Source organism: Bifidobacterium sp. UTCIF-38 (assembly GCF_006454495.1).
Lineage (GTDB): Bacteria > Actinomycetota > Actinomycetes > Actinomycetales > Bifidobacteriaceae > Bifidobacterium > Bifidobacterium callitrichos.
Map to the genome: position 1 here is coordinate 112,817 of NZ_JFAL01000002.1, position 57,671 is coordinate 170,487.

The following is a 57,671-nucleotide window of genomic DNA, read 5'->3' on the forward strand; positions in this document are numbered from 1 at the left end:
CTTGCCGTTGACCTGATGGCAGTATCCGAGCGTCTTGGCCTGCTTGGATCCGCACGCCACCGGCGTGAACGCGGTGGCGGCGTCGGGGATGCCGATGATGTTGTAGCGCTCGACGCTCTGGGCGAGCACCGTGCCGTTGGTGTCGGTGATCCTGCCGCGGTTGGAGCGGATCGTGATCCTGCTGGTGCGCATATCGGTGGCCGCCTGCGCGGTGGCGCGCCCCTGCAGCAGCTGCACGCGGGCGAGCTGGAGCAGGCACGAGCCCGCCACCACGGCGAGCACCATGCCGATGACGAGGCAGCGGAACATGAAGGAGTCCAGTCCATGCCTGCGCATGAACCCCTTGTAGAAGGGCTCCCTTCGTGCCATTTACTTACCCTCCGTGGACTTGTAGCCGTTGAGATCGATGGATACGGAACTGGACTGCGGGACCATGCCCATGTCGCTGGCCTTCTGCGGCAGGGATGCCTGCAGCTGGTCGAGCTTGGCCTGATCGTCCTGGACGTCCTGGGTCAGACGGCTGATCGACGTCTCGATCGCCGACACCTCGAACGCGTTCTGCACCATCTGCGTGCGCAGCATCAGCGCGCCGATGAGGGTGGAGGCGAGGAAGACCACGGCCACGATGATGTGCACGGTCGGGGCGGAGCGGGTGCGCACCCACTCCATGAACCGGCTGAAGCCTGCGGCGAGATCGTCCTTGTCCGTGCGTCCTCCGTTGACGACGCGCAGTTCGGGTCGCGATGCGGGCTTCGCCGCGGGCTCGGGCCGACGCGAGGCCGGCACCGCGTTGGAACGCAGGGAACGTGCTGTGGCTGCCATGATCTAGTTCCTCTCCCCATACTGGCGGTCGGATGTGCTTGCTGTCTCGTACCGTTCGATGAAACGGCGTGGTATCGGTCTGACGAGCTCCACCGCGCGCAGGCGTACGGACGCCGATCGCGGGTTCGAGGCGATCTCCTCCTCATCGGCCTTGATCGCCCCGCGCGTGAGCTCCCTGAAGAACGGCCGCGCCTCGGGAGGCACCACCGGCATGTTCGGCGGCACGTCGGCGACGAGCCCGTCGTTCATGAACGTCTTGACGGTCTTGTCCTCCAGCGAGTGGTAGGACTCGACGACGATGCGCCCGTGGCCGCGCAGTCGCAGTGCGATCTGCGGCAGGGTGCGGGCGAGCTTGTCCAGTTCGCCGTTGACCTCGATGCGCAGCGCCTGGAACACGCGCTTGGCGGGGTTGCCCGCTGGCCGGTGCGCCTTGGGGACGACCTCGTCCACAAGCGCGTTGAGCTCGGCTGAGGTGGTCAAGGGGCTCTCGGTACGGCGCATGACGATCTCGTGCGCGATCTGGCGGGAGAACTTCTCCTCGCCGTAGGTCCTGAAGATGCGCGTCAGGCTGCGTTCGTCGTATTCGGCGAGCACCCGTTCGGCGGTCAGCGGCTGGCTGACGTCCATGCGCATGTCGAGCGGCGCATCGTGCGAATAGGAGAAGCCTCGATCGGTCTCGTCGATCTGCAGGCTCGACAGACCCAGATCCATGAACGCGGCGTCCACGCGGCCGATGCCGTGCTCGTCGAGCGCCTCGGTGAATTCGTCGAAGGCGGCGTGCACGGGGATGAACCGGTCGGCCAGTCCCTCTCGCCGCATGCGCTCGGCGGCCAGTCCCAACGCCTCGGCATCGCGGTCGATGCCGACCAGTCGGGCCTCGGGCACGGCCTTGAGGAATGCCGTGGCGTGTCCGGCGAGTCCCAGCGTGCAGTCCACGATCGTGGGATGCGCGTCGCGCCCGTCACGCCCGGCAGTGGCCTTCAGGCCGCCGGTGACGAGTCGCACGCAGTCCTCCAGCAGCACGGGACGGTGGATCGCCGCCAGATCTCGCTCCTGCGTCTCGGTCATATCGTCGTCTTTCCGTTCGTTCGTCTTCGTTGGTCCATTCGGTTCGCGCGGTTCTCGCGGCTCCGCATTCGCGTCGTTCGCGTCCATGCCGGTCATCAGAACTCCACCTCCGGCAGCACGTCATCCGCGATGTTCGCGTAGTCCTGCTCCTTCTCGGCCAGATAGGACTCCCACGTGGCGCGGTTCCAGATCTCGGCGCGGGTGCCCACGCCGATCACCACGATGTCGTCCCCCAGATGCGCGTAGTCGCGCAGCATCTGCGGCACCAGCACGCGCCCCTGCTTGTCCGGCGTCTGGTCCACCGCTCCGGAGAGGAACACGCGCAGGTATTCGCGCGCCGCCTTGTTGCCCACCGAGACGCGCTGGATCTGCATCGCGATGCGCCGGAACTCGGCCACCGGCAGCAGGTAGACGCAGCGCTCCTGACCGCGGGCCATGACCAGTCCCTGTCCGAGCTGGCCACGCATCTTGGCGGGCAGGGCCATGCGCCCCTTGGCGTCGATCTTCGGTGTGTAGGTGCCAAGCATCAGAGCGGGCATGCCCAGATCGGCCATCACTCCGGCGACCCCGCCCATCGGCATGCCGCCCATCGACTGCGTGGACTGTGCTGACTGGTCCGAACCGCCTTGGGCGGGGTCGAATGCCATGCCGTTCGCGTTTTCGCCGGTCAATCGCCCCACCTCCTTGCCGTTTCACTTCGGACACACCACGCCACACTGATTCCCCACTTTACCCCACGACTCCCCATTTTTCCCCACCCGATCACACTTTCCGCGCTTTTTCACGGGGCCCCGACCCGAACGGCGAATTCAACCGAAGTTCATCTTCCACGTCGGATCATGCAGTCCGATCGTTCGGGGGAAGGAGTAGATTGGGATACCTTGAATTTTTCGTTCAGACAAAAGGGAAACGGTACAAGCATGTCGAGTTACGCCTCGCAACTTGAGGAGGAACAGCGCGCGGTGACACGCGCATACGACCGTCTTGACGCATTGCGCGCCGAAGCCAGGGAACGCCTCGACGCCGTGCGCGCCGCCGGCGCCCACGGCTCCCCCACGCAGCGCACCGAGCGCGACTCCTTCGCCACGATGTACGAGGACCGCCTCACCCAGCTGCGCTCGGTGGAGGATCGTCTGGTGTTCGGCAGGCTCGACGATTCGGCCGGAGGCCGCCGCTACATCGGGCGCATAGGGCTGACCGACAAGTCCCACAAGCCCATCCTCACCGATTGGAGGGCGGACGCCGCCCGCCCCTTCTACGAGGCCACCCCCTCGCATCACGGCGACATCGTGATGCGCCGCCACATCACCCTGAGCTTCCGAGAGGTGGTCGCCGTCGAGGACGAGGTGCTCGACGTGCACTCCGATCAGGTCGGCGAGGCGTCCAAATCCGGCACGCTCACCGGCGAGGGCGCACTGCTGGCCTCGCTCAGCTCCAGGCGCACCGGCAAGATGACCGACATCGTCGCCACAATCCAGGCCGAGCAGGACCACATCATCCGCTCGCAGATGGGCCGCGCCGTGGTGGTGCAGGGAGGCCCCGGCACCGGCAAGACCGCCGTGGCGCTGCATCGCGCCGCATATCTGCTCTACACGCACCGGCGCACGCTGGAACGCTCCGGCGTGCTCGTGGTCGGCCCGAGCTCGGCGTTCCTACACTACATCGACCAGGTGCTCCCCTCGCTGGGCGAGACCGGCGTGGTCTCCCGCACCATCGCGGACCTCATCCCCGGCGTGCACGCCACGACGTTCGACACCCCGCGCGCAGCCCAGCTCAAGGGTGACCACCGCATGGCCAACGCCATCCGCAACGCCGTCTCCTCCCGCGAGCGCGTGCCCGCCGACCTGCCCGTCGTGCAGATCAGCGGCATCCCGGTGCCGATGCTGGCCGCCGACATCGAACAGGCGCAGGCCGAGGCACGCCGCACCCGCCAGCCGCACAACAAGGCGCGCGAGACCTTCGTCAAATCGATGATCTCCGCGATGCGCGTGCGCTACGAGGAGCAGCTCGACTACACGCCCGACCAGGACGAGATCAACCGCGCCGTCTCCCTGCTGCGCATGAACGACAAGGTGCGTGTGGCGCTGAACCTCGCATGGCTGCCGATGACCGGCCCGTGGCTGATCGACGACATGTTCTCCAAGCCGGACAAGCTGCGCCGGTTCGCCCCGTGGCTGTCCGACGAGGACGTGGCCGAACTGGTGCGCCCGAAGGGCTCGCCGCTGACCCGCTCCGACGTGCCGCTGCTCGACGAGGCGCTTGAACTGCTCGGAGACGACCCGAAGGTGGCCGCGCGTCGCAAGCGCGACGAGGCTCGCGCGAAGGAGGCCCTGCAGTTCGCGCAGGATACGCTCGCCCAGAACGGCATCGGCAACGGGCTGGTCACCTCGCAGATGCTCGTCGACCAGATCAACGGCGACGACGTGGAGCTGACCGCGCAGCGCGCCGGCCGCGACCGCGAATGGGTGTACGGGCACATCGTCGTCGACGAGGCGCAGGAGCTCACCGCGATGGACTGGCGCATGCTGATGCGGCGCTGCCCCTCGCGCTCGTTCACCATCGTGGGCGATGTGGCGCAGACCAGCGCCCTCGGCGGCACGCGCTCCTGGCCCAAGACGATGAACCGCCTGTTCGGCCGCGGCAATTGGGATCTCAACGAGCTGACCATCGACTACCGCAACCCGCAGGAGGTCTCCGATCTGGCCGGACGGTTCGCCGAGGCGCAGGGCCTGTACATCTCCACCGTGCATGCGGTGCGCCGTATCGCCGACGCGGTCACGCGCACCGTGGTGCCGGATCGCGGCGAACTGGTGGCGGCGGCCGCGCGGGAGGCCGCGGATCTCGCAAGGCGGTTCGTCGCCAAGGACGGATCCGGACGTGTGGCGATGATCGCCCCGGAGTCGCTGGTGGATACGCTGCGTCCGGCCGTCGCGGCCGCGCTTGCGGATGCGCTCGGCGCCGACGAGGCCGCGCGCATCGCCGATCAGGAGCCGTGGGACCGCCAGGTGACGGTGAGCGGCACCGAGGAGGTCAAGGGCCTCGAATACGACGCGGTGGTGCTCGTCGAGCCAAGCCTGATCGATCAGGAGTCGCCGAGCCGACTGGTCGCCGCGGCCGATCTGTATGTGGCGATGACCCGACCGACACAGCGTCTGGCCATCGTTCGGACCTCAATGGACGAAAAGGACCTGGAACTCTAAGGTGGGAAACATGCCTAAAGCACTGTTACTGGAAAACATTCATCCCGACGCGGCCCAGTCGCTGCGCGACCACGGTTTCGAGGTCGTCACGGCGAAGGGCGCGCTGAGCGAGGACGAGCTCATCGACGCACTTGACGGCGTCGACATCGTCGGCGTCCGTTCGAAGACAAGCGTCACCAGACGCGTGCTCGAAGCGCGTCCGACGCTGTCCGCGGTCGGATGCTTCTGCATCGGCACGAACCAGGTGGACCTCGACTTCGCCGGCCGTCAGGGCATCGCCGTGTTCAACGCGCCGTACTCCAACACCCGTTCGGTGGTGGAGCTGGTGATCTGCGACATCATCTGCCTGATGCGCCGCATCCCGGCGCACACGCATCATCTCAAGCACGGTCTGTGGGACAAGTCCGCCTCCGGTTCGCATGAGGTGCGCGGCAAGACCCTCGGCATCATCGGCTACGGCAACATCGGCTCCCAGCTGAGCGTGCTGGCCGAGGCCTTGGGCATGCGCGTGCTGTTCTACGACCTCGAGGAGAAGCTGGCGATGGGCAATGCCCGCCGCTGCGCCACGCTCAACGAGCTGCTGGAGCAGTCCGATGCGGTCACGCTGCACGTGGACGGCCGCAAGTCAAACACCGGTTTCTTCGGCGAGGATCAGTTCGCGCATATGAAGCAGGACGCGATCTTCATCAACGCCTCGCGTGGCTTCGTCGCGGACCTCGACGCCCTCAAGCAGCACCTCGACTCCGGTCACCTCTCCGGCGCGGCCGTGGACGTGTTCCCCGTCGAGCCGAAGAAGAACGGCGATCCGTTCATCACCTCTCTGGCGGACGAGGACAACATGATCCTCACCCCGCACATCGGCGGTTCGACGCTGGAGGCGCAGAAGTCGATCGGCCACTTCGTCTCCCAGCGTCTGGAGGACTATTGGGAGAAGGGCTCGACCTCGCTGTCGGTGAACCTGCCGCAGATCAATCTCGGTCCCAACCGCGGCGTGACACGCATCGCGCACCTGCACGCGAACCTGCCGGGCGTGCTCGCCCGCGTGAACCACGTGCTCGGCGAGGAGAACATCAACATCGCCGCCCAGTCCCTCGGCACCGAGGGCGAACTCGGCTATGTGGTGACCGATGTCTCCCAGAAGCCGTCGTCGAAGACGCTTGAAGCGCTGCGCGCCATCGAGGGCACGATCCGCATGCGCGTGATCTCCTGACGGCGGTGTATGGCTCTGACGCATCTGCACGCCAGGGCGTGAAAGGGGCTGTGACTCCCCCGCTGGGAGTCACAGCCCCTTTCGTATGGCTTTCTACGTCTTATGCGTGCTTCAGCTCGTCGATCGCCGACTGGAAGTCGTCGAGGTTCTCGAAATTCTGGTAGACGCTGGCGAACCGCAGGTAGGCGACCTCGTCGAGGTCTCGCAGCGGCTTGAGAATCGCCTTGCCGACCTCGTCGGAGGTGACCTGAGCCTGACCGGTGGAGCGCAGATCCTCCTCGACGCGCTGGCCGAGCATCTTCAGATCGTTCTCCTTGACCGGCCTTCCCTGGCATGCCTTACGCACACCCGAGATGACCTTGTCACGGTTGAACGGCTCCAGACTCCCGGAGCGCTTCTCCACCAGCAACGTAGTGGTTTCCAGCGTGGTGAACCGCTTGTTGCAGTACAGGCACATGCGGCGACGACGGATGGAGTAGCCGTCCTCGCTGACACGAGTTTCCACAACCTTGGTTTCGGCATGATGACAGTAAGGGCAATGCATGAACTCCACCATACCGTGCCAATCACGGAAATTGCCATTCCCACGGGGTTTCGCATGACCAATCATTCGAAAAACCACCGGCGGACGCCGCAGGGACCCCCCTCGTCTAGTCATCCGGTTCCTCCACAGGCACGAGGATACGCTGACCCACCTCAAGCGACGTGCCTTCCAGATGGTTGAGCTCCACCAGCTCCTCCACCGATTGGTTGACGTCACCGCCTTCGGGCGTAACCATCTGCGCATAGGTCCACAGCGTCTGACCGGGTTGCACGGTATAGCTCTCCACCTCCATGGGCCCCGCCGCCGAATCGGCCATCGACGGACTGAACGCACTCAATGCGGCCACTGCCACGAGCACAACCAGCAGCAGCGCCATGATCCTTGACAGGATTCGTTCCATGGTCACCACACCCTCTCGAACACTTGTTCTAACGAACGGATGTACTAATTGTGGCATGAATGTTCGAACGGCGCAACCCGCCGTGTCGAACAAATGTTTGATGAAATGAACAATTCACGTTATGCTTATCACATATTCGAAAGGAGAGCCCATGAGCACCATCCCGTTCAACCCGGGCATCGCCGACGGCCAGACCGAGACGGCAAAACCGCTTACCGACCGTCAGCGTCGCATCCTCGAGGCGATCACTACGTACCAGAACGAGTGCGGCTTCGCTCCCTCCTTCAGAGACATCGGAGAGGCCTGCGGCCTCAAGAGCCCCTCCTCGGTCAAGCACCAGCTGCAGGTGCTGGCGCAGAAGGGCTATATCCGCCTCAATGCGAACAAGGGACGCGCCATCGAGATCCTGCGTACGCCCGACGCCGAGACGGCGTCATCCACCGATCAGCATATCCCCATCCAACCGTCCCGTACGGCCGCGGACATCGAGGCCAATGACGGCGGGGAACGACGTTCCAGCGCCATCGTCTACCGGTTCCCCACCACGCTTGGGCAGGAGACGGACGAGGAGTCGTCGGATTCCCGTGACGTCCCGCTTGTGGGCCGCATCGCCGCGGGCGTGCCAATCACCGCCGAACAGCATGTGGAGGATGTGATGCGCCTGCCCGAGCGTCTGACCGGTTCGGGCGGAAGACTGTTCATGCTGGAGGTGCATGGCGATTCGATGATCGACGCCGCCATCTGCGACGGCGATTTCGTCGTGGTGCGCGAGCAGAACGACGCCGTCAACGGCGATATCGTCGCCGCCCTGCTGGACGGCGAGGCGACGGTGAAGACCTATCGCAAGGAGCATGGCCATCTGTGGCTGATGCCGCACAATCCCGCTTACGCCCCCATCGACGGCACGCAGGCCACGATCATGGGCAGGGTCGTGACGGTTCTGCGCAAGCTGTGATATAGCAGACGCCCCGCAGCAGAAAACCCCGGCACTGGCCGGGGTTTTCTGTAGGGCAGCACGCCAACTTATCGCTTAATGACAGCTTCCATAGACCAGCGTCCAGCATCCTGTGATACCCGCATTGAACCGCCATACCGATGGAGCCTCTCCCCATATCGCCCCAAACCGGAATGCATATGATGCATATCATCACTCATCCGTTTCAACGGGACGTCGGTGACTCTCATGATGTACTGACGTGGCAAGGTCTCGATGCTGAACACATAATCGAACCTCGGATCTGCGTGACTAGCTATGTTACCCAATGATTCCCGCATGAGACCAGTCAGTAAAGCCACGACCTCCGGCGTATCCTCATGATCACTCGTATCGGGAAGCAGTATGCTCCCATTGAAGCCCATCGCCGTCAACCGTTGCCTCTGCCGATCCCCGATTTGCCGCAATCGATCAGGCAACACGGATTGCGGCAATCGCTTCTCATCATTCAGATCGAACCCATCCGCAGTCCCCTCATTGAGCTGGTTGATGAGCTGACGAACGCCGATGTTGGCATGCATCATTGATTGCAGCGCATTGCTGAGTTCAGCATTATCGGAAGGTGATATCTGCATATGATGCCTGAGAATGAGTACTGCATCCGTGATGTCATTGGCGATATGGTCATGCAGCTTTTCGGTGACAGCATCTCTAGTTCGACATTCTCGCAAACGTTGCCGCATCAACGCCTTGTCCTGTTCCTGCCGCATGACATATCCTACAAGCATGGAAAGCAGTAAGGCCGATACGGGAAACAACAGATAGAGAAACAACATATTCGGCAGTGTGTGAGACGTGCCGACAACCAGATCCATTTCAAATGTGTTCAACGATCCAGATACTACTCGAGTCATGAATGAAATGATTCCTATGACAATGGTTCCAGCTATCCCCTGCTCGATATTACAGTAACCCAACACTGCGACTGCAAACATACAGGAGATGAAATAACTGTTTGGTAAAATAATGTCGGCCCCCGGGAATACTCCTATGACCCAGCAAAGCAGAATCATCCAACTACCTACATACGGATATATATTGACGATCAACAATGCGGTACACGAAACGATCAATAATGATGATTGCGCAATTGAATAGTTGATTTCCATTAGTGGAAGTGCAATACAACAGAGAAGAATACAGATCGCGGATGGCATATACGTCCATGGATATCCACGATGATAGCGAGACAACAGATTTGCTACATCATCTTTGATAATGCCAAACATGGAACCGCCATTTCAGATAAGGTGCTGTTGTTGGCAGATACGTATCGCTTCGAAACGTTGCCGAACGCCGAGCTTGCGTGCTGCATGACTTGTATGCGACTGCACTGTTCCAACGGAGATATGCAGAGACTTTGCTATCTCCTTCGTGGTCATACCGCGGGCGTACATCGACAATATACCGATCTCGCGTTGTGAAATGCCCCGGACATCTACTTCGCCGCGCACATGCTCGTACGCATCACGAGGCGTCATGAACTCCTGACTTCCATCCTGAACAATGTCCGCAACCTCATCTCGAAAGCCATGTTGATTCGATCCACGCAATACATCAACGAACATGGCCGAGCCAACGGAGTCCTTACTTACCAGAGCCTGCGCACCCGCATCAACAAGGCGCGCACGATACTGTTCGAGTGGATAGGCGGTGACGCCGATGAGGCGAATGGTCGACGATCGTCTGCGTAGCTCTCTACATACGTCCACACCGGATATGCCGTTAAGCACAAGATCGAGTATCACCACGTCGGGCTGCAGAGCATCATATGTGATGTGTTCCATAAGCCGCTGAGGCTTGGTCTCCTTCCAGATCACCTCCATATCCGGCTTACGATGCCGGATGAGCATATCTATCATCATTAATGCGCAGACATCATTGTCCAATATGCCGATACGCAATCGCCGCGATCCCCGGTCTTCCGCCATAGCTACTTTCATAATACTATATTACACCTAAAACTGACAACATCACGTTCGTTCCAGTTTTTCTTGAATCCTAGTTGCATCGGCATACATACCATGACATAATGTCAATTATTCGCATAGATGCGAATACATCTTATAATTCTTAAGAAAAGAGTACATTATGAATATCAAGCGATGGAATATTATGTGCATAGTATTTACTATTATATCCACTCTGCTTTTGCCTATTTCTGTAGTGCAACAATCGCATGCAAATGAATCAAATTCATCTGAGCAGATTCCGAAAGAAATGTACGGACTCGATTATTACATTTCTATTTCCAATAACAAGCTGTGCTTTGATTCCAACTCTGCTCTCTCGAACGGTTATTCCAATTCTGCTGTAGAGTTTGTTTCAAACCAAATTAATTACATGAATACCGCAATCAAAACAGGATCAATACTAAATACTTAAGATTATTCAGTAACTTCAACTTCGCTGACTACTTATGTTCTCTCGAAAGCAAAAGGGATTAATAAGGAAGTACACCATTGGTACGGATTACATGAATTCTGGATGGATAGCGAGAAAACAAAGCAGTATATCTCAGGACTAGAGAAAGGAAATGTTGGGAATTATATACCAGGTTGGCTTGGCACCGTTGCTAAACTGTATAGCTCAGCCACAATAGCCGACGCCAAAATGGCAGCTCGTCCTGGACGCGGAATCATTATGCACAGCCAGTTCAGTGGCACGGGTATTACTTCTGTAGCCAGTATATGGCATCATTCACAGTGACAAGACGATAGTTGGAGATGATGGATATGATCCGTTGGTTATTTGTTTGGGTTGGTTATATCGCCTATGTCGTCGTACTGAATCTTGGTGTGCACACAACCGGGCAAATGAGCATCGCGGATCAAATGGCATTACCATTGGGAACGCATACCTGGTTTGCGCTGTGGTGCATGCTCGGGCTTGCCATTCCAGCATTCATCCGACTGTCACATGGGTACCCGAAATCATTCGTCGCACTTACCACTGCGATCTGCACACTCGCATGGCTGTCCATGGGCATGCGGTATGCCCCCATCATTCAGATCGGCCCTCTCAATGAAACAATCATCGATTGGATCAGCGATGGATTGAACCTTGCTTCAATAGTGGCATTAGGTATGGCGGCATGGCGGAGCTCCGGCGACGATTCCCGTTAACGGACATCGTCAGTCACAGAACCTGTCTTCACCTTTAGCCGATCCCGGCCACGATCATGGGCAGGGTCGTGACGGTTCTGCGCAAGCTGTGATACACTGAACGCCCAGCAACAGGAGACCCCGGCAACAGCCGGGGTTTCCGCGTTTCTCAAGCAAAACGGGAATGGTATTGAGAAGCGGTCTCATTCCGCGAATACCGAGAAGGCACGAAGGAAACGAGGATTACGACCATGGCACATACGCACGCACCGCTCGCGGAGAGGGGATCGAACGGATCCAAGGAGCATCAGCATCGGCTGACGGCGACGCTGGCCGTCACCGCCTCGGTGTTCGTCATCGAAGTGGTCAGCTCACTGCTGACCGGATCGCTGGCGCTGCTGGTGGACGCCGGTCACATGCTCACCGACATGTCGGTGCTCATCGCCTCTACGGTGACAGCAATTCTGATGCGCCGCAAGCCCAACAATCACCGTACGTGGGGCTGGGCGCGCCTCGAGGTGCTAACGGCCGCAGCCGGTGCGATCGTACTATTGATCGTTGGCATCTACGCTCTCGTGGAAGCGGGCATGCGCCTGTTCGGCGGCTCCGAGGCCGGCATCGAGGACATCGATCTGCTGCTGTTCGTCGGCATCCTCGGTCTGGCGGCGAACGTAGCGTCGATCTTCATCCTCGCCTCGCAGCGCGGCGACAACATGAACATGCGTGCCGCGTTTCTGGAGGTGATGAACGACGCCCTCGGCTCGGTGGCGGTGGTGTTGTCCGCATTGGTGATGATGTCGACGGGCTGGGATGGGTTCGACGCGGTGGCAGGCGGCGTGATCGCCCTGATGATGATCCCGCGCGCGATCGCGCTGCTGCGCAATGCGGTGCGCGTGCTGCTCGAGGAGACCCCGGAGGGATTGGATCTGGACGCAGTGCGCGAGCATCTGGAGCATGTGCCCCATGTAGTGGCCGTGCATGATCTGCATGCGAGCACGGTTTCGACCGGCATGCCGATCCTCATGGCGCATATCGTCGTCGAGAAGGGCCTGACGATGGAGCAGGCCGCGGATATCCTCGAGCAGTTGCAGGACTGCCTGCGCGAGCACTTCCCCGTATCGGTGCCCCATACCACGTTCCAGTTGGAGCCGGAGGGCTACCGCTCCCCCTCCGACGATCAGATGCACCCATCGGAGAAGTGACAGACACGCAAGCAAGAGTACATGCGAAAGATCGAGGGAGGGTACAGATAAAAATCAGGCCACTTCAGCCCGATGCCTAGGTGTCTGTCTGGTCGATGCCGTGGTGTTTCTGCCACGATTCGCATGACGAGCCGATTCCACGCTGTTGTGCCCCTCTGCTCTTCCACAACACAACCGGAACCGCACTTTCGCGATCCTGTGGCAGCGATTCCTGTCACATCACAGGCGATTTTGTTCTTTCGAACACTTGTGGCAACGGGCACTGCCACAACACGGCAAAATCCACGCAATACAGACGTTGTGACGAGCCTCTTAATTGCAGAATCCTTGAAATTCCGCCATTCCTTGCAAATCGCATCACGACACCTCGAACGCGCATTGCCACAACGTGCCCGGAATTCCGTTTTCAAACACTTGTGACAGCGGATTCCGCCATATCGCGCCGATTCGGTCGAAATGATCGCGTTGTGACAACAGGTACGAGACGCAGGCGCCGATCGATACGCCAATCAAGCTTTCTAGTCCGAGCGTCCAGCTCCAAGCCGTCCGGCTGGGATGATTATCCCGGTCGGCAAGTTCATCGCAAAGCCCCTTCCCGCCTATTCACGGCTAGGCGACCAAGACCAGCTACGCACTACCGACACAGACCCCCACACCGACATCCGATTATAAGGAAGATGAAGAGGAAAAGGGAGAAAGGAACAGACCAAGAAGCAAAGAAAAAGGAAGAGAAAAAGAAAAGAAGGAAGAGGGGAAAGAAGAAAAAAGCGGTGGCCTCCAACCAAGCAGGGCAAGGTTGGAGGCCACCGTAATCACAGCCCATCACCGGCGCACGTGTGAATAACCACGCGCGCCGGTGATGCCGGTTCAGTCAGAAGCCGATCAGAAGCCGAACTGGGCGGCGGTTTCCTTCAGCGTCTCGGCGGAGCGCTTGAGGGCGGCGAGCTCGTTGTCGGAGACCGGGGTGTTGATGGCGGTGTTGACGCCGTTGCGGTTGAGCAGGGTCGGAACGGACATGCACACATCGGAGATGCCGTGGAAGTCCTTGAGCATGGAGGACACCGGCAGGATGCGGTTGGAATCCTTGAGGACGGCCTCGATGATGTCGACGCCGGACATGCCGATGGCGTAGTTGGTGGCGCCCTTGCCGTTGATGATCTTGTAGGCGGCGTTCTTGACGTCCTGGTGGATCTGCTCGCGGACGGTGGCGTCGAGCGGCTCGTGGCCCGGCAGCGGCGTCCAGTCGAGCATCGGAACGCCACCGATGGTGGCGGAGGTCCACAGCGGGACCTCGGAGTCGCCGTGCTCGCCGGCGATGTAGGCGTGGACGTTCTTGACGTTGACGCCGGTCTGCTGCGCGATCAGGAAGCGCAGACGGGCGGAGTCGAGGTTGGTGCCGGAACCGAAGACCTGGTTCTCCGGCAGGCCGGAGAGCTTCTGGGCGACGTGGGTGGCGATGTCGACCGGGTTGGTGATCAGCATGTAGATGGCGTTCGGGGCGACCTTGACCAGGTTCGGGATGATGGCCTGCAGGATCTTGACGGTGGCGCCGACAAGCTCCAGACGGGACTGGCCCGGCTTCTGACGCGGGCCGGCGGTGATGACGACCATGTCGGCGTCGCGGCAGATCTCAGGATCGTCCGAACCGTCGATGGAGACGGTCGGGTAGAAGCTGGAACCGTGCTGCATATCGAGCACCTCGGCCTCGACGCGCTCCTTGGCGATGTCCTCGAGGACGATCTCACGGGCGACGCCGCGCTGGGCGGCTGCGAAGGCGAGGGTGGAGCCGACTGCGCCGGCGCCGATGACGGCAAGCTTCGTGGGCTTGGTAACCAGGGTTTCTGCCATGTTCATGAACCTCTCTTAGAGTGGACGTCCGCTTGCGGGCGGACATCATTCAACCAACGGCTCTCAATGTACTCCCATTACCTGACTTCGCATACACCGACACACGTCATGAATCGTTGGAAATATTGGATTGTTATCGCTCACAACATCATGCAGGGAACAATGTGGTAAAGGTCACATTGACAGTGCATGAACATTCGTCAACACGCGGTCGGACACGCCGGCCGAACCGAGCCACACACCCGAGAGACACCCGAGAGACACCCGAGAGTCACCCGAGAGTCACCCGACGGAACGCTCCACCAGACGCGCGGCCAGACGGCTGTCGACGTCCGCGACCACCTTCACCCCCTCGGCGAGCCATTCGATGCTGTCGACATGCCCGTACTCGCGCACCTGCGAGAGCAGCGAGCCGGCCGAATACGGCAGCAGGGCCTCGACATGCACGCCCGGGGTGGGCAGCAGCGCCTCGACCGCGTCGCGCAGCTCGTCGAGCCCGCGACCGGAATACGCGGAGACGATGTGGGCGTCCGGCTCCAGCGCGGCGAGCCGCTCCAGCGTCGCCTCGTCGCATCGGTCGGCCTTGTTGAACACGAGCAGCCGCGGAATCGATTCGGCGCCCTCGATGTCGGCGAGCACCTCGTTGACCGCGTCGATCTGCGAGAACGGATCGGGGTGGGAGCCGTCGACGACGTGCAGGATCACGTCGGCCTCGCCGACCTCCTCCAGCGTCGACTTGAACGCCTCGACCAGCTGCGTGGGCAGTCTGCGGACGAATCCGACGGTGTCTACGTAGGCGTACAGTCGCCCGTCCCGCGCCTTGGCGCGGCGCACGGCGGTGTCGAGCGTCGCGAACAGCGCGTTCTCGACAAGCTCGCTCGAACCGGTCAGACGGTTGGTGAGCGACGACTTGCCGGCGTTGGTGTAGCCGACCACGGCGATGGTGGGCAGACCATAGCGGCGTCGGGAGCCGCGCTTGACCTCGCGGGCCGGCGCCATCTCGCGGATCTGCCTGCGAAGCCTGGCGATGCGGGTGCGGATGACACGACGATCCATCTCGATCTTCGTCTCGCCCGGGCCTCGCGAGCCGATGCCCGCGTCGGCGCCCGCCGCTCGACCGCCGGCCTGACGGGACAGCGAACCGCCCCAGCCGCGCAGTCGCGGCAGCATGTACTCGAGCTGCGCGAGCTCCACCTGCGCCTTGCCCTCACGGCTGGTGGCATGCTGGGCGAAGATGTCGAGGATCACCGCGGTGCGGTCGACGACCTTCACCTTGGCCGCATCCTCCAGTCCTCGACGCTGGCTCGGCGGCAGATCGTCGTCCACGACGATGGTGTCCGCCTCCTCGCGCGCGACGATGTCGGCGATCTCCTTCGCCTTGCCGGATCCTACGTAGGTGGCGGCATCGGGCTTGATGCGATGCTGCAGGAGGCCGTCGCACACGACCGCGCCCGCGGTCTCGGCGAGCGCGGCGAGTTCTCGCAGCGACTCCTCGGCCTTGGCCTGTGTGGTGAGCGCGGACGACCACACGCCGACGAGCACGACGCGCTCCAGACGCACCTTGCGGTATTCGACCTCGGTGACGTCCTGCAGCTCGCCGAGACCGGTGACGTGCTTGAGCTGATTGCGGGATTCGCGCTCCTCCCACGCCTCATCGTGGCTTTCGGCCCATGGTGCGGATCCGCCGCCCTCGTCGATCAGGACCTCGGACGCCTCGGCGAGCACATCGCCATGCTCGTCCCCCTCGGTCCGGTCTTCGTACTTCCCCATGGATTCGGCGTCGCGGGTCAATGCCACCTCTTTTTCACGCGTTGCGTGGTATCACGATTGAACTATGGTTCCTTATTATACGGACCGACCAACGGACAATCGAACAATCATTCAAACGAACAAGTAAACGAACGAACACGGAAGTGGAATGATCATGACGCAACAGACGGAACAGTATTTCTCGGCCGAGCCATCCTCGAAGGACGTGCGGCGCACGCTCCACGTGACATTGCGCGGGCGTGAGGCGACGGTCCAGGTCTCCAACGGCGTGTTCTCCTCCTCGCGCGTTGATCTCGGCACGTCGGTGCTGCTCAGGCACGCCCCCGAGACGCCCGAGACCGGTCGACTGCTCGATCTGGGCTGCGGGTGGGGTCCGATCGCCCTCGCGATGGCGTTCGAGTCTCCCAAGGCGCAGGTCATGGCGGTGGACGTCAACGAGCGCGCATTGGATCTCACTCACGCCAACGCCGTGTCCAACGGCTGCGCGAACGTGCACGTCACGCAGGTCGACGAGTCCGGCACTCCCCTGCCGGCCGATCGCCAGCCCGCGTTCTGCGAGCCGATCGACGCGGACGAGACCTTCGACGCGATCTGGTCGAATCCGCCGATCCGTATCGGCAAGGAGGCGCTGCACACGCTGCTGATGGCCTGGCTGCCGAGGCTGAAGCCGAACGGCGCCGCCTATCTGGTGGTGCAGAGGAATCTCGGCTCCGATTCGCTGATCCCATGGCTGGACGATGCGCTCGGAGAGGATTTCTCCGTGTCCAAGTACGCAAGCTCCAAGGGCTTCCGTATCATTGAGGTTTTGCGAAATAACTAGAAATAACTAATAACTAGTGACATAGTGACGCTAGTGATGCGGAAAGTCAGCGGGAAGTCATAAGGGAATGCGTTTCGAATATCCGTCCGAACTGCCGGTTTCGGCCGCGCGCGATGAGATCGCGAAGGCCGTTCGTTCATCCCAGGTGGTCATCGTCTCCGGCCAGACCGGTTCGGGAAAGACCACGCAGCTGCCGAAGATCCTCCTCGAGCTCGGCAGGGGTTCGCACGGCAGGCAGATCGTGCACACGCAGCCGAGGCGTATCGCGGCCCGTACCGTGGCCGAGCGCATCGCCTCGGAGATGGGAGTGCGCCTCGGCGACGAGATCGGCTATCAGGTGCGCTTCACCGACGAGAGCTCGCCGAGCACGCGGCTGAGGGTCGTCACCGACGGCATCCTGCTCGCGCAGATTCAGAGGGATCCGCAGCTGAGCCGCTACGACACGATCATCATCGATGAGGCGCATGAGCGCAGTCTCAACATCGACTTCCTGCTGGGGTATCTCACGGCCCTGCTGCCGAAGAGGCGAGATTTGAAGCTCGTCATCACCTCCGCGACCATCGATTCGGAGAAGTTCCAGCGCCACTTCGAGGAGGCGCTGCACGAGAAGGTGCCGGTCATCGAGGTGTCGGGCCGCACCTACCCGGTGCAGGTGGTCTACGAGCCGCTCGGCACCGCGCCCGCGCTGATGCGCGAGGTGCCGGGGTTCGCCACCGGCGCCCGCCCCGGCGACGCCGACTACGAGGAGCTGGCCAACGCGATCGCCGACGACGGCTCCGACTCCCCCCGCGCCGGTAGGTCGGGCGGCAACGCCAATTCGCGGTTCGCCGACGACGCGATCACGGACATGCCCACGGCCGTGGCGCGCGCCTGCGCCGAGCTGGTCATCCACTCCTCGCATGAGCGCGGGCCGCGCGACATCCTCGTGTTCGCCTCGGGCGAGCGAGACATCCACGAGTTCGAGGCGGCGCTGCGGCATCACTACGGCCCGCGCGCCGACGACATGCGCCGTCCGGATGCGATCGAGATCATGCCGCTGTTCGCGAGGCTTTCGGCCGCGGACCAGCACAGGGTGTTCGAATCGCATACGCATCAGCGCATCGTCATCGCCACGAACGTGGCCGAGACGTCGCTGACGGTGCCGGGCATCCGCTACGTGGTGGATCCAGGCAACGCGCGCATCTCCCGGTATTCGAAGACCGCGAAGGTGCAGAGGCTCCCGATCGAGCCGATCAGTCAGGCGAGCGCCGACCAGAGGAGCGGCCGATGCGGCCGTGTGGCGGACGGCATCGCGATCCGCCTGTATTCGCGCGAGGACTACGAGACGCGCCCGCGGTTCACCGAGCCGGAGATCCTGAGGACCTCCCTGGGCGCGGTGGTGCTGCACATGCTGTCGGTGGGCGTGGCGCGCACCGCCGAGGACGTGACGCGGTTCGGCTTCATCGATCCGCCGGACATGAAGGCCGTGTCGGACGGCTTCAACGAGCTGACCGAGCTCAAGGCCGTGGCCCGCCATCGCGGCGAGGTGACGCTCACGCATATCGGGCGCCAGCTGGCGCGCATTCCGATCGACGTGCGATTGGGCCGCATGATCATCGAGGCGGCGCGCACCGCATCTCCGAACACGCTGGCCGCCGTGCTGGTGGTCGTCGCGTTCCTGAGTCTGCAGGATCCGCGCGAGCGTCCGGATGACAAGCGCGAGGAGGCGGATCGCATCCACAACCGGTATGCGGACGCCACGAGCGACTATCTGACGGCGTTGAACATCTGGGACCGCGTATTCCAGGCGGATGGCGAGCCGAGCAACAACGCGCTGCGCCGCATCTGCAAGACCGAGTACTTCAGCTGGCTGAGAATGCGTCAGTGGAAGGATCTGGTCTCCCAGCTCAGGCAGATGTGTCGCGAGATGAAGTTCAAGGTGGGCGATCCCCTGCCCTCCACACGCGCCGGACTGGAGATCCGCCAGTTGCCGATCAACCAGCAGGCGGCGCATTCGCTGTGCTGCGCATGGGATGCGGACGGCATCCACAAGTCGATGCTCGCGGGCCTGCTGTCGATGATGGGCATGCAGGTGATCCGCGAGCCGAAGGCGTCCGACTACGCGAACCTCAAGGGTGCGGCGAGAGCCCGTGCCTTGAAGCGCGCGCAGAAGATGTCGAAGAACGACTATCTGGGCGCACGCGGCACGCATTTCGCGCTCTTCCCCGCCTCGGCGGTCTCCAAGGCCACGCCGAGCTGGGTGATGTCGACCGAACTGGTGGAGACCTCGCGTCTGTGGGCCCGCTATTCGGCGGCGATCGACCCCGCGTGGGCCGAACCGCTGGCCGGCAGTCTCACGCGCACCACGTACGCCGAGCCGCACTGGTCCGGATCGCGCGGCTCGGCGGTGGCGAACGCGAAGGTGCTGCTGTACGGTCTGCCGATCGTGCAGGATCGCACCGTGCAGTGGGGGCGCATCAACCCGCCGGAGGCGCGTGACTTCCTGATCCGTCAGGGGCTCGTGGAGGGCGACATCCAGCAGCGGTTCAGCTACGACGAGTTCGTCGCGAGGAATGTGAAGCTTCTCGAGGAGGCCGCGGACGACGCGAACCGTACGCGTCAGGTCGCCGAGACCGTGTCCGACGAGGATCTGTTCGACTTCTACAACGCCGTCATCCCCAATGACGTGACCTCCGTGGCCGCGCTGGCGAAATGGTGGAAGGGCGTGCACGACGAGAAGCCGACGCTGCTCGACTTCGACCCGGAGAAGGTCGAACGTCTGCAGACGGCGGATTCGGTGAGTCTGGCCGACTATCCGGACCACTGGCATACGCTCGGCACGGACGGCCAGCCGATCGACCTGCGCCTGAGCTACGTGTACGATCCGAGCGACGAGAACGACGGCGTGACCGTGCACGTGCCGTTGAAGGCCCTCTCGCGCCTCCTGCCCGACCAGTTCACATGGAACGTGCCCGGCCTTCTGGACGAGCTGATCCTCGCGATGATCAAGGCGCTGCCCAAGCAGCTGCGCGTGCAGTTCGTGCCCGCGCCGGACGCCGCGAGGAAGATCCGCTCGTGGATCGACGAGCACTACCCGTGTCTGCCGGGTTCGGGCGACATGCGCAAGCCGAACACGCCCCCGGACGACGAGACCGTCTGGCCGGATCTGGCGCACGTGTTCACCCGCGCGGCGATCGCCGTGATGGGCGCGCAGATCCACCCGGAGGTGCTGGGACCGGATCTGATCGCGCGCCTCCAGCCGTACCTGAAGATGACGTTCGTCGTCGAGGAGCGGATCGGCGGGCGATCCTCCGGGCGTCCCGGACGCGGCCGCACGCAGGTCAAAACGCTCGGCAGATCCAAGGACCTGAAGGCGCTGCAGGTGAAATTCGCCGCCGAAGCCAAGGAGTCGGCGCGCAACATGGTGCGCAAGCAGGCCGACAAGGCCGGCGACGCGGGTCGTCTCGTCGAACGCGCCGACCTGCTGCACAAGGCGGGAGCGACCACCGAATCGCGCGCCTCGATGCTCTGGCACGGCGCGCTGGACGCATTGCGCCTGCCCTCCGACCGTATCTCCTCGCGATGGCTGGGCACGGAGGCGCTGATGCTCGCCTCGGCCCCGTACAAGTCGACGAAGGAACTGGTCGAGGATCTGCAGCTCGCCGCCGTCAAACGACTCCTGCCGGATGTGGATCGCCTGCCGGACGACGAGGCGCTGGCGAACGCGGTGCTCGACGTGCGCGAGGTGTACGAGGACACGGTCTACGCGGTCGCTCATGACGTGATCGCGATCCTGAGACGATACGCCGAGGTCGACAAGGCCGTATCGGGCAAGGCGGATCTGCCGATGCTCTCGGTGCTGCAGTCGATCCGCGAGCATATCGCGACGCTCGTGTTCCCCGGTTTCATCGGCGCCGCTCCCCCGACGGCCCTGAAGTCGATCGAACGCTATCTCAACGCGGACCTCATGCGCCTGAACAAGGCGAAGCAGGACAAGAACCGCGACGTGCGCTGGGCGTGGGAGGCCGACGAGGCGCGCCAGCTGGTCGACAAGGCCACAGCCGCCGCGAAGCGCGAGCCGGCGGGCCCCTCGCACGAGAGGATGATGAAGCGCGCGACCGAGGCCCGGTGGATGCTCGAGGAGTTCTACGTGAGCCTGTGGGCGCAGGAGATCGGCACGCCGAAGCCCGCCAGCCTCAACCGCATCAAAAAGGCGCTGGCCGCCTAGGAGCGCCCTAGGAGTGGCTTTAGGATGCCCTAGGATGCCCCTAGGTTGGCCTGCTCCGATACAATACGACAGCACGAAAACGGATAAGGAGAAACATTCATCATGGCACTGACCAAGAAGCAGATCAAGCAGCTGCGCGGCATGGCGAACAGCCTCAAGCCGCTCATCAACATCGGCAAGAACGACATCAGCGACTCGCTGGTCAAGCAGACCAGCGAAACCCTCGCCAAGCGCGAGCTGGTGAAGATCAGCGTGCAGGACGGTTCCGGCCTCGACGCCAAGGAGGCGGCCGACAAGCTCGCCGGACAGCTCGGCGCCGAGGTGGTGCAGACCATCGGCAACCGTTTCGTGCTGTTCCGCCGCTCGAAGCGCGACGACATCGAGCACATCGCCCTCGTGCGCGAGTGACGCGGGGCGGCATGGCTTCGCAGACTGATTCCCGTGTTCCCGACGAGCGCATCCCCGGCAGGCTGATCGGCGCGATCGTCGCGACCGGATCGCTGGCCTTCATCGGCATCCTCACCGAAACGGTGATGACGGTGCTCTTCCCGCAGCTCATGCGCGAGTTCCATGTGGACACCGCCACCGTGCAGTGGATCACGACGATCTACCTGCTGACGGTGGCCGCCACGATGCCGGTCTCCTCGTTCCTCAAGCGCCGGTTCCGTCTGAGGACGATCTTCATCGCCGCGGTCGTGCTCGCGCTGACCGGCTCCATCATCATGATCTTCGCGAGCGCGTTCCCGATGCTCATCGTAGCCCGCATCATTCAGGGCGTGGGCTCGGGCGTCGCCACCCCGCTGATGATGAACATCATCCTCGAGCAGTCGCCGCGTTCCAAGATCGGCCGGCTCATGGGCGTCGGATCCCTCGTCATCACGGTCGCCCCCGCCATCGGCCCGACCGTGGGCGGCGCCGTGACGACGGTGCTGCCGTGGCGCGCGATCTTCGTCATCGCGATCCCGCTGATGCTCATCGCCGCATTCGTGGGCCTCATGTGCATCGAGCAAAAGTCGCCCACAGAAGCGGCGTATCTCGATCCGCTGCAGCTCACCGCGATCGTCGTCGCACTCGTCGGCATGGTGCTGGGACTCAATCAGGCCGGCGTGGCGGTGAGTGCCGCCGTGTCCGGACAGCCGGTCGGCACCTCGGGCGTGATCGCGGTATTGAGCTTCGTGATCGGCCTCGCCTCGCTGATCGCGTTCGGTTGGCTGTCCCATCGTGCGTTCTCACCACTGCTGCGTCTCGGGATCCTCAAGGACCGTGTGGTTCTGCTGCACTTGGTGGCGTACCTGATCATGCCGATCGTCTCGATCGGATTCGGCTATGTGATCACCAACGTGGCGCAGCTTTCCCTTGGCACGAACGCGTTCCTTGCGGGCGCTCTGGTGCTGCCCGGCGCTCTGATCGGCGCCGTGTGCGCGCCGCTCGGCGGATGGCTCTACGACCGGTTCGGCGCGGTCGGACCGGTGCTGGTGCCGTTCGGCATCGCGATCCTCGGTCCGGCGCTGCTGTTCGCGTTCTCGATGCACCTGACCCCGGCTCTGCTCGCCGGCTTCTACTTCATCTTCGGGTTCTTCTTCGCGCTCGGCAATTCGAACGTGATGACCAGCGCGTTGAGTTCGATCCCCCACGAATTCGCGCCCGACGGCAACGCGATCTTCAACACGGCCCTCCAATTCGGAGGCGCCGCGGGAACGGCACTGTTCTCCACGATCCTCGCGGTCGCGCAGGCCGGTCACGGCTCGGAGGGCTCCCCCGAGTTCATGCACGCGACCGCCGTGGGCGGCTCGTGGGTGTTCGCCGTGATGACCGTCATCTGCATCCTCGGATGGCTCTCGCTGGCCGTGGCCTTCCGTATCCGCGCGGCACGGCACCGGTGATATACGGCCGATCAACCAAAACCGATAACCAATCAACCGAAGAAGTCCCCGAGCCGTCATGGCCCGGGGACTTCTTCGTATTCCCGTCGACGGGAATCGTCAATCGTTCAGCTCAAGCCCCTGCGCATCCCGGTGCCAGGGGCTTCCCGTACTGCTGCACAGGATGAGGATGCCTTCGACGAATCCCCAGATCGCCGCGGCGATCGGTCCCAATCCGAATGCGATCCAGCCGACCAATGTGAGCAGGAGCTGCGCTACCGCCTTGCTCGTGTTACCCAGATAGAAGTTGTGCGCGCCGAACCCGCCGAGGAAGATGCCGAGCAGTCCCGCCGCGATCTTCGACTTCGTGCTCCTCGCCCCGTATGGACCGTAGTATGGGGCGCCCTGTCCATACTGGTATTGTCCGGCACCGTATGGCGCACTGTACTGTGAACCATACTGGGTATACCCCTGGGCGTATCCGGGTGCACCATATCCCCCCGGCGCCTGCTGGGTACCGTATCCCGGTGCCTGCTGCTGGCCGGCGTGCCCCGCCTGTTGGCCATACTGCGCCGATCCTGCCGACTGTCCGTCGTACGCCGGATATCCCTGACCGGGGTACCCGTTGCCGGCTTCCTGACTGGTGTTCCCGTTGTACCCCACCTGTCCTGATCCGTCCGTCTGATTCGGGGTCTGATTGAACTGATTCGGATCACTCATCGTGACGTCCTCCCTTTCCAGCCGGATCAACCGACCATGTATTGTCGCATACATCTTCTCACATATCCGACGAACAGACTATGGACTCCGATCCTTACCTCTTCCTCGAGGTCTCTTGGATCTGTGTCGGTTCTTGACTACCGTCCCCTTACGGTGGCTAAAAAAGGTTGACTCCCGACGAACGTACGCTGACTTGTCGTCAGCGTACGCGGAACGTGGTCTTTCCCGCTCCATCACCCGTTTTCGTACGCTGCCCCATACTCAGCGTACGAATGCGGGTGATAACGAGGGGATGGCCACGAGGAACGTACGCTGATGGGGACTCAGCGTACGCGGAATGGGGGTCGGGGTGCGGAGAACAGACAAAAACGTGTGGGGGTGTGGCCCCGTACAGGAACCACACCCCCACACGCCGGATGAAGAAGGAAAGGAATAAAGAGATGGTTGCCTTCCAAGGGCGATCGAGATTGGCGTACCATCCATGTGTCCGCCCGATCTTGTTCCTTCCGTCTCCTCCGGACTACCCGGAGAGTGGTAGGAAGGAATAAAATCCAGGACATCACGGACCGAAGACGATCGACCCGAAACGGCTATTTCAGTTATTGATATTCACGGTGATCACCCGGGGTGTCCGAGGCCCGTTCCGTGTGATCGGGACCGGACCTTAAGGACACTTACCGGGCTTGCCTATTTCTTGTCGCCGACGGCGGTCACCACACGCTGCAGGACCACGAAGACGAGGATCATGAGGCCGACGACGATGGTCGTCCACTCGGCCGGGACACCGAAATCGGTGGTCAGCGGGTCGATGATCGAACGGACCAGGGCACCAAGTGCGGAGCCGAGGACGTAGCCGAAGCCGCCGGTGATGATCGTGCCGCCGATGACGACGGAGGCGACAGCGTCAAGCTCCCAGCCGACACCCACCGTGTTCTTGGCGGAGCCGATGTTGGCGATGTACACGATCGAGGCCAGCGCAGCGAGGGCCGCGGAGGTGATGTAGATCGTGAACTGGGCTCGACGGACCGGCAGGCCCATGAGCTCCGCGGAGGAACGGGAACCGCCGATGGCGTAGATCGTACGTCCGGTGCGCGTGTGGTGCAGGAGGACGTAGCCGCCGATCAGGACGATGATGGCGATGATCACGCCGAGGTTGATGGACAGATCGTTGGAGATCTTCGGGTTGTCGATGATCTTGATCTCGTTGGAGATCACATCGAAGTTGTTGTTGTCCGGGAAGGTCAGCGAATCGGTCGAGATGATGGAGGCGATGCCACGAGCGAGGAACATCGTGGACAGCGTCGCGATGAACGGCTGCATGTTGAATTCCTCGATCAGGGTCGCGGCCAGCAGGCCGAACGCCGCGCCGATCAGCAGCATAATGATCATGACCAGGAAGGCGGGAACGCCCGCGATGGTCAGCTTGATGCCGATGACGGCGGTGATGGCGACGATGGCGCCGACGGACAGATCGATGCCGCCGGTCAGGATCGGCAGGGTCATCGCGACCGCCAGGATGATCAGGTAGGCGTGGTCGATGAACAGGGAGGAGATGAAGCCCAGTCGCAGATAGGTGCCGAAGAGGGCCTGTCCCATGATGATCATCAGAATGAAGATCACGACTGCCGCAATGGTCGGAATCATCTGCGCGTCCATGCGACGCGTCTTCTTAGCGGCCTTCTTGGCCGGGGTTGCCGTAGCTGTTGTCATGCTGCCACCGCCTTTGCTTGGGCCTTGAGCGCGCGCTTGCGCTTGAGTTCCGCGCTCAGGTTACGAACCTTGGGAGCCTGCATCACGCAGATCACGATCACGACGACGGCGAAGAAGGCCGGCGTTGCGGCGGAATCGATGCCGAGGGTGATGATGGTCTTGCGGATCATGGCGATGATGACGGCGCCGACGGCGCTGCCAGAGAGGGAGAACTTGCCGCCGAGCAGCGAGGTGCCACCGATGACGACCGCGAGGATCGCGTACATCTCGAGATCCTGACCGGTCTTGACCACGTCGACGCGCATCACGGATGCAGTGGCGAACAGGCCGGCGACCGCGGCGAGAAGGCCGGAGATCGCGTAGACGAGGAAGAGGATCTTCTTGGGCTTGATGCCGGTCATGCGGGAGGCCTCGGGGTTGATGCCGACGGACTCGATGAACATGCCCATGGCGGTCTTGCGGCACAGCAGGCCGACGAGAGCCACGATGATGACGGCGATCACGAAGTTGGCCGGAATGCCGAGGATGAAGCCGTTGGCCATCCACCTGAGCGGTTCGCTGCCGGCGACCGCGGAGGCATCGGTGTTCTCACCGGAGGTGATGACCTTCGCCAGGCCTCGGCCGGCGAGCATCATGATCAGCGTGGTGATGAACGGCTGGAGGCCGAGGAACGCGATGAGGGAGCCGTTGACGCATCCGACAATCACGCCGATGACGAGAGCCAGCAGGATGGCGACCCAGACGTTCATGCCGCCGTTGAGGGCCTGCATGGCCGCGGCGCCGGCGACCGCCATGACGGAACCGACCGAAAGATCGATGCCCGCAGTGGAGATGACCAGGGTCATGCCGGTGGCGATCATCAGGTATCGGGCGGATTCCTGGAGCATCGTGATCAGCGGGCCGGCGAGACCGCCGGTGTTGCTGTTCCAGGACAGTGCCAGGAACGCGTGATCGAACAGGGTGCACAGCAGGATCAGCAGGACGAGTGCGATGACCTCGACGGTCAGGTTCGAGGACAGCAGCTTCTTGAAGACGTTGTTCTTGTCTTCTTGCTTCTTATCAGCCATCATCCCTCCTTTCAGTTATTCACGTTCGTGTTGGCGATCGTCTCGACGATGGTGGACTGCGAGACGGTATCGTCGTTTTCGATTTCGGCGATCTTGTGGCGGTCCTTGAGGACCTCGATGTCGTCGGACAGACGGACGACCTCCTCGAGCTCCGAGGAGATGAAGACGACGCCCATGCCCTTGGAGGCCAGGTCGAGGACGACCTGCTGGATCTCGGCCTTGGCGCCGATGTCGATGCCTCGGGTCGGCTCATCGAGGATGAGCAGCTCGGGGTGCGTGGCCAGCCAACGGCCGATGAGGACCTTCTGCTGGTTGCCGCCGGAGAGGTTCTTGATCGGACGATCGGGATCGGCCGGTCGGACGTTCATCTCCTTCATGTACTTGTCGACGATCTCGTCCGCTTCCTTCTTCGGGATCGGCTTGAACATGCCTCGCGTGGCCTGCAGGGCGATGAGGATGTTCTGACGGACGGTCAGGTCGCCGATGATGCCCTCGTCGCGGCGGTTCTCGGTGGAGTACGCGATCTTGTGCTTCAGCGCGGTGTACGGGTCGCTGATGCTCACCTGCTGGCCGTTGAGCTCGTAGGTGCCCGAATCCGGCTTGTCCGCGCCGTAAAGCAGACGGCCAAGCTCGGTGCGGCCGGAGCCCAGCAGGCCGGCGAAGCCGACGACCTCGCCCTTGTAGATGTCGAGGTCGACCGGGTTGATGGTGCCCTTCTTGCCAAGGCCCTTGACGTCGACGATCGGCTTCTCGCCCGGGGTGATCTCGCGACGCGCCTTCTTGGCGCCGATCTGCGAGAGCTCCTCGGCGGACTTGCCGATCATCATGCCGATGAGCTCGTCACGCGGGGTGTCCTTGGTCATGACCTCCTTGATGAAGCGGCCGTTGCGCAGGATGGTCAGTCGGTCGGTGATCTCGTAGATCTGATCGAGGAAGTGGGAGACGAACAGGATGGCGACGCCCGAGTCGCGCACCTTGCGCATGATGGCGAACAGGTCCTGCACCTCGTTGGCGTCAAGGGAGGAGGTCGGCTCATCGAGGATGAGCACCTTGGCGTTGATGACCATGGCTCGTGCGATGGCGACCAGCTGCTGCATGGCGATGGAGATCGAGGACAGCGGGGTGTGCGGGTCGATGTGTTCGAGGCCCATCTGCGCCAGGTACTGCTTGGCGGCCTCGTGGGTCTTCTTCCAGTCGATGCCGAAGGGACCGCGCTTCTCGTGACCGAGCATCACGTTCTCGCCGACGGAGAGGTTGGTGCACAGGTTGACTTCCTGATACACGGTGGCGATGCCGGCGTTCTGCGCGTCGAGCGTGCCGTTGAACTGCTGCGGCTTGCCGTCGACGACGATGGATCCGGCGTCGATCTTGTACACACCGGTGAGCGCCTTGATCATCGTCGACTTGCCGGCGCCGTTCTCACCCATGAGCGCGTGGACCTCGCCCGGGTAGAGCGTCAGATCGACACCATCCAGGGCCTTGACGCCCGGGAACTCGATCGTGATGCCCTTCATCACGACGATAGGGGTTTTGTCTGTCATATCTTTGCCTTTGGGAGAAGGGAGATTGTTACCGTTTTGTGATATTTCGACCCGACATGCATGATGGTGCACGAAGCAGTACTTCATGCACCATCATGCGTTTTCATGTGCGGTTTCGGTCCATCACGGATCCGGCCAGGGCCGGATATCGATCAGTGTCGATCAGTAGGCGCGGGAGCCGGAATCCAGAGCTTCCTTGGCGGAGGCGGCGTCGAACGTCTTGGACTCGATCTGGATGTCGGCCTCGACCTTCTTGCCGTCCAGATAGTCCTTGACGGCCTGAGCGGTCTCCTTGCCGAAGATCGGGTTGTACTCGATCACGAAGGAGAGGTCGCCGTCGACGAGGGCCTGCAGCGCGTTCTTGGTGCCGTCGATGGTGACGACCTTGACCTTGCCCTTGAGACCGGCCGCGTCAATGGCCTGAGCGGCGCCGAGACCCATCTCATCGTTCTGCGCGAAGACGAACTGCGGGTTTTCGGACTTGTGGTTGTCCAGCAGGCCGGCAGTCACGGTCTTGGCCTCATCGGTGGACCAGTTGGCGGACTGGGATTCGAGGACCTTGATGTTGGAGGCGACCTTGTTGTTCCAGCCGGTGCCGCGGTCCTTGACCACGGACAGGCCGGCGGGACCCTCGAGGATGAAGCCGTTGGCGCCGTCCGGGAAGCTCTTGTTGATGAACTCGGCGGCCTGCTCACCGGCCCACTCGTTGGACGGTCCGATGTGGGAGACGATGGCCTTCTTGGCGTCGGCGTCCTTGACGTCCACGTTGCGGTCGACGGTGAAGACCGGGATCTCGGCCTCGGCGGCCTTCTTCAGGGACTCATCCCAGCCGGAATCCTCGGTGGAGGACAGGATGATGGCGTCGACCTCGTCGTTGACGAACTTGTTGAAGGCCTGAATCTGCTTCTGCTGGTCGTTGTTCTGGGTCGGCGAGTAACGAAGGTCGAATCCGGCCGCCTTGAACGCCGCCTGAATGTCCTTCTCGTTGGCGGTACGGAAGCCGCCCTCCGGGCCGACGGCGACGAAGCCGACGACCTTCTTGCCGGAATCGCCGCTGCTGGAGCTGGACGCGGAACCACAGGCGGCGACGCTGACCAGAGCCGCGACGGACGCAACGAGCGCGATGGCCTTCTTCCAATTCTTCATGATGTACTCCTCCTCGAGTTATCGAGACTCCCAAGGGATCATCCCCTTGGCTGTTTTCCTTGATGACATTCCGTCATCGACAATCCCAAGTATGAATCAAACATCGCGACCGTTCAATCTGAGGCGATAACGATTCGATAACAGCTTCATAACAAATTGATAACATTGCCTTCCAAGGCCGAGATATCGGCGCGGTTTCGCCGTTTTCGAGCGATAATGGGGGTGCCGTAACGAGGCGCCGAAGCCCCTACTACATAGTGGCGATGGCGCTACGTCGGATAGCTAGGTAACACGGGCGACGAGCACCGTCGCCTCACACCGAACAACGCAACATGACGCAACATGAAAGGAACCCTTCATGGATACCGTTTTCCTCATCCTCAAGCAGATCGACGGCGTCAAGCATCTGGCCGGCGTGGCCGCCACCATCGGCGACGCGGCCGACCTGCTGACCAAGTGGGAGCCGGAGTGCCCGGACAACTTCAACTTCCTGGGCACCGAGGAGGTGTACGGCGTCAAGCGACACCTCTTTAACATCCCATTCAACATGCAGTACCTCATCTACGAGGTGCCGCTGAACTCCGAAGTGCCGCAGGAGCTCTTCAAGAGCGAGTACGGCGGCATCTGATCCGGCCCGTCCGCCCCACGCTCCATACGCATGCGAATTGCGCCCCGTTCCATCCGGACGGGGCGCAATTCGTTACGTCACCTGCGTTATTGCGCCCCCAGCGCGGTGACCTGGGAGTCGGCGATCGACCATGATCCGTCAAGCGAACCGGAAACGGAACGCACGATGCCCAGATCGTCGAGCACGGCCAGCCTGCGATAGAGGGCAATCTGCCCGGAGGCCAATGCGACGACCGTCGAATCGGGCAGACGCTTCTGCGCATCGGGACCGGGCGTGATCTGACGGAACGCCTGCTGCGCGACCTGCGCGGAACCACGGTCGCCCTCCTTCCCGGCCGCACCGGTCGGCATCGCCGAAGTGACGTACACCAGATTCAGATCGTTATAGAACGTCACCATCGTCACATCACCGCGCTCGCTCACCTTCGTCGCCTGCGAGGACAGTTTGGACGGCGTCTGGCTGTCATCACGACCGATTCCCGTCAATCTCACTCCGTCGTCCGCGGCCAGTGCCAGACGCGCCCCCTCCGGCGACACCGCAACCGCATGGATCACCTCATCACCCAGCCAGAGGGGCTTGATCTCACGGCTGACGCCGTCCCTCGACACGTACAGGCTGCGACCGTCACGGGACACGGCCCAGATCTCGCCGTCGAGACCGGAGGAGATCGAGGTCATGGCGCGCCCCGAGAACATGACGCCGCATGACGAGGCGTCCGCCTTGAGGCATTCGACGACGCCATCCGAACGCAATACGGCCCCGCCGGATGAGGAGAACGCGAATCCCCTCGCGTCATCGAATCCCTTGGTCTCGCCCACGCGCAGCGGGCTCGATGAATCGAGCGAGACCACGCGGCCGTCGGTGAGCGTGTAGATGCCGACGCTGGGCTGCTGCGCATCCAGATTGACGCCGCCGTCGATGTCCGAATAATCGGCGCCGTCGACCAGCAGCTTGAGCGGCGCGCTCACGACCCCATCGCCCAGGGTCAACCGGATCAGATGGGCGAGGAGAGCACACTCCCCCGACGACAGTGCGAGGAACCCGTCCGTCAGCTGCACCTGCGGCTTGTTGTTCTCCATCGGCACGGAATCGACGGCGAGCATGACCTTGTCCGCGTCAAGGCTCCTGATGGCCTCGCCGAGCCATGCCGGTCCGTCGGCGAGCACGGCTCTGACCGCCTGCGTACGCCAGTTGCGCCAACTAAACCATCTGACGTCGGGGACGAGATGCCTGCCGGCGGCGTCGACCCGATAGACGGAGACCTGACGGAACACCTGCTCGAAGTCGGCGGATGAGACGACGACGCCGTCGTCGAGCCCCGAGATGCGCCACTGTCCCGACTCCTTGCTCATCGTGAACGACAGGACCGTGGGATCGCCTTGGACGGTGGGGGTGAACAGGCCTTGTCCGTCGAGCCGTCCGATGACGTTCATCTCGACATCGATTTCAAGAGCCCCCGTCTCCACGGAGCTGGCACGCGGGATCGCCTTTCTGATGTAGGTGGGCGTGCCGTCGTAGATGATGGCGGACGCGTCTCCGTTCCACGTGTCCGACGCCGATTCGGAGAGGTATTCACGGGCCACCCGGTAGCCATCGGCCTGTACGCCTTCCGGCATGGCGCTGAAGAACCCCTCGACGATGCCTTCGGGCTGGTCGTTCTGGGCGGGCCCTTCGGGGCTGGTGTAGACGCGTCTCGTCTGCTTCTCCACCGGTGCCGTGGCGCGGATCGCGCCGGATGTGGGCAGTCCGATGGGGCTTGAGCAGGCGGTCGTCGCCCCGAGCGCGAGGACGGCGAACGCCGCCGCGAGCGCTCTTAGTATGCGATGCCGTACGCGATGCACGCCATACACGTCATGGTTCCTGCGCATGATGTCCCTCCTGTTCCCCCTGCTCTTCGGGCTGCCCTTCGAGATAGTCGACGCTGCGGTTGTCGGCGACGCCGAATCCGCCGGTGACGACCATCCGGTCGGTGTCATGCCTAAAGTCGATCGGCAGTTCCGTGTCGGCGACCGGACCCTTGCCCGGGTCGCGCGGCAGAATGACGAGGAACCATGTGCCCTCGTCGAGTTTGGAGCGCACGCGGATCGTGCCCTTATGCAGTCTGGCGTCGGTCATCGCGATCGACAGGCCAAGCCCGGTGCCGCCGGTGGTGCGGGCGCGCGAGGGGTCGCCGCGCCAGAACCGGTCGAAGACGTGCGTGACCTGATCCGGTGACATGCCGATGCCCCGGTCCCTGACGGATATGACGACGGCGCGGCGGTTGGCGGCGAGCTGCACCTCGATCGGATTGCCCTCGGCGAAGTCGATGGCGTTGGCGAGGAGGTTCCTGACGATGCGGATGATGCGGCGCGCGTCGATGCGCGCGAGCACCTGGATGTTGGGCAGGTACACGTGAATGGGCACGCGTTTGGCCGCGGCGAGTTCGCTCACCTGGTCGACAGCCTCGTCGATGGGGTCGCGCACGTCGGTCTCGACGAGGTCGACGGCCGCGTATCCGGCGTCGTAGCGGGAGATCTCCAGCAGGTCGGCGAGCATGTCCTGGAATCGGTTGATCTGCCCGCCGAGCAGTTCGACGGTGCGACGGGTCATCGAATCGTACTCGTCCTTGCGGCTTTCGAGCAGATCGGAGGCCATGCGCATCGTCGTGACGGGGGTCCTCAGCTCGTGGCTCACGTCGGAGACGAATCGCCGCTGCATCGCGCCGGCCTCCTCCAGTTCGTCGATCTTCTGGTTCAACGCGCCGGCCATCGAGTTGAACGAGCGCTGCAGCGAACCGATCTCGTCGTTGCGGTTCTCCGGAACACGCGCGTCGAGATCGCCGAACGCGAACGTTTCGGCGGCGGCAGCCACCTCGGAGACGGGACGGACGATGCCGCGCAGCGTGAACCACACGAGCAGGCCCATGAGCACGCTTAACGCGAGACAGACGACAAGCAGGTTGAGCTGGATCTGCAGCAGCGACGTCTGCTGCGTCTCGTAGGAGAACAGGGCAAAGAGGGCGAGCCCGTCGGTCGCGCCGAAGTCGAGGGAGGTGCCTAGCACCGCGGCCGGTACCCTGTCGCCGTCGGAGCCGGCGATGGAGACGGGCTGATAGAACACGCGGTCCGAAGTGTCGGAGGAGACGGCGACGCGGATGTCGTCGGAGATGTCGGACTCGTACGTGGGGTCCGTGGAGACCGGCACGATGAGCCGGTTCGACATATCACGGCTCCACAGGTAGACGCCGGTCAGATTGGCCGCACCCTCGTTCTGCAGTGATGAGGCGATGTCGTTGACCAGCTGCTGGTACTGCACCGAATCGGACACGTCGGCGGAGTCGAGCGCGGTCTGCGCCTGCGAGACCATGTCGGAGAAGTCGGAGTGCGCCTGATTGGTGACCTGGTCGATCATCGAGGAGCGCACGGAGAGCATCGACATGATCGAGAAGACGACCGCGACCGCCAGTGCGATCAGGACGACGAGAGCCACGGTGCGTGCCTGAAGCGATCGTCTGACCTCGGCGCGGCCGCTTCTGATCAGCCTGCGCCAGCTGAACCTTCGCCGGAGATGCGGTCCGCGGCGCAGTATTCCGGCGAGACGCTCGACGCTGCGCGACTTCTCGCTCATGCGTCGGCGCGGGGCTCGGGCGGCACGAACTTGTAGCCGATGCCGCGCACGGTGACGATGACGCTCGGATGTTCGGGATCGTCCTCGACCTTGGCGCGCAGACGCTGCACGTGCACGTTGACCAGACGCGTGTCTCCGGAGGACTCGTACCCCCAGACGCGCTTGAGGAGGCTGGAGCGGCTGATCGCGTCGCCGGCCGAGGCGGCGAGCACGGCGAGCAGTTCGAACTCCATCGGCGTCAGGGAGAGGTCACGGCCGTCCCTAGTGGCGGTGTGGGCGAGACGGTCGATGACGATCGAGCCGCGTTCGATGCGGTTCGGATCGCCGTTGCCGCCCTGCGCCATCCCGGACGGGCCGGCGTCTCCGTTCGGGACGAGACCGCGGGCTCCTGCGGAGGAGCCGACGACACCGGCGGCCTTGGGCTGGATGCGGAAGCGGGCGCGGATGCGCGCTAGCAGTTCGACGACCTTGAAGGGCTTCGACACGTAGTCGTCGGCTCCGGCCTCGAGACCGGCGACCACGTCGACGGTGTCGGATTTCGCGGTGAGCATGATGATCGGCACGTTCGAGGAGGTCGCACGGATGCGGCGCGCCACCTCGGTGCCGTCGATGCCGGGCAGCATCACGTCGAGCAGGATGAGGTCCGGTTCGACGGTGGGGAACATCTCCACGGCGCGCAGCCCGTCGAGACAGGTGACGGTGCGGAATCCCTCGTTTTCCAGCACGATCGAGAGCATCTCCCCCAGCGCCTGATCGTCGTCGACGATCATGATCGTCCTGCCTTCAAGCTCGTCCTGCGTCATCGCCGGCCTCTTTCTGCCATCTTCCTTGAATTCCTCACTTCGCGATCATTGTAGTCCGCTATTCGCCGCCGTGCAGGATCGGCCTGATGCGTTTGAGGTTCGCGGCGACCTCCCGCTCGTACCCGCGGTCGTTCGGATGGTAGTATTCGCGCCCGCGTAGTTCCTCGGGCATGTACTCCTGCGGGGCGACCGCGCCCGGCCAGTCGTGCGCGTATTTGTAGCCCTCGTGGTTGCCCCACTCCTTCATGAGCTTGGTGGGCGCGTTCCTCAGGTACAGCGGCACGGCGCCGATGCGTCCCGCGTCGACGTCGGCGAGCGCCGCGTTGATCGCGTTGTAGCTGGCGTTCGACTTGGGGGCGGTGGCCACGGCGATTGTCGCCTCGGCGAGGATGATGCGTGCCTCGGGCATGCCGACCAACGCCACGGCCTGCGCGGCGGCGACGGTGACCTGGAGGATCTGCGGGGCGGCCATGCCGACCTCCTCGGCGGCGGCGATCATGATGCGTCGGGCGATGAACCGCGGGTCCTCGCCGGCCCGGATCATGCGCGCGAGGTAGTGGATCGCGGCGTCCGGGTCGGACCCTCGCATCGACTTGATGAACGCGGAGATCACATCGTAGTGGTCGTCGCCGTCCTTGTCGTAGCGCACGGTGGCGGTGTCCATCACGCTCGAGACGATCTCGGGGGTGATGGTCGGGCGGCGCCTGCCCTTCTCGCGCGCCTTGTCTCCGGTGACGGCCCCGGCGGCCGCCTCGAGGATGGTCAGGGACTTGCGCGCGTCGCCGCCGGCCATGCGCACGATTTCGGCGATGGCCTCGTCGCTGGCCTTGACCTCGCCTTTGAGTCCGTGCTCGGAGTCGAGGGCGCGTCGGACCAGTTCGGTGAGCTGCTCGGGTTCGAGGGATTCGAGTTTGACGACGACGGATCGGCTCAGCAGCGGTTTGATCACGGAGAAGCTGGGGTTCTCGGTGGTGGCGCCGATGAATGTGACGTCCCGGTTCTCGACGGCCGGCAGGAGCGCGTCCTGCTGCGATTTGGAGAAGCGATGGACCTCGTCGATGAACAGGACGGTCTCCTGCCCGCGTGAGACGAGCCGTTCGTGCGCGCGCTCGAGCACGGCACGCACGTCCTTGACTCCGCTGGTCACGGCGGAAAGCTCCTCGAACACGCGTCCTGACTGGCGGGCGACGATCGTGGCGAGCGTGGTCTTGCCGACGCCGGGAGGGCCGAACAGGATGATCGAGCTCGGCGCGGTCAGGCTGCCGCGGCTGGCCGGGTTGGCGAGGCGGCGCAGGGGCGAGCCCTCCCCCAGCACGTGGGACTGCCCGATCACCTCGTCCAGGGTGCGCGGGCGCATGCGCACCGCGAGCGGGCGCGTCACGTCGTCGGGCGCGTCGGATGCGGCGAACAGGTCGTTATCGGTCATGCCTCCACACTACCTCACGATTCGAACAGACGTTCGTATGCTCCCCGCGCTCACTCGCCGTCGATCGTGCCGACACGGTAGTCAACGAAGACCACCTCACCGCTCTCCTGCGTCGAGTCAAGGTCGACGACGCCGGTGATGGCCCAGTCGTGGTCGCCGTCGGAGTCGTCGATGATCTGGCGCACCTTCCACGTGTGTTCGTCCTTCTCGTGGCGTTCGTCGAGGATGAACAGTTCGCCGGAGCGGGCCTTGGCGTCGGTGTTGACGTACTCGTGCTCGTCGTAGTAGTCGTCGAGCGCGTCCTCCCATTCGTGCACGCCGTAGCCCCAGTCCTTGTCGAGCGCGCCCAGCGTGTCCGGATCGTCCAGGTCCATGAGCGTGACGCGACGGAACAGGGCGTTGCGCACGAGCACGGTCAGGCCCCGACGGTCCTCGACGACGACGTCCCTCGCTCCGGGCGCGGCGAGCGAGACGGCCGCCTCGGAGGCGTCGGCCGAGTCGCCGGCGTTCTCCCACTCATCGACGAGGCTCGAGTCGATCGAGCGCACGAGCACGCGCAGCCAGGCGATGATGTCCTTGAGCTGCTCGTCGCGCTTCTCCGGCGGCACGGTGCGGGCGAGCGCACGGTATGCGTCGGACAGGTAGCGCAGGAGCGTGCCCTCGGAGCGGGCGATGTTGTAACGGGCGATGTACCCGGTGAAGTCGGAGGCGGTCTCGACCATGTCGCGCACCACCGACTTGGGACTCAGCCAGTAGTCGTTGGCCCACGGCACGTCGTGGCGGTACTGGTCGAACGCTGCTTGGAGCATGTCCTCCAGGGGCTTGGGGTAGGTGATCTCCTGCAGCCGGTCCATGCGCTCGTCGTAGTCGAGGCCGTCGGCCTTCATGTCGGCCATGGCCTTGTCTCGGGCTGCGCGCTCCTGAGCGCGCAGCACCTGCTTGGGGTCGTCGAGCGTGGCCTCCACCATCGAGATCACGTCGAGCGCGTACGTGTCGGACTCGGGGTCAAGCAGTTCCAGCGCAGCGAGCAGGAACGGGCTGAGCGGCTGGTCGAGCGCGAAGTCGTCGGGCATGTCGAGGGTCATCACGTAGTCGTCACTGCCGTCGCGGGTCTTGAGGATCTCGATCACGTCGGTGTCGAACAGGGTCTGGAAGATCTCGTCGGCGCGCTGGTGCAGCTGCTCCTTCTGCTCGGGGGTCTGCGCCGAGTCGTCGATGAGGTCGTCGATGCGCTCGCGCGCGTCGCCGCCCTGCGCGACCTCGTTGAGCACCATCGAATGGGTGATCTTCAAGTGCGGGATGAGCGTTTCGGGCTCCATGTCGATGAGCTTGTCGAACGTGTTCTGGTTCCATGTGACGAAACCCTCGGGTGCCTTCTTGCGCTTGACTTTCTTGAGCTTCTTCGGGTCTCCCCCGGCCTTGGCGACGGCCTTCTGGTTCTCGATCTCGTATTCGGGGGCCTCCGCGACGACCAAACCCTCGGTGTCGAATCCCATGCGCCCGGCACGGCCTGCGATCTGATGGAACTCGCGGGCCTTGAGACGGCGCATCTTGGTGCCGTCGAACTTGGTCAGGGCCGTCAGGACCACCGAGTGGATCGGCACGTTGATGCCGACGCCGAGCGTGTCGGTGCCGCAGATCACGGGCAGCAGGCCCTGCTGGGCGAGCTGTTCGACGAGCCTGCGGTAGCGCGGCAGCATGCCGGCGTGGTGGATGCCGACGCCGGTGCGTAGCAGACGCTGGAGGATCTTGCCGAACGCGGTGGTGAACTTGACGCCCTTGATGGCCTCGGCGATGGCGGCGCGCTGCTCCTTCGAGGAGACGCCGGTGGAGGCGAGCGCCTGAGCGGTGTCGAGGGCCGCGTCCTGCGAGAAATGGACGACGTAGATCGGGGTCTCGCCGTTCCTGAACGCGAGTTCGACGGTCTTCTCCAACGGGTCGAGCGTGTACTCGTAGCTCAGCGGCACCGGGCGGGGCGCGTCGGCGATCACGTCCACGTCGGGCGTGTCGTTCAGGTCCTCGAGTTTGTCGGCGATGGCGTCGACGTTGCCAAGTGTTGCGCTCATGAGGAGGAACTGGGTCTGCGGCAGGGTGAGCAGCGGCACCTGCCACGCCCAGCCGCGCTCCGGGTCGCCGTAGTAGTGGAACTCGTCCATCGCGACGAGCCCGACGTCGGCGTGCTCGCCCTCGCGCAGCGCCTGGTTGGCGAGGATCTCCGCGGTGCAGCAGATGATCGGCGCGTCGGCGTTGATGTGGCTGTCGCCGGTGATCATGCCGACGTTGTCGCGGCCGAACACCTCAACGAGGTCGAAGAACTTCTCGGAGACGAGCGCCTTGATGGGGGCCGTGTAGTAGGAGCGCCGGCCGGTGCACAGGGCGGCGAAGTGCATGCCGAGGGCGACCAGCGACTTGCCGGAGCCCGTGGGCGTGTTGAGGATCACGTGGTCGCCTGCAAGGAGGTCCATGATGGCCTCCTCCTGATGCGGCCACGGCTCGATGCCCTTGACGTCCGACACCCAGCCGAAGAATCGTTCGTAGATGTCGTCGTCGGTCAGGTTGCGTTCCCGTTCGGTGCCATCCCACGCGGGGGCGAGCCGCCCCAGCGACCCGTATGCGTTGTCCTTCTCGTCAGTCATGTCTCACTAGCTTAGTCGACGACCCGTTCCTAGTGCGATCCCCGCGATCACCCGAGCAGCAGCGGTGCCGCCCCGAGACGGCTGCGATGCCATCCCAGCACGGCGCACAGACCCAGAAGGGCACACACCGCCAGCCGTATCAGCACGTGATCGCCGAGATCCATCGGCAGCAGGGAGAATCCGAGCCACCGCGATTGCCATGGCAGCGTGAACAGCGCGCATCCGGCCGCGCACATCGCGACCACGCATCCCACGCGCCCGAACAGGGCGACCGCGATCATCGCCATGGTCGTCACGGTCAGCGAGAACACGATGTTGAGCGCCACCACCGGAAACGCGACCCAGATGTCGCGCCCGATCAGCCATGCGGTCGGAGCGAGCGCGGCGTAGCACAGCATGACCATCGCGCTCAGGGCGCAGTAGCCTCCCAGATCCCTGCCCGACACCGCATCGACGATCGGCATCCGGGACATCAGGCACCGGCACATCAGGATGCCGCACAACGACAGCATCACGGTGTCGACGCCGATCCTCGGCATCGGCCCGAACCCCGCGTAGGGAACGGCCGGCATGTCAAACGCGGGTATGACGCCGCATACGACGCCGATCACCCCGACCGCAAAGGCCGTCTTCGGATAGCGTGCGGACAGCCACATGCGCGGATCGCCTTCACCCTCACCGTTCATAGGACTCCATCTCCTCGAGCATGTCGGCCGTCCACTCGCAGGCGCGAATCTGCTTGTCATGACGCCGATACCACGCCACGAAATCCACATCCACCGAATCCCCGCCTATCTTCCTCCTCATCAGCTCATAGAGCCGATGCCGGGCGGCGGATTTGTCGATGTCGACGCCGGCCGAGCATTGGGGGCCGTCTCCCGACAGGTCGCCCGCCACATCCGCGACGAGCTGCGAGCGAAACTCCCGTTCGGAGAGGGTGATACCGATGCTTGCATTGTTCAGACGCCAACGGTTCCTGTCGACCGGCTGCGGCATGCCGGATATGGTTCGCGAATACGCCCCCAGAAGCCCCGGACCGATCAGCATATGACGTTCGCCCGGGTCGAACAGGCGATACGCGTTGTAGTCGACGTCCATCATGACAGGAAGCTGCCGACGGTAGTACCATTCGACGCATATCGTGATGTCGCCGCGGGTCTCGCATACCGCGGACGAACGGGGATCGGGGGCGACGATGTTCGGCTGCATCGCGATCACCAACGCCACCATCGCCGCGGGAGGCACGAGCCAGCAGGCGGTTCCCAATCGTTCCGGCAGCCGGAAGGCGGACAGCACGCCGATCGCGATCATGACCATGCAGATCGTCACCACCGCGAAGAACACCATCCTGGCCCAGGTGATGACGGGAGCCGTGACATCCCCAACCCGAGGGAAATCCAATCCCCAACGGGCAGAGAGGGCCAGATACGAACGACCCGTCGAGTTCACACTGAGCGTCATGGGAGCGGTGGAGACGACCGTGATGACGACCAGCGCCACGGACAACGACAGATACGACGCCAGCCGGCTCGTCAGCACTCCGACAAGAAACGCGATGACCGGCCACATGCCGACGCCAAGCAGTATGGACGCCAATGCAAGGACATCACAACGGTCCGTGCCTTGGGCCTTCGCCGTCACGACGATCAACGGCAGGAATCCCACCGCATATGAAACGACGCAGCCCAGCCATGACAAGGCGCACACGCGGCATACCCGACGCGCAACGCCACGGCCCGCCGAGGGAGGCGAAAGCACCGAATTCACGCCGAACGCCCGGGCCTGCATGGCGGCGTATGCGCCCGCCACGAGCGACCCCGCCAACTGGGATTCACGCATCCTTATCTCCACGTCGTTCCAGACGGCGGGAGGCCATGACAGCCACCATTTGGATTGCAGCAGCGACAGCAGCATGATGAGCAGGCACATGGCCGCATACCCCATGCCGCCCAACGGGAAGGGGAACACGATACGTCCGGCGAGACGACGGAATGACGATGACGATGCTGGCGTTGCCGATGGTGTTGCCGACGCAGATGCCATCATGCGCTCCCGACAGGGTCCGAACCACGCGCACCCGTATGTTCCGAACGGTCGAGAACCGCCGCATAGGCCAGTTCCCAGACCGATCCCAGACCGTCGCGCTCCCCGCCGAACGATCGGAACCGTTCGAGACTCCCATGGAACGCGACGCTCCCCCGATCGAGCACCAGCACATCGGAGGCGAGCGTCTGGATCTCGTCGACGATATGCGTGCTCATGACCACGATCACATCGCCCTGCGCCGCATAATCCTTGAGAAAGCGACGAATGTCCATACGCTGACGGGGGTCGATGCCCACGGTCGGCTCATCGAGGATCAGCACGTGCGGCCGATGGGCCACCGCGCAGGCGAGGCCGAGCCTCTGGCGCATGCCGCCGGAGAGTTTGCGCACCTGCATGCCGGCCACATGCGACAGCCCGACCAGAGACAGCGCGTCGTACGCCGCCGCATTACAGTCCGGAACCGCGACGCCGTGCGCCCACGCGCTGTACTCCACGTTGCGCAATGCGCTGGACCATTCCATGCATTCGAACTGTTGTGGCAGGAAGCCCATGTCAAGTCGCAGGCGATTGAGATCGGATTGCCGCCGCGGGTCGAGTCCGCCGACGCTGAAGGATCCCCGACTCGGAGCACACTGCGTGGCGAGCAGTCGCAGCAGCGTGCTCTTGCCGGCCCCGTTGGGTCCGAGGACCGCGGTCACACCGGTGCCGATGCGCATCGTCACGTCGCGCAGCGCCCACACAGCCCCGTGCCTGACCGACAACGACTCGCAGTCGATCCCAACCGCCTCGTTCATAGATCTCCCTACCTTGAGCATCAGTCCGCAGTAATAATCTCTGACACCTGACTATTCCCCGTCGAACTCGCAGCAAACGTGAAATACTTATCACCAGATGTGGCCCACGACTTCAACTCATACTGAACAGTTCCCCACGATAGCGGTGCACGAACCGAATCCAATACTGTATCATTCTTACCGGGGCCGTCCTTTTCCAGAGCACCATAAAACCAAACCACTCCGTTGCTGCAACCAGACCTTCCCACGATTCCAGTCAATCTCTTTGCATTATGATAATCAATTGACGGCTTTTCCGTGGTGAATTCGCATCCATTCAGACCTTCGATGCTTGAAGGCTGGACAGTAGATGCCAATGGCACCAATCCCAATGACATTAAGGCTCCTACACCTACTCCAACTATCGTCTTCATTCTCATAACGACTCCTTCGTCTTGTTTGCCGCATTGTTGCGACAGTTCTAGAATGGACTATGCAATAGCGTAAAGCCAGCTTCTGCCACACCCAGTACGGCAAAGATTTCATAAGAGAGGGTAAGGTTGATATGTCCATACGCATAGGAGTCGTAGACAATGACATTCTCGCCTGTCAGGCACTCTCGGCCATTATCGTTCGACTTGACGGCGACTTCACGCTGTCTTGGTACACGACCTCAGCATCTGTTGCGACACGTCGATGCATTCCCGAACGAACCCGTCCTGATGTGCTCGTCATCGATATGTCGATGGACGAAATGACAGGTGCCGAGCTATGCATGAGAATCCGCAGGCAATACAACTCAATCGGTATCGTATGCGTTACATCATTCCCACTTGCACATTTCAGAACGGATGCGATTCAATCAGGAGCTCAGGCATTGGTAGCCAAGCACGATATTGCTACCTTAGCACAATCGATCTATAGAGCAGCAAAAGGCTTGCCCGTCAATGACGACGAAGGATTCTCAGACATTATTTCAGCACATAATCGTCTGCAGACAGTTTTTCCTCAATCTAATAATCACAAGCGTTTGTCCAATAACGAGTTACGCATCCTCAAACTATATTCACAAGGACTTACCACACCTCAGATTCTGGATATCATGGGAATAACGAAGAGTACAGCCGCATCATATGAGAGAAGAGCAATGCAAAAGCTTGGTGCACATACACGAATACAAGCAATAGTGACCTGTATTAGAAGCCATATTCTGTAAGATTGAATTCACATGATACATCAATTCTTTACTTACAGGTCGTTACAAGTCGCTGCAGTCATCGTCGTTGTGCTGATGACATTAGAAATCATAGTCACCGAGCGATATCTTGTGGTATCACGAGCATCATTTATTTATTCATTATGCTGTCTCGCGGTACTTCTTATAATGTTCCGTAAACCAGTTGTTAGTTCATGGCTTATTATCAGTCTATTTATTGTTTCATTATCATCTCCGATTTTGATCGATATTGTCAATATGATACTTCAAAGATGGGATACACATGCAAGCGTCATCACCCCACCACTATCGATAAGCTTGGCACTATCACTCGCCCTTGCCTTTCTTGCTTACCATAATCACCATCAATTGATCTGGTCACTTATTATAATAGCACTTGCATTCGTATCTTTTTCGATACATCAACAGATACTAACTACACCTATATATGTAGTCGCCATTCTATTAATCATCTTCATTGCAATCTGCTGCATTCTGTGGGGAACATTGATTCGCCTGCGAGAGCAAAGAGACACGGCGCTGCAAAGAGAACATAACGTCAGACAATCTTTAGAACACACAATTCGGCGCACTTCCATTGCGAACACATTGCACGATCACGTAGCAAACGACCTATCCTGTGCCCTCATCCTGATGCAGCAGCAAAGCTTCCCTTCATCCGAATCAATTATTCATACAGACGATTCACCAGTTCGGCATAACGAATTATTGGATCAACTCATACGAGATGCCTTATCATACACTCATATAATCATCGCCATTCTCGACGAAACGGACATTGACGTACAAGAACCAAAACCACTCCCATCGCATGCCGAAGAGATAATGCTCAATGTCTATATTAGACGTTTGCAACACGAACTACAGAACAGTGAGACTGTATTATCATCTGCAGGACACACAGGGGAACCCATCCTAGTAAACAGAGTAACTGCTGAAATTCACATTGCCACTTCCATACAGGATTGCATTGACCATATTATTCAAGAGCTCACAGGAAATATCATCAAACACGCAGATAGACACGCTGGATACGATATGGTCATTACTCTGCATAATGATCGTTGCCACATCACGCAAACCAACGCCATCCCACAAAACGAACCTATCGATAGAACTCATATTCCTTCACTTGGCACAGGGCTATCACGCATAAAGCAGCAAGTAGAATCACACTCGGGTTCTTTCATGGTAAGGATCGACTCGACCGATGGTCTCCCGGAATGGTCATGCTCCATCACTATCCCCTACCATCCCGCAACAACGAATGACGAGAAGTCACGATAGTCAACGCCGGGCTTCGGCCTTGTCGATGTCCGGCGCAAGCGGATGCCAAGTCATGTTCATGTTCTTGAAGGTGGTGCGCAAGAGCTCGGAGGCGAAGGCGCGTGATACAAGCGGTTATCGTCGTTGCCTAGTATCCTGCGTCGTAAATTCGTTGTTGAATTGAGTGACTCTCAGACCCGCTTCACGGGCCGGCTCGTCCTGCAATTACGGACGCGCTACGCGTGCGTCATGCCGGCTCGCCTGTCGGTTTACATGTCGCCTGCAAACGACTCCGCCGTTTGCTTCGCAGCAACGTCCTGACAAGAGGAGCCGGGAATGGGATCAACGATTTTCCGGCGCGAGATACTAGACGCTCGGCCGCGCCACCACAGACCGACTCAATTGCGCCGCCCGGCCGCGCCATTTCAGCCATGTCGTCCGGACGCGTCCTTGGCCATGCCCGCCCCTATCCGTGCCATTCAACGCAATTTTCACCGGTTTTGGCGTTGAGTGGCACTACGATGCGTCATTGCCGCCTCACCGCCTTGTTGACATGTTGTCAAAATGGCCATTTTCCAACGATTCCGCGATAATCGATATCGCAAGGGACGCCCCTGCCGCCAATGTGTCTGCCACTCAACGCGGAAAATCGCCGAAATCGCGTTGAGTGGCACGGTTTTCTGCCACTCAACGAACATCAACCGATTGACATGCACTGAGTGGCAGACTCCTCACGCATCTCACCCCCGATCCGCCCCGATCGCCGTATCGGATCCTATGGGATCGGACGTTTCCCCAACCTTGCAGGCCCCCATAACGTCGGATCCTAGGGGATCGGACGCGATGGGGGTCGGACTGGACGCTCGGACCGGATTCGTTCGGCGAGTGAATGGTGGACGCAGGCCTAGTGCCGCACTTAAGCAAATCCGTTTATCCCGTTCTCGGCCCCCTCTTGTCAGGACCGTTGCCGCGAAGCAAACGGCGGAACTGTTTGCGGGCAACATGCAAACCGACAGGCGAGCCGGCAAGACGCGCGCATAGCGCATCCGCAATCGCAGAACGAGCCGGCCCACGAAGCGGGTCCGACATGAGGCCGAGCAGCTGGCGAACCACGACAACGTGAGTCGCGCCACGATGCTGCGCGAACTGTTGGACCTCGGGCTCAAGGAGAAACGTCGTCGCATGACTGCATGACGACAGCCTGATCACCACAGTCGGTTGACGTGCATAATGGCTCCCATTGTCGCCGTCAGACCGCAACATCGCCGACGACAGCGGGAACCATCCATATCATCAATCGTCGGCCGCGAGCCGGCGCCTCGCTTCGGCCTTGTCGATGTCCGGCGCGAGCGGAGGCCAGGTCATGTTCATGTTCTTGAGGGTGGTGCGCAACAGCTCGGAGACGACGGCGCGCGAATACCAGCGGTTGTCGGCCGGCACCAGATACCACGGTGCGGCGGACGTGCTGGTCCTCTCGAACACCTCCTGCCATGCGGCCATGTAGTCGTTCCAACGGTCACGGGCGTCTAAGTCCGAAGCGTCGAACTTCCAGTGTTTGGTCGGGTCGTTGAGCCGCCCGAGGAAGTGGCGGCGCTGCTCCTCGCGGCCGACGACGAGGAAGATCTTGATGACCGCGCACCCGTCGGCGACGAGACTGCGCTCGAACTCGTTGACGAGGTCATAGCGGGCACGCCACACGTCCTCGGGGAGAGTGCCGTACACGTGCGGCATGACGATATCCTCGTAGTGGGATCGGTCGAACACGGCGATCCACCCCGGGTCAGGCAGTTCGCGTTCGACCCTCCACAGGAACCCGTGGCTCGTCTCCTCATCGGTCGGCTTGCCGAAGCCATGGTAGTGGATGCCCATCGGATCGCCCTGACGGAAGACGTGGCGTACGATCCCGCCCTTGCCGGAGGCGTCCATACCCTGCAGCACGATGAGCAGCCGCCGGTTCGACCCCTTGACGCCGTTGGCGTAGAGCAGCCGCTGGTATCGGGCGATCTCCGAGGAACTCAGTGAGATGAACCGTTCGGCGTCGTACTTGTCGCCGTCGAAACCGGGTGTCGCGCCGGATTGCCCGTCGGCCACCTCGGCGAGATCGACGCCGTGGTGGAACATGAGCCGCTGCGCCGGCGGCATCGACCATACGGCGCTCAGCAGTTCGCTTGATTTCGCCGCATTGGCGAGCCGTTCGGCGACGGTCGCGCTCTCCTCGATCAGTCCGATGCGCTCCTCGGCGAGATCCATCGCCCGGTCGATGCGCCGCTTGGCGGTCCTGTCCGCCTTGACTTTGTCATCCTTGCCCATGAGCCGATTCTACGCCCGGGGAACCGTCTTGTGCACGAGCACACACGTCGGGCGACGACCTTCGCATCGTCTCTTCATGGCACCATGCATGACCAATGTGATCATCAGGTACATACACGACCCACCCACAATGACACGATTAATAGTGAACGAAAATGATCACATGTGACATTATGCGAGGATGAGATGATCACTGTCGGTATCGTGGATAACGACCCATACGCAGTGTCCGTGCTTTCGAAACTGCTCAGGGAGTCCGGCATGGATGCCCAATGGGGAACCACCTCCGCCTCGGCGGCCCTTCGCCGTTGCCTGTTCGAATCGGCAACACCGCAGGTGCTTGTTTCCGACGTGCAGATGGACGACATGAACGGCATGGAGCTTTGCCATCAGATCCGTCAGCGCAAAACCACGCCGGGCATCGTCATGATCACCGCGTATCCGCCGAAACGTTATCTCGAACAGGCGGTCAGAGCCGGTGCACAGGGGCTCTATCTCAAAACGGATGTGGCCGGTATCCGTACAGGGGTCCGAGCGGCGGCAACGGGAGACACCGCACAATCCGATTCGGGCTTCTTGAACTGCGTCGAGGCACGCAACGCCCTCCTGCGAAATGTCTCATCGAAGAGCGAGCTTTCCGAACGCGAACGTACGGTGATCGCCATGTACGCCGACGGCTTCGCCACCGACGACATCATGCGACAGTTGTCCGTAAGCAAGGGCACCGTAGCCACCTACGAGAAACGCGCCTGCGCCAAACTGGGCGCCGCAACCCGCGCACAGGCCGTCGCAAAATACGTTCGCCTACTGACGACAGGTATGACATGCTAAGCCGATTGCAGCAACAATTCTTGTATCTTATCAAATTACTATCGCGCCATTGGATGGTATCCATATCCTTGGCCACCGCCATCTACTGTGCAACCGAAATGATCTTCTACGGCATCAATGGATGGCTCGATTCATTAATGATAGCTTGGGGCACTGCACAAATAATCACTACACTGATAATGTCAAGATGGCATAAAACAGGTGCATGGTCCACTGGAATCATTTGGTCAGCCGGCATGCTATCACCTCAACCAGTCCTGAATTCAGGACTACTTGCCACGCTCTGCGCATTAGCAATATTGTCATATAATAATATTACTCAAGGTATACTACTCTGTATAATCAATACAGTAACGTTAACAATTTATATTTCAACAAGCAAAACGCTTCCATGGTCGACTCTCTTCATTTTTCTTTCATTATACATATCAGCCATATTACTAGGTTTAGTAATCCATTGGCACACAGAAATAATAGAAAATCGAATACATAGACAGCAAGAACAAGAAAATAATTATATAGCAGCAAAAATACACAATGAGATCACAAACGGAATAACTACAGCAATTCTTCAGCTGCAAGCACAAACACAAACAACAACGACCATTACCAACGAACTGGAATCAACACTTAAGAAAGTGCATAACGTTATTCATCTATTGGAGAATACACAGACATCAATAGGCAATAGTGAGAACAGCACACCAACACTAGATATAGTCAGCATACGAATAAAGACGATCTGCAAAAACAGGAAATGATGCTACATTCATTAGGAATCAAAGGCATTACAATATTGCAAGCAAATAATGTCACAATGGACAGAGAAAGAGCATCAATATTATATCAGCTACTTCAAGAGATGTACATCAATATAGGAAAGTACGCAGAACACGATCAAGGATACGTCATTTCAATTCTACACAATACGAAATCAGTAAGAATAACAGTAAACAATACTATAAAAAAAGATATCGGAAATCTATCAGGCAAATTTGGCTTGAGACAGTTGCAATATGCGATAACAGAGCTCGGAGGCTCTTTGCAATACGGAATAAAAGACAACTCCAATGAGTGGCATTTAACAGCAACCATACCTTGCTGCTAATCCGTTTATTTTATAACTCACCGACACATCTCTTGCGCAACAAGCCATATGCTTCAGCGAATGACCTGGGGCGGATCGAGAACGCCGCGCCGGTGAGGATGACTCCCACCAGCATCACAAGGTTGGAGCCGAACCCGTACGGCAGACCCATTATCCCGTTCACCCACTGCTTGGCGAGCAGCGCGACGAGAAACACCGCCACGCCCACTATCAGGAAACAGACCTTCAGTACGAAACGCAGCATCGGATTGCGAATCGGATCCTCTTCCTCCTCGCGGTAATGAGACCTTACGACCTTGATCGGCTCCTCTTCACCGCCAGCCGTCCGCATACCATCTCGCCTGTCCATGTCGACTCCTTTCGTCGGAGGCGGAAGCACCGTCACTCCCGATATCGGCGATGATACGGCGCGCGTCCGCAGCCATCAAGAATGCTGTCCTTCTGGGAAGGACAGCATTCCGTCATCGTCCCTCGCGCCGGCCGCGCAGGTTCATCGCATATCCGGCGATGAGCGCGGCGACGGTGCCGATCGCGACGGCGATCAGGGCACGGCGACGCACGTCTACGATCGCGAGACCCGGACCGGTCGGTTTGAGCGCGTTTTCGCCGGCGGCCGCGTCGGAGGCGGGGTGCCCTCCCCTGTCGGCGTACTGCGCGTTGACGACACTGGGCCCATTGATCGGACCCGACGCCTTGTCGGCGGACTCGGCGGTCTCGACCTTGACGACGTCGCCGTTCTCGTCGAGCGTGACGCGGGCGCACAGGGCCTTGGCCCAGTTGATGCGCTGCCAGCCCTCACTCGACCGCCACAGGGGATATCCCGAATCGAGCGCCGTGGCCCTCAGGATCGCGTTCCTCTGGTCGGCGTGCAATTGCGGGTATGCCAGTCGCAGCACGTCGGCGGCACCGCGCGGCGCGGTGAACATCTTGCCGGCCTCGCTCTTGTCCTGTGGGAAGCCATAGGTCATGCGCGCCGTGTAGACGCGTACGGCGGACGCCTGGTCCCTGACCGGTTCGGTGGCCACGGGGTCGAGGAAGTCGTTCGTGTAGCCGCCGCTCGAAGCGGCCTTGAGATTCGTGATGCACTCGGCCAGCGTGGAGCCGTGCCCATCCGCCTTGCAGCGTTCGGTAAGGTACCCGCGCAGCTGGTTCGCAGCGGGCACGACGGCGTCGGAGAAGTCGTTGTGCCAGTACTGGCCGTTCTGCGCGGAGCCCCCGATGCGCCCGCCCATGATGTCGAGCGGGTAGTGAACGCCGAGCACGATGCGGTTGTTGCCCGCCTCGGAGGTGCGCGCCATGATCTGCGGCGCGAGCTCGGGGATCATGCCGGCGAGCGCCACGCCCCACGAGTACGCCATGGTGGTGTGCCCGGACGGGCAGGAGCTGTTCTTCTGCAGGTTCGAGTATCCGGGGATGTGTTCGAGCCAGGAGGGTGATTCCTTGATGTCGAGGGTCGCGGGGAGCCCTGCGAGGTCGTTGGTGCCGTCGTAGGTGCTCACGGAGCGGTCAAGGTAGGGTCTGGGGTGCATGGCGGCGCGTTTCGACTGGTAGGTGGAGGCGACGTTGAACTTGAACAGGTTGACGACCAGCCCCAGCTTGTGCTGGTTGATGCCTTCGCTCATGTAGCGGCCAAGGACCGGACCGAGAGAATCGGGCATGGTTTCCCGCGGGTAGAGGTCGGAGTCGATGAGGGCGCGTTTGCGCTGCGGGGTGAGCCCGTTCTCGTCGGCGTTCTCGGCGCCGAGATGGTTGATCTCGACTGCGAGGTCCTCGTCGCGTTTCATCGTGGCGACGTCGAGCACCTTGCCGCCGTTGGCTTTGTCCTTCGGGGCCTGCCAGTAGTCCTTCTCGTAGTCCGCGAGGAGCGCGACCCAGTCGGGATTGGGCAGCTGGTCGGCCTGTGCGGCGGGCAGTGGCGCGGCGAGGGCGGCGAGCGTGAGTGGCGCAATCGTCAGAATGACGCACAGCGCGGCGATCACGCGGGAGGATACGGCAACGGCGGATAGGCTGGGGAACTTCACGTTCCCTAACCTATCCGCCGTTTCGCTACGTAGCGCGGAGTCCGACCGAACTCTGGGTGAACTCTTCGTGCCGGGTTAGCGCCATCCGAGCCTCACTCAGGCTACGCCGCTCAGATCTTCGGCCGGCCACCCAGATCGGGGTGACCCTTGCCGATGTCGTTGTGCGGCTTGAATACGGCGCGGTCGTGCTTCTCGCCGTGGCCGTACTGGTCATGCTGCTCGTGACCGTGACCATCGTGATCGGTCTTGGCGTCCCTGGCGGCCTTGGCCTTGCGCGCCTGCTCCTCGCGGAACGGCACGCCGGTCTCCGGGTCCACCTGGCTTTCGGGATGCGTCTCGTCGTAGCCCTGCTCGTAGCGGGTGCGGCGCCAGTTGCGGATCGAGGCGTTGGTGCCGCGGTGATGCACGTGGTACTTGCGCGGCGCGCCGCCGAGCGGCAGCTCCTCGACCTCCTTGGCCACGGCGATCTGGTTGACGTTGGACGGGTCCATGATCGCGATCGGGGCGACGGGTTCCGGTTCGGCGGGGGCGGCGGTCCTCTCCTGCATGCGCTCGGGCAGCCATTCGGCGAGGCGAGAGAGCAGCCAGCAGGCGATGAAGTAGATCACCGCGGCCATGACCAACGTCTGGAGGATGTTGAAGTACATCGAGCCGAGTCGACGCGACTCCTGCAGCAGGTCGGTGTACATGATGATCGAGCCCAGGGCGGTGTCCTTGAGAACGACGACCAGCTGGGTGACGGCGGCGGGCAGCATCGCGTAGACGGCCTGCGGCACCTCGATCGACAGGAGCGACTGCGTTTCGGTCAGACCCAGCGCGAGGGACGCCTCACGCTGGCCGTTCGGCAGGTTGCCGACGCCGGAACGCACCAGCTCGGCCACGACCGAACCGTTGTACAGGATCAGCGCGATCACAACCGCCCAGTAGGAGGGGCTCTGCATACCGGCGAACGCGAACCATCGCCAGAAGAAGATCATGAGCAGCAGCACCGGCACGGCACGGCAGAACTCGACGATCACGCCGGAGACGCCGCGCAGCACCACGTTCGGCAGGAGTCGCCCCACACCGAAGACGAGGCCGAAGAGCACGGCGCCGATCACGGCGACGACGGTGGCCTGCAGGGTCATCAGCAGGCCCGGCAGGTAGAAGTCGGTCCACGCCTCCTGGTCGACGGCCGGCTTCCACAGCTCCCAGCTCAGCTGGTTCTCGCCGTCCGGCGGATTGTGCAGTCGCATGAGGATCAGGACGATGACGATCGCGAAGATGACGCCCGCCACCCAGTTGAGGATGCGGATGCGACGGCGGCCCTTGGGACCGGGCGCGTCGAAGAGGACGGAATTCGAAGTATCGGCCATGTCGGTCACCTCCTGACCGCGAGCTTATTGGACAGGTACGTGGTGAGCATGCCGATCGGGATGATCAGGATCACGTAGCCGAACGCGAAGATCAGGAAGATCTGGATGATGACGTCCGGACGGAACTCGATCATCTGGCTCATCAGCGACGACGTCTCGGTGGAGACGGACGCAGCGGCGGCAACGGTCGAGTTCTTGAGCAGCGCGATCAGCGTGTTGCCGAGCGGCGCGACCGAACCGCGGAACGCCTGCGGCAGGATGATCTCGGTGGCCGACTGCATGAAGTCAAGGCCCAGCGCGCGCGCCGCCTCGGCCTGGCCGAGCGGCACCGTGTTGATGCCGCTTCGCAGCGACTCGCACACGAACGCCGCCGTGTACAGGCTCAGTCCGGTGACGGCCAGCCAGAAGAAGTTCGTGGCGAACGTGTCGGAGAACGTAAGCTTCAGCTGCGCGTAGGCGCCGAGCACCATGAACACCATGATGATCGTCAGCGGCAGGTTCTTGAACAGCTCCACGTACGCGCCGGCCACGGCGCGCAGGGAGGAGATCGGCGAGATGCGCATCATCACGAGGATGACGCCCAGAATGGTCGAGAACAGGGCCGACCACAGGGTCAGCTCGATGTTGACGAGGAACGCGCCGAGCACGTCATACTGGCTGAACAGTTCGATGAATCCGTTCATCGTCTACTCCTCCTCCCCTTCGTTCGGCGTCGGCGGGTTGTAGCGCACGTCGGGCGTGTACGAGGTGCCCTTGGTGTTGTCGGCGACGGCGCGCTTCCACGAGCCGTCCTGGATCATGTCGACGATCGCGTTGTTGATCTGCGTGGCGAACTTGGTATCGCCCTTCTTGATGCCGACGCCGTAGTACTCCTGCGTGAACGGCTTGCCCACGACCCTGAGCTTCCCACGCGAGGCGGAGGCGAGACCGGCGAGAATGATGTCGTCGGTGGTCACCGCGTCGACGATGCCGGAGAACAGGGCGGTCGCGCATTCGGCGTATCCGGGCTGCTCCATGAGCTGCACCTCGGAGGCGAACTTCTCCTTGACGGTGGCGGCGGAGGTCGAACCGGTCACCGAGCACAGGCGCTTGCCGTTCAGGTCCTCCGGGCCGTTGATCGAATGGTCGTCCTTGCGCACCAGCAGGTCCTGTCCGGCCACGAAGTACGGGCCGGCGAAGGAGACCGCCTTCTTGCGCTCGTCGGTGATCGAGTACGTGGCGAGGATCATGTCGACGTCGCCGTTCTGGAGCATGGCCTCGCGCTGCTTGGACGGAGCCTCCTTCCAGACGATCTCGTCCTCGGAGTAGCCGAGCTTCTTGGCGATGTACTTGGCCACGTCCACGTCGAAGCCGACGTACGTGCCGGACTTCTTGAAGCCCAGGCCCGGCTGGTCGAACTTGATGCCGATGCGGATCTTGCCCTCCTCGCTCTCGCCGCACGCGGCCAGGGACAGCGTGCAGGCGAGCGCGGCGACGGCGGCGATCACGCGACGCGCCGTCCGTTTCATATGCGTGTTGAATGTGAATGTCATGTCGTGTCTGCCCTCCCCTATCGATCAGTGGGTGAGGATCTTCGACAGGAAGTCCTTGGCGCGTTCGGTCTTCGGATGGTCGAAGAACTCGTCGGGGGTGTTCTCCTCGAGGATCTGGCCGTTGGCCATGAACACGATGCGATCTGCGGCCTTGCGGGCGAAGCCCATCTCGTGGGTCACGCAGATCATCGTCATGCCCTCGTGGGCGAGTTCGACCATGACGTCGAGCACCTCGTTGACCATTTCCGGGTCGAGCGCGGAGGTCGGCTCGTCGAAGAGCATGACCTTCGGACGCATGGCGAGGGCGCGGGCGATGGCGACGCGCTGCTGCTGGCCGCCGGAGAGCTGGGACGGCATCTTGTTCGCCTGACTGTCGACGCCGACGCGCGCCAGCAGGTCCATGGCGAGCTTCTCGGCCTCCTTCCTGTCCATGTGACGGACCTTGATGGGGGCGAGGGTGACGTTGTCGAGGATCGTCTTGTTGGCGAACAGGTTGAACGACTGGAACACCATGCCCACCTCGGCGCGCAGGTTCGCGAGCTCGCGGCCCTCCTGCGGCAAGGCCTTGCCGTCGATGCGGATGTCGCCCGAATCGATGGTCTCAAGGCGGTTGATGGTGCGGCACATGGTGGACTTGCCGGAGCCGGACGGGCCGACGACGACGAGCACCTCGCCCTTGTTGACCGTGAGGTTGATGTCCTTGAGGACGTGCAGGTCGCCGAAGTGCTTTTCGACGTGGGTCAGTTCGACGAGGGGTCGGCCGGTATCGTTGCCCGGCACCAGCGGCGCCACGGGGCGCGTTTCTTCTTCTTGCTTTTCTGCCATAGTCGGGCAGTATAACCATGCTGTGTTACCTGCGTAACATCCGCCATCCCCCATGCGTTCACTATGTGAGACCATCGGCGGACGTCGATCGGGGTGATATGCGAGTGTGATCGCTCACATCCCTTTACTTGCCTGAGACCTCGGCCACGCCGCTCATCTCATCATGCGGCACGCGGCTTGCCGAGCGTCGGCACGAACGTGACGCCGGGGAGGTCAGCGAAGATCGACCCGTCGACCACGAGCTTCGACAGTCGGATGCCGGAACCCAGATACAGCTTCGGAATCGACAGGATGTGCTGGTCGACGAGCAGCGGCCATCCCTCTGGCAAGCCGATCGGCGACATGCCGCCCGACTCCATACCGGTGGCCTCCACGGCCGCGTCGATCGGCGCGAAGCTCACCTTCGACACCTCGAGCGTGTGCTTGACCACGCCGTTGAGGTCGGCGCGCGTGTCGGCCGTGACGAACGCGGCGGCGAACTGCGGCGGCGCCTTGCGGGTCTTGTGCGTGTGGACGACCACCACGTTGCCGGTGATGTTGAACGGGATATCGTACTTCGGGCACCACAGGTCGGTGTCCGACTCCTCGTCCGAATTGATCGTCACCCCGAGGATCTTGCTCTCGGGCACGCCCGACGCGACCAGCTCGTTCAACTTGTCGAACACCGGCTTGGCGAGCAATGACCCGTCATGCCAGTCCAGAATCTCCAACGCCATATTCCCCTCCAATGCAATGCCATTGGTCCACGTGTTGCGCCCAAGCATAACGGCGACTCCCCTTGGCGTGCCGCCCGACCTATAGGGATTGCCTATAGCCGGTTCCCGAGCCGACTTCCCTCCATCCACGCCACCCATCCATCACCCATCCACCTACCCATCGCGCGGTGACTTGCCCATGAAGCGGTGAGTCGTTTTTGAGGAACGGCGGAATACAGCCGTTTTCCATCACCGCTCCATGGGCAGGTCACTACTCGATGAGCAAATCACCGCGCCATGGCCCCCGTAAGGGCTCGATGGGAAGCACCAGCCCCAGCAGACGCAGCGTTATCGGGGTGCCATACAGCCCGCTTCCCCGAGGAACCATTCGTCGTGGGACACGACGACCAACGCGCCCGGATAATCACGCAGCAATCGCGCCAGCGCCTCTTTCGACGCCAGATCGAGATGGTTCGTCGGCTCATCCATGACGATCAGCTGCGGTCGCTCCGGCAATGCCAGACACAACAGCAGTTTGCGCAGTTCGCCGGGCGACGGGGATCCGCCCGCCAACAATCGATCCGGATCGGCGTTGAGTCGCGCGTACGCACCGAGCACACGGGAGCGATCGCCGGGGCTTAGCGACGCGAGGCGTGTCATGGCCCCAGCCGCGTCAACCCCGGTCGTGTTCTGCATGATGACCAGCCGTGGCACGTCGGTGGCGCGTACGCGCGCGTCGGCGATCATCGCCCGCAGCAGCGTCGACTTGCCCACCCCGTTCGGCCCCGTCACGGCCACATGATCACGCGGCCCGATCGAGATCAGCGGGATCGCCAATCCCTCGAGCCTGCGAACAGCGCCATCGGCGTCGGGCGGCGATATGCGGATGCGCCCATCGGTCCACGTCGCTTGACACATCCCTCGGCACGTCCCATCAATCCCCGTACTCGCAGGAGGAATCGCACTCGGTCTTCCGGGAACGTCACCGTTGCCGGCGGTTTCGGGATGGCCATCCTCGATATGGATGACGTCCGACTGTCCGAACCGGATCACGCCCGCCTCCAGCCGGATGAGCTCCCGACGTCGGCTCGGCTCGATGTCCATCCAGATGTCGCCGTCATAGCGTTTCGCCGCAACCGTGAGCCCGGCCTCACGCCGCCGCGCGGCCGCGAGTCGCCCGTCGAGCTGAGCGTAGACGCGGGTCACGCCACGGTCGAGTCCGGTCATTTTCGCCAGCTGGCGTCTGTTGCGCGCGTCGCTGTCCTTGGGATCGGCGCGCCGTCCGCCGTCACGTTTGGCCGTCTCGACCTGCTGCACCTTGGCGAATCGCCGTGCCCTGACCGACTCCAATCGGGCGGTCTCGCGCCGTGCCGCGTCCAGTCGCATGGCATCGGACTCGCGTTCCGCGGCGATCCGCGCCGAGACCTGACCATATCCACCCGGATACGTGTCGACGACGGTCATATTGCGCAAGCCGACATGCCGGCGCGAGAAGATGATGCATCGCCCGCAGGTGCGATCGATGAGCGTCGCGTCGTGCGAGACGACGATGCCGATGCCGTGATACCGGCGCATCGATTCGACGATGCGTGTACGCGTCGCGGCGTCGACGTGATTGGTCGGCTCGTCGAGGATCAGCACGTCGGGCCGCGACGCCAATGCGCACGCGATCTGCATGCGTTTGCGCTCGCCGCCGGACAGCGTGTCGTACCGGTACGGCCAGTCGTCGGCCAGATCGAGACCGTCGCGTATCGCGATCGATTCGGGAGACCAGTCCGCGGCGAACGCCTCGAGACCGGGCGGCGGCACGGCGACATCCTGCGGACAGTATCCGATGACGAGACGTCCGGGATCAGGGGCGATGGTGCCCCTATCGGGACGGACGACCCCACGTATGATCGCCATCAGCGTCGATTTGCCAATGCCGTTGTCGCCGATCACCGCGCTCCAGCCGGTCGGGAACGATACGTTGACGCTGTCGAACAACGGTTCCGGCGCGTTCGGATAGGTGAAGGCGATGCCGTTGAGGGTGAGGATCGATGGTTGTTGCATGAGTCGCACCTTGTCTGCTCGGTGCGTGCCGCTGCTGTCATGATGATGGGTTATGACGGTATGGAACCTGTGGAATCGGCGAGCGCAAACCATGGCGTCATGGGTGAACCATGAATCAGGCAAGAACGCAGACCGATGGATGACGCACGGCGGCACGCTTCGACGCGCGCGGCTCCGCTACGATACCGTCATCCTTCACAGACGCAACTTGGGCTGGTTCCTTTCATCTCGGACCCTCTTGGCATATGGGAGGGCCCCTGCCACACAACGCGTTCAATGTACGGCATAAGGACGACCATCTGCGCGGCATTCGGTTGTCTTCCGTCTCCACGATCCACATCGGGAGAGGCTTATGCACATCATCGATTCGGTCATTCGACACGTTCGTCTCGGACAACTACTCTCTCCCACATGAACGGTTACAACGCGGTGCCGCAGAACGGCGAGGTACGCGACTACGTGCGCAATGGACTCGACACGCAGGCGACGGCCAAGCTCTCGCAATGCTGGGAGCTCATGTCCCGTTTCCGTACCGACAGGAAGGTCTGGTTCTCATTGCATACCGCGCTCGAGCTGTGCAGGATCGAAAGGCCGCAACGCAGCACGCTGCCGAACAGCAGCTTCTACGTCACCGTGAGAAAAGGCAAACAGCGATCGACCTTCGCCGATGTATCGTTCCACATATGGGATCAGCCGTTCAGGGTGCATACGTTCCCCAATGGAGTGTCCTGCATGCATCCCATCGACGTATGGATACAGTTCGCACAATATCTGAACGTCGACGAGCTGATCGTCCTGCTCGAGGCGATCAGCAGACGATGCAGATATCCGATCGACGCCTTCACCAACCGATTACCGGCGTTTCGCAGAATCGTGGGACGCAAACGGTGTGAGGCGGCGCTTCACATCGCCCAATCGTCGGATTCGGTTCAGGAGACTCGCGCACGACTCGCCCTGCTTCGATTCGGCCTGTCCGCGCCGACCATCCTGCACGTCATCGTCGATCCGGTCAACAACGCACGATATACGGTCGATATGGCGTATCCGCAAGGCAAGGTCGCCATCGAATACGACGGCGACCATCATCGCCGGTTTCGCGCCCAGTACGTGCGGGACCAGCAGAAGCGCCGGCGTCTGCGTCAGATGGGATGGACCGTCATCGAAGTGTTCGCCGATGATCTGCTTACCGAAACAGTTCAGCGCGATTTCGCGCAGCAGGTCGCCGACGCATTGAAAACACCCTTGCCGGGAAGGCCGCAACTCGCATATCGGGCACTTACCGACCC

The 57,671-nt window shown here is 61.9% G+C and carries 49 protein-coding genes and 1 pseudogene (2 of these 50 running past the window's edge); 16 read left to right on the forward strand and 34 right to left on the reverse strand.

The window, feature by feature from the left end:
- The 4 genes from BW11_RS01070 to mraZ form a co-directional block, all read right to left on the reverse strand.
- Positions 1-369, reverse strand: the 5' end (the start) of a protein-coding gene (locus BW11_RS01070; protein ID WP_107043281.1) for a penicillin-binding protein 2. Its footprint begins 1,455 nt before the window's first position; 369 of the gene's 1,824 nt are visible here — the first part of the coding sequence; it begins with the start codon at positions 367-369; its stop codon lies beyond the left edge, outside the window.
- Entirely contained in the window at positions 370-822 is a 453-nt protein-coding gene (locus tag BW11_RS01075) for a hypothetical protein (protein WP_043165297.1), read from the reverse strand.
- Between the two features lie 3 nt (positions 823-825).
- The gene (rsmH, locus tag BW11_RS01080) at positions 826-1,890 is read right to left on the reverse strand and encodes a 16S rRNA (cytosine(1402)-N(4))-methyltransferase RsmH (RefSeq protein WP_140444444.1); all 1,065 of its coding nucleotides are present in this window, start codon (positions 1,888-1,890) and stop codon (positions 826-828) included.
- Between the two features lie 95 nt (positions 1,891-1,985).
- Positions 1,986-2,471, reverse strand: coding sequence for a division/cell wall cluster transcriptional repressor MraZ (gene mraZ / locus BW11_RS01085; RefSeq protein WP_181162446.1), 486 nt, complete (start codon positions 2,469-2,471; stop codon positions 1,986-1,988).
- A gap of 339 nt (positions 2,472-2,810) precedes the next feature.
- On the opposite strand from mraZ, the gene BW11_RS01090 reads away from it, so the two are divergent.
- Positions 2,811-5,090 carry an AAA family ATPase gene (locus BW11_RS01090; protein ID WP_043165298.1) on the forward strand — a complete coding sequence of 760 codons (2,280 nt, stop codon included), beginning with the start codon at positions 2,811-2,813 and terminating at the stop codon, positions 5,088-5,090.
- 10 nt (positions 5,091-5,100) lie between these two features.
- Positions 5,101-6,300 (forward strand): phosphoglycerate dehydrogenase, encoded by a 1,200-nt coding sequence (gene serA / locus BW11_RS01095; protein WP_043165299.1) that lies wholly within the window; start codon positions 5,101-5,103, stop codon positions 6,298-6,300.
- 100 nt (positions 6,301-6,400) lie between these two features.
- Here the strand turns inward: serA and nrdR are convergent, their stop codons facing one another.
- Both nrdR and BW11_RS01105 read right to left on the reverse strand, forming a co-directional pair.
- Positions 6,401-6,844 (reverse strand): transcriptional regulator NrdR, encoded by a 444-nt coding sequence (nrdR, locus tag BW11_RS01100; protein WP_043165476.1) that lies wholly within the window; start codon positions 6,842-6,844, stop codon positions 6,401-6,403.
- 106 nt (positions 6,845-6,950) lie between these two features.
- Positions 6,951-7,220, reverse strand: coding sequence for a LysM peptidoglycan-binding domain-containing protein (locus BW11_RS01105; protein ID WP_052119082.1), 270 nt, complete (start codon positions 7,218-7,220; stop codon positions 6,951-6,953).
- Positions 7,221-7,395: 175 nt separating this feature from the next.
- Here BW11_RS01105 and lexA point away from each other — a divergent pair, with 175 nt between their 5' ends.
- The gene (gene lexA, locus BW11_RS01110; RefSeq protein ID WP_043165300.1) at positions 7,396-8,199 is read left to right on the forward strand and encodes a transcriptional repressor LexA; all 804 of its coding nucleotides are present in this window, start codon (positions 7,396-7,398) and stop codon (positions 8,197-8,199) included.
- Positions 8,200-8,267: 68 nt separating this feature from the next.
- Here the strand turns inward: lexA and BW11_RS01115 are convergent, their stop codons facing one another.
- The gene (locus BW11_RS01115; protein WP_140444377.1) at positions 8,268-9,467 is read right to left on the reverse strand and encodes a hypothetical protein; all 1,200 of its coding nucleotides are present in this window, start codon (positions 9,465-9,467) and stop codon (positions 8,268-8,270) included.
- Positions 9,468-9,479: 12 nt separating this feature from the next.
- Positions 9,480-10,181 (reverse strand): response regulator transcription factor, encoded by a 702-nt coding sequence (locus tag BW11_RS01120; protein WP_081887226.1) that lies wholly within the window; start codon positions 10,179-10,181, stop codon positions 9,480-9,482.
- A gap of 783 nt (positions 10,182-10,964) precedes the next feature.
- Here BW11_RS01120 and BW11_RS01125 point away from each other — a divergent pair.
- The 3 genes from BW11_RS01125 (at position 10,965) to BW11_RS11720 (ending at position 13,356) form a co-directional block, all read left to right on the forward strand.
- On the forward strand, positions 10,965-11,363 hold the full coding sequence (locus BW11_RS01125; protein ID WP_140444378.1) for a hypothetical protein: 399 nt from the start codon (positions 10,965-10,967) through the stop codon (positions 11,361-11,363).
- 230 nt (positions 11,364-11,593) lie between these two features.
- Entirely contained in the window at positions 11,594-12,544 is a 951-nt protein-coding gene (locus BW11_RS01130; protein ID WP_043165309.1) for a cation diffusion facilitator family transporter, read from the forward strand.
- Between the two features lie 677 nt (positions 12,545-13,221).
- Entirely contained in the window at positions 13,222-13,356 is a 135-nt protein-coding gene (locus tag BW11_RS11720) for a hypothetical protein (protein WP_258184427.1), read from the forward strand.
- 70 nt (positions 13,357-13,426) lie between these two features.
- On the opposite strand, the gene BW11_RS01135 is transcribed toward BW11_RS11720, so the two are convergent.
- Entirely contained in the window at positions 13,427-14,392 is a 966-nt protein-coding gene (locus tag BW11_RS01135; RefSeq protein ID WP_043165480.1) for an L-lactate dehydrogenase, read from the reverse strand.
- Between the two features lie 282 nt (positions 14,393-14,674).
- A complete protein-coding gene (gene hflX / locus BW11_RS01140; RefSeq protein ID WP_140444379.1) occupies positions 14,675-16,162 on the reverse strand; it encodes a GTPase HflX in 1,488 nt (495 codons plus the stop codon).
- Between the two features lie 154 nt (positions 16,163-16,316).
- Between hflX and BW11_RS01145 the strand changes: the two genes are divergently transcribed.
- From BW11_RS01145 to BW11_RS01160, 4 genes are all read left to right on the forward strand, one after another.
- Positions 16,317-16,982 carry a class I SAM-dependent methyltransferase gene (locus BW11_RS01145; protein WP_140444380.1) on the forward strand — a complete coding sequence of 222 codons (666 nt, stop codon included), beginning with the start codon at positions 16,317-16,319 and terminating at the stop codon, positions 16,980-16,982.
- A 67-nt stretch (positions 16,983-17,049) separates the two neighbouring features.
- Positions 17,050-21,189 (forward strand): DUF3418 domain-containing protein, encoded by a 4,140-nt coding sequence (locus tag BW11_RS01150; RefSeq protein WP_140444381.1) that lies wholly within the window; start codon positions 17,050-17,052, stop codon positions 21,187-21,189.
- A gap of 102 nt (positions 21,190-21,291) precedes the next feature.
- The gene (locus BW11_RS01155; protein WP_043165319.1) at positions 21,292-21,597 is read left to right on the forward strand and encodes a YhbY family RNA-binding protein; all 306 of its coding nucleotides are present in this window, start codon (positions 21,292-21,294) and stop codon (positions 21,595-21,597) included.
- Between the two features lie 11 nt (positions 21,598-21,608).
- Positions 21,609-23,072 (forward strand): MFS transporter, encoded by a 1,464-nt coding sequence (locus BW11_RS01160; protein ID WP_140444382.1) that lies wholly within the window; start codon positions 21,609-21,611, stop codon positions 23,070-23,072.
- A 99-nt stretch (positions 23,073-23,171) separates the two neighbouring features.
- Here BW11_RS01160 and BW11_RS11725 read toward each other — a convergent pair whose 3' ends face one another.
- From BW11_RS11725 to BW11_RS01185, 5 genes are all read right to left on the reverse strand, one after another.
- A complete protein-coding gene (locus BW11_RS11725; protein ID WP_258184433.1) occupies positions 23,172-23,771 on the reverse strand; it encodes a TM2 domain-containing protein in 600 nt (199 codons plus the stop codon).
- Between the two features lie 687 nt (positions 23,772-24,458).
- On the reverse strand, positions 24,459-25,481 hold the full coding sequence (locus BW11_RS01170; RefSeq protein ID WP_140444383.1) for a sugar ABC transporter permease: 1,023 nt from the start codon (positions 25,479-25,481) through the stop codon (positions 24,459-24,461).
- Positions 25,478-26,551, reverse strand: a complete 1,074-nt coding sequence (locus BW11_RS01175; RefSeq protein ID WP_375137613.1) for an ABC transporter permease — start codon at positions 26,549-26,551, stop codon at positions 25,478-25,480. Before BW11_RS01175 ends, BW11_RS01170 begins: the two co-directional genes overlap by 4 nt.
- Before the next feature lie 8 nt (positions 26,552-26,559).
- Positions 26,560-28,089, reverse strand: a complete 1,530-nt coding sequence (locus BW11_RS01180) for a sugar ABC transporter ATP-binding protein (RefSeq protein ID WP_043165326.1) — start codon at positions 28,087-28,089, stop codon at positions 26,560-26,562.
- Positions 28,090-28,251: 162 nt separating this feature from the next.
- Positions 28,252-29,235, reverse strand: coding sequence for a substrate-binding domain-containing protein (locus tag BW11_RS01185; protein WP_140444385.1), 984 nt, complete (start codon positions 29,233-29,235; stop codon positions 28,252-28,254).
- 358 nt (positions 29,236-29,593) lie between these two features.
- On the opposite strand from BW11_RS01185, the gene BW11_RS01190 reads away from it, so the two are divergent.
- Positions 29,594-29,863, forward strand: a complete 270-nt coding sequence (locus BW11_RS01190; protein WP_140444386.1) for a hypothetical protein — start codon at positions 29,594-29,596, stop codon at positions 29,861-29,863.
- 86 nt (positions 29,864-29,949) lie between these two features.
- Here BW11_RS01190 and BW11_RS11485 read toward each other — a convergent pair whose 3' ends face one another.
- From BW11_RS11485 to BW11_RS01235, 9 genes are all read right to left on the reverse strand, one after another.
- Positions 29,950-31,731 carry an LpqB family beta-propeller domain-containing protein gene (locus BW11_RS11485; RefSeq protein WP_181162440.1) on the reverse strand — a complete coding sequence of 594 codons (1,782 nt, stop codon included), beginning with the start codon at positions 31,729-31,731 and terminating at the stop codon, positions 29,950-29,952.
- Positions 31,715-33,469, reverse strand: coding sequence for an MtrAB system histidine kinase MtrB (mtrB, locus tag BW11_RS01200; RefSeq protein ID WP_140444387.1), 1,755 nt, complete (start codon positions 33,467-33,469; stop codon positions 31,715-31,717). Before mtrB ends, BW11_RS11485 begins: the two co-directional genes overlap by 17 nt.
- The gene (gene mtrA / locus BW11_RS01205; RefSeq protein ID WP_043165331.1) at positions 33,466-34,272 is read right to left on the reverse strand and encodes an MtrAB system response regulator MtrA; all 807 of its coding nucleotides are present in this window, start codon (positions 34,270-34,272) and stop codon (positions 33,466-33,468) included. Before mtrA ends, mtrB begins: the two co-directional genes overlap by 4 nt.
- 58 nt (positions 34,273-34,330) lie before the next feature.
- On the reverse strand, positions 34,331-35,698 hold the full coding sequence (locus BW11_RS01210) for a replication-associated recombination protein A (RefSeq protein WP_140444388.1): 1,368 nt from the start codon (positions 35,696-35,698) through the stop codon (positions 34,331-34,333).
- A 50-nt stretch (positions 35,699-35,748) separates the two neighbouring features.
- Complete coding sequence (locus BW11_RS01215; protein WP_140444389.1) at positions 35,749-38,334, reverse strand: RNA helicase; 2,586 nt, start codon at positions 38,332-38,334, stop codon at positions 35,749-35,751.
- A 47-nt stretch (positions 38,335-38,381) separates the two neighbouring features.
- Complete coding sequence (locus BW11_RS01220; RefSeq protein ID WP_140444390.1) at positions 38,382-39,020, reverse strand: hypothetical protein; 639 nt, start codon at positions 39,018-39,020, stop codon at positions 38,382-38,384.
- Entirely contained in the window at positions 39,010-40,278 is a 1,269-nt protein-coding gene (locus tag BW11_RS01225; RefSeq protein ID WP_140444391.1) for a hypothetical protein, read from the reverse strand. The genes BW11_RS01220 and BW11_RS01225 overlap by 11 nt, the downstream gene beginning before the upstream one ends.
- A 98-nt stretch (positions 40,279-40,376) precedes the next feature.
- Positions 40,377-41,174 carry an ABC transporter ATP-binding protein gene (locus BW11_RS01230; protein WP_043165340.1) on the reverse strand — a complete coding sequence of 266 codons (798 nt, stop codon included), beginning with the start codon at positions 41,172-41,174 and terminating at the stop codon, positions 40,377-40,379.
- A 20-nt stretch (positions 41,175-41,194) separates the two neighbouring features.
- Positions 41,195-41,593, reverse strand: a complete 399-nt coding sequence (locus BW11_RS01235) for a hypothetical protein (protein WP_140444393.1) — start codon at positions 41,591-41,593, stop codon at positions 41,195-41,197.
- 125 nt (positions 41,594-41,718) lie between these two features.
- On the opposite strand from BW11_RS01235, the gene BW11_RS01240 reads away from it, so the two are divergent.
- Both BW11_RS01240 and BW11_RS01245 read left to right on the forward strand, forming a co-directional pair.
- Complete coding sequence (locus BW11_RS01240; protein WP_140444394.1) at positions 41,719-42,369, forward strand: DNA-binding response regulator; 651 nt, start codon at positions 41,719-41,721, stop codon at positions 42,367-42,369.
- A 12-nt stretch (positions 42,370-42,381) separates the two neighbouring features.
- Positions 42,382-43,677 carry a hypothetical protein gene (locus BW11_RS01245; RefSeq protein WP_140444395.1) on the forward strand — a complete coding sequence of 432 codons (1,296 nt, stop codon included), beginning with the start codon at positions 42,382-42,384 and terminating at the stop codon, positions 43,675-43,677.
- On the opposite strand, the pseudogene BW11_RS11730 reads toward BW11_RS01245, so the two are convergent.
- A pseudogene (locus BW11_RS11730) lies at positions 43,678-43,782 on the reverse strand (polyphosphate kinase 2 family protein); the annotation flags it as partial.
- 1,167 nt (positions 43,783-44,949) lie between these two features.
- Positions 44,950-45,966: a PPK2 family polyphosphate kinase gene (locus BW11_RS01255; protein WP_140444396.1), complete on the reverse strand. Its 1,017-nt coding sequence runs from the start codon at positions 45,964-45,966 to the stop codon at positions 44,950-44,952.
- A 186-nt stretch (positions 45,967-46,152) separates the two neighbouring features.
- On the opposite strand from BW11_RS01255, the gene BW11_RS01260 reads away from it, so the two are divergent.
- Complete coding sequence (locus BW11_RS01260; RefSeq protein WP_140444397.1) at positions 46,153-46,797, forward strand: response regulator; 645 nt, start codon at positions 46,153-46,155, stop codon at positions 46,795-46,797.
- Positions 46,798-46,865: 68 nt separating this feature from the next.
- Positions 46,866-47,558 (forward strand): hypothetical protein, encoded by a 693-nt coding sequence (locus BW11_RS01265; RefSeq protein WP_140444398.1) that lies wholly within the window; start codon positions 46,866-46,868, stop codon positions 47,556-47,558.
- A 357-nt stretch (positions 47,559-47,915) separates the two neighbouring features.
- Here BW11_RS01265 and BW11_RS01270 read toward each other — a convergent pair whose 3' ends face one another.
- The 8 genes from BW11_RS01270 to BW11_RS01305 all read right to left on the reverse strand — a co-directional run bounded on the left by BW11_RS01270 (position 47,916) and on the right by BW11_RS01305 (position 56,385).
- Positions 47,916-48,254 carry a hypothetical protein gene (locus BW11_RS01270; protein WP_140444399.1) on the reverse strand — a complete coding sequence of 113 codons (339 nt, stop codon included), beginning with the start codon at positions 48,252-48,254 and terminating at the stop codon, positions 47,916-47,918.
- Between the two features lie 112 nt (positions 48,255-48,366).
- Entirely contained in the window at positions 48,367-49,926 is a 1,560-nt protein-coding gene (locus tag BW11_RS01275; protein ID WP_140444400.1) for a phosphatase PAP2 family protein, read from the reverse strand.
- Positions 49,927-50,036: 110 nt separating this feature from the next.
- On the reverse strand, positions 50,037-51,281 hold the full coding sequence (locus tag BW11_RS01280; RefSeq protein ID WP_140444401.1) for an amino acid ABC transporter permease: 1,245 nt from the start codon (positions 51,279-51,281) through the stop codon (positions 50,037-50,039).
- 5 nt (positions 51,282-51,286) lie between these two features.
- Positions 51,287-51,964, reverse strand: coding sequence for an amino acid ABC transporter permease (locus BW11_RS01285; RefSeq protein ID WP_043165351.1), 678 nt, complete (start codon positions 51,962-51,964; stop codon positions 51,287-51,289).
- A gap of 3 nt (positions 51,965-51,967) precedes the next feature.
- Positions 51,968-52,813: a glutamate ABC transporter substrate-binding protein gene (locus tag BW11_RS01290; protein WP_043165352.1), complete on the reverse strand. Its 846-nt coding sequence runs from the start codon at positions 52,811-52,813 to the stop codon at positions 51,968-51,970.
- A gap of 24 nt (positions 52,814-52,837) precedes the next feature.
- Positions 52,838-53,638, reverse strand: a complete 801-nt coding sequence (locus BW11_RS01295; protein ID WP_043165354.1) for an amino acid ABC transporter ATP-binding protein — start codon at positions 53,636-53,638, stop codon at positions 52,838-52,840.
- A gap of 161 nt (positions 53,639-53,799) precedes the next feature.
- Entirely contained in the window at positions 53,800-54,354 is a 555-nt protein-coding gene (locus tag BW11_RS01300; protein ID WP_140444402.1) for a YbaK/EbsC family protein, read from the reverse strand.
- A gap of 327 nt (positions 54,355-54,681) precedes the next feature.
- Positions 54,682-56,385, reverse strand: a complete 1,704-nt coding sequence (locus tag BW11_RS01305; protein WP_181162441.1) for an ATP-binding cassette domain-containing protein — start codon at positions 56,383-56,385, stop codon at positions 54,682-54,684.
- Between the two features lie 411 nt (positions 56,386-56,796).
- Between BW11_RS01305 and BW11_RS01310 the strand changes: the two genes are divergently transcribed.
- Positions 56,797-57,671, forward strand: the 5' portion of a protein-coding gene (locus BW11_RS01310; RefSeq protein WP_140444404.1) for a DUF559 domain-containing protein. 76 nt of this gene lie beyond the right edge of the window; the window shows 875 of its 951 coding nt (coding positions 1-875); it begins with the start codon at positions 56,797-56,799; its stop codon lies off the right edge, out of view.

Coding starts and splice junctions, on each gene's coding strand:
- BW11_RS01075 (WP_043165297.1), bottom strand. CDS start 822: ATGGCAGCCACAGCACGTTCCCTGCGTTCCAACGCGGTGCCGGCCTCG.
- rsmH (WP_140444444.1), bottom strand. CDS start 1,890: ATGACCGAGACGCAGGAGCGAGATCTGGCGGCGATCCACCGTCCCGTG.
- mraZ (WP_181162446.1), bottom strand. CDS start 2,471: ATGCCGATGGGCGGGGTCGCCGGAGTGATGGCCGATCTGGGCATGCCC.
- BW11_RS01090 (WP_043165298.1), top strand. CDS start 2,811: ATGTCGAGTTACGCCTCGCAACTTGAGGAGGAACAGCGCGCGGTGACA.
- serA (WP_043165299.1), top strand. CDS start 5,101: ATGCCTAAAGCACTGTTACTGGAAAACATTCATCCCGACGCGGCCCAG.
- nrdR (WP_043165476.1), bottom strand. CDS start 6,844: ATGCATTGCCCTTACTGTCATCATGCCGAAACCAAGGTTGTGGAAACT.
- BW11_RS01105 (WP_052119082.1), bottom strand. CDS start 7,220: ATGGCGCTGCTGCTGGTTGTGCTCGTGGCAGTGGCCGCATTGAGTGCG.
- lexA (WP_043165300.1), top strand. CDS start 7,396: ATGAGCACCATCCCGTTCAACCCGGGCATCGCCGACGGCCAGACCGAG.
- BW11_RS01115 (WP_140444377.1), bottom strand. CDS start 9,467: ATGTTTGGCATTATCAAAGATGATGTAGCAAATCTGTTGTCTCGCTAT.
- BW11_RS01120 (WP_081887226.1), bottom strand. CDS start 10,181: ATGAAAGTAGCTATGGCGGAAGACCGGGGATCGCGGCGATTGCGTATC.
- BW11_RS01125 (WP_140444378.1), top strand. CDS start 10,965: ATGATGGATATGATCCGTTGGTTATTTGTTTGGGTTGGTTATATCGCC.
- BW11_RS01130 (WP_043165309.1), top strand. CDS start 11,594: ATGGCACATACGCACGCACCGCTCGCGGAGAGGGGATCGAACGGATCC.
- BW11_RS11720 (WP_258184427.1), top strand. CDS start 13,222: ATGAAGAGGAAAAGGGAGAAAGGAACAGACCAAGAAGCAAAGAAAAAG.
- BW11_RS01135 (WP_043165480.1), bottom strand. CDS start 14,392: ATGGCAGAAACCCTGGTTACCAAGCCCACGAAGCTTGCCGTCATCGGC.
- hflX (WP_140444379.1), bottom strand. CDS start 16,162: ATGGGGAAGTACGAAGACCGGACCGAGGGGGACGAGCATGGCGATGTG.
- BW11_RS01145 (WP_140444380.1), top strand. CDS start 16,317: ATGACGCAACAGACGGAACAGTATTTCTCGGCCGAGCCATCCTCGAAG.
- BW11_RS01150 (WP_140444381.1), top strand. CDS start 17,050: ATGCGTTTCGAATATCCGTCCGAACTGCCGGTTTCGGCCGCGCGCGAT.
- BW11_RS01155 (WP_043165319.1), top strand. CDS start 21,292: ATGGCACTGACCAAGAAGCAGATCAAGCAGCTGCGCGGCATGGCGAAC.
- BW11_RS01160 (WP_140444382.1), top strand. CDS start 21,609: ATGGCTTCGCAGACTGATTCCCGTGTTCCCGACGAGCGCATCCCCGGC.
- BW11_RS11725 (WP_258184433.1), bottom strand. CDS start 23,771: ATGAGTGATCCGAATCAGTTCAATCAGACCCCGAATCAGACGGACGGA.
- BW11_RS01170 (WP_140444383.1), bottom strand. CDS start 25,481: ATGACAACAGCTACGGCAACCCCGGCCAAGAAGGCCGCTAAGAAGACG.
- BW11_RS01175 (WP_375137613.1), bottom strand. CDS start 26,551: ATGATGGCTGATAAGAAGCAAGAAGACAAGAACAACGTCTTCAAGAAG.
- BW11_RS01180 (WP_043165326.1), bottom strand. CDS start 28,089: ATGACAGACAAAACCCCTATCGTCGTGATGAAGGGCATCACGATCGAG.
- BW11_RS01185 (WP_140444385.1), bottom strand. CDS start 29,235: ATGAAGAATTGGAAGAAGGCCATCGCGCTCGTTGCGTCCGTCGCGGCT.
- BW11_RS01190 (WP_140444386.1), top strand. CDS start 29,594: ATGGATACCGTTTTCCTCATCCTCAAGCAGATCGACGGCGTCAAGCAT.
- BW11_RS11485 (WP_181162440.1), bottom strand. CDS start 31,731: ATGCGCAGGAACCATGACGTGTATGGCGTGCATCGCGTACGGCATCGC.
- mtrB (WP_140444387.1), bottom strand. CDS start 33,469: ATGAGCGAGAAGTCGCGCAGCGTCGAGCGTCTCGCCGGAATACTGCGC.
- mtrA (WP_043165331.1), bottom strand. CDS start 34,272: ATGACGCAGGACGAGCTTGAAGGCAGGACGATCATGATCGTCGACGAC.
- BW11_RS01210 (WP_140444388.1), bottom strand. CDS start 35,698: ATGACCGATAACGACCTGTTCGCCGCATCCGACGCGCCCGACGACGTG.
- BW11_RS01215 (WP_140444389.1), bottom strand. CDS start 38,334: ATGACTGACGAGAAGGACAACGCATACGGGTCGCTGGGGCGGCTCGCC.
- BW11_RS01220 (WP_140444390.1), bottom strand. CDS start 39,020: ATGAACGGTGAGGGTGAAGGCGATCCGCGCATGTGGCTGTCCGCACGC.
- BW11_RS01225 (WP_140444391.1), bottom strand. CDS start 40,278: ATGGGGTATGCGGCCATGTGCCTGCTCATCATGCTGCTGTCGCTGCTG.
- BW11_RS01230 (WP_043165340.1), bottom strand. CDS start 41,174: ATGAACGAGGCGGTTGGGATCGACTGCGAGTCGTTGTCGGTCAGGCAC.
- BW11_RS01235 (WP_140444393.1), bottom strand. CDS start 41,593: ATGAGAATGAAGACGATAGTTGGAGTAGGTGTAGGAGCCTTAATGTCA.
- BW11_RS01240 (WP_140444394.1), top strand. CDS start 41,719: ATGTCCATACGCATAGGAGTCGTAGACAATGACATTCTCGCCTGTCAG.
- BW11_RS01245 (WP_140444395.1), top strand. CDS start 42,382: ATGATACATCAATTCTTTACTTACAGGTCGTTACAAGTCGCTGCAGTC.
- BW11_RS01255 (WP_140444396.1), bottom strand. CDS start 45,966: ATGGGCAAGGATGACAAAGTCAAGGCGGACAGGACCGCCAAGCGGCGC.
- BW11_RS01260 (WP_140444397.1), top strand. CDS start 46,153: ATGATCACTGTCGGTATCGTGGATAACGACCCATACGCAGTGTCCGTG.
- BW11_RS01270 (WP_140444399.1), bottom strand. CDS start 48,254: ATGGACAGGCGAGATGGTATGCGGACGGCTGGCGGTGAAGAGGAGCCG.
- BW11_RS01280 (WP_140444401.1), bottom strand. CDS start 51,281: ATGGCCGATACTTCGAATTCCGTCCTCTTCGACGCGCCCGGTCCCAAG.
- BW11_RS01285 (WP_043165351.1), bottom strand. CDS start 51,964: ATGAACGGATTCATCGAACTGTTCAGCCAGTATGACGTGCTCGGCGCG.
- BW11_RS01290 (WP_043165352.1), bottom strand. CDS start 52,813: ATGACATTCACATTCAACACGCATATGAAACGGACGGCGCGTCGCGTG.
- BW11_RS01295 (WP_043165354.1), bottom strand. CDS start 53,638: ATGGCAGAAAAGCAAGAAGAAGAAACGCGCCCCGTGGCGCCGCTGGTG.
- BW11_RS01300 (WP_140444402.1), bottom strand. CDS start 54,354: ATGGCGTTGGAGATTCTGGACTGGCATGACGGGTCATTGCTCGCCAAG.
- BW11_RS01305 (WP_181162441.1), bottom strand. CDS start 56,385: ATGCAACAACCATCGATCCTCACCCTCAACGGCATCGCCTTCACCTAT.